51 protein-coding genes and 1 riboswitch (2 of these 52 cut by a window edge) are annotated in these 55,509 nt (G+C 73.5%); of the genes, 24 read left to right on the top strand and 27 right to left on the bottom strand.

Annotated features, from left to right (window positions below):
* Positions 1–25, top strand: partial view of a YigZ family protein gene (locus ACIQCJ_RS18960; protein ID WP_391045207.1) — the 3' portion only. 608 nt of this gene lie to the left of the window's left edge; 25 of the gene's 633 nt are visible here — the last part of the coding sequence; the start codon falls outside the window, past its left edge; the stop codon is at positions 23–25.
* A gap of 26 nt (positions 26–51) precedes the next feature.
* On the opposite strand, the gene ACIQCJ_RS18955 is transcribed toward ACIQCJ_RS18960, so the two are convergent.
* Both ACIQCJ_RS18955 and ACIQCJ_RS18950 read right to left on the bottom strand, forming a co-directional pair.
* Positions 52–423 (bottom strand): MerR family transcriptional regulator, encoded by a 372-nt coding sequence (locus tag ACIQCJ_RS18955; protein ID WP_402711969.1) that lies wholly within the window; start codon positions 421–423, stop codon positions 52–54.
* Positions 424–460: 37 nt separating this feature from the next.
* On the bottom strand, positions 461–1,522 hold the full coding sequence (locus tag ACIQCJ_RS18950; protein ID WP_402711968.1) for an MDR family NADP-dependent oxidoreductase: 1,062 nt from the start codon (positions 1,520–1,522) through the stop codon (positions 461–463).
* Between the two features lie 403 nt (positions 1,523–1,925).
* Here ACIQCJ_RS18950 and ACIQCJ_RS18945 point away from each other — a divergent pair, with 403 nt between their 5' ends.
* Complete coding sequence (locus ACIQCJ_RS18945) at positions 1,926–3,125, top strand: exonuclease SbcCD subunit D (RefSeq protein ID WP_402711967.1); 1,200 nt, start codon at positions 1,926–1,928, stop codon at positions 3,123–3,125.
* Entirely contained in the window at positions 3,125–6,523 is a 3,399-nt protein-coding gene (locus ACIQCJ_RS18940; RefSeq protein ID WP_402711966.1) for an AAA family ATPase, read from the top strand. Before ACIQCJ_RS18945 ends, ACIQCJ_RS18940 begins: the two co-directional genes overlap by 1 nt.
* Here ACIQCJ_RS18940 and ACIQCJ_RS18935 read toward each other — a convergent pair.
* Positions 6,513–6,959, bottom strand: a complete 447-nt coding sequence (locus ACIQCJ_RS18935; protein ID WP_355341274.1) for an Lrp/AsnC family transcriptional regulator — start codon at positions 6,957–6,959, stop codon at positions 6,513–6,515. The genes ACIQCJ_RS18940 and ACIQCJ_RS18935 overlap by 11 nt on opposite strands.
* A 94-nt stretch (positions 6,960–7,053) precedes the next feature.
* Between ACIQCJ_RS18935 and ACIQCJ_RS18930 the strand changes: the two genes are divergently transcribed.
* The gene (locus ACIQCJ_RS18930) at positions 7,054–7,572 is read left to right on the top strand and encodes a rhodanese-like domain-containing protein (protein WP_402711965.1); all 519 of its coding nucleotides are present in this window, start codon (positions 7,054–7,056) and stop codon (positions 7,570–7,572) included.
* A 25-nt stretch (positions 7,573–7,597) separates the two neighbouring features.
* Here ACIQCJ_RS18930 and ACIQCJ_RS18925 read toward each other — a convergent pair whose 3' ends face one another.
* The 3 genes from ACIQCJ_RS18925 to ACIQCJ_RS18915 form a co-directional block, all read right to left on the bottom strand.
* Positions 7,598–8,122, bottom strand: coding sequence for a GNAT family protein (locus ACIQCJ_RS18925; protein ID WP_355341268.1), 525 nt, complete (start codon positions 8,120–8,122; stop codon positions 7,598–7,600).
* A gap of 304 nt (positions 8,123–8,426) precedes the next feature.
* Complete coding sequence (locus ACIQCJ_RS18920) at positions 8,427–10,115, bottom strand: DUF885 family protein (protein ID WP_391045192.1); 1,689 nt, start codon at positions 10,113–10,115, stop codon at positions 8,427–8,429.
* Between the two features lie 155 nt (positions 10,116–10,270).
* Positions 10,271–10,747: an Lrp/AsnC family transcriptional regulator gene (locus tag ACIQCJ_RS18915; RefSeq protein ID WP_355341262.1), complete on the bottom strand. Its 477-nt coding sequence runs from the start codon at positions 10,745–10,747 to the stop codon at positions 10,271–10,273.
* 60 nt (positions 10,748–10,807) lie between these two features.
* Between ACIQCJ_RS18915 and ACIQCJ_RS18910 the strand changes: the two genes are divergently transcribed.
* Complete coding sequence (locus ACIQCJ_RS18910) at positions 10,808–12,001, top strand: trans-sulfuration enzyme family protein (RefSeq protein WP_402711964.1); 1,194 nt, start codon at positions 10,808–10,810, stop codon at positions 11,999–12,001.
* Between the two features lie 282 nt (positions 12,002–12,283).
* On the opposite strand, the gene ACIQCJ_RS18905 is transcribed toward ACIQCJ_RS18910, so the two are convergent.
* Complete coding sequence (locus ACIQCJ_RS18905; protein WP_402711963.1) at positions 12,284–13,690, bottom strand: GNAT family N-acetyltransferase; 1,407 nt, start codon at positions 13,688–13,690, stop codon at positions 12,284–12,286.
* Positions 13,691–13,945: 255 nt separating this feature from the next.
* Here ACIQCJ_RS18905 and ACIQCJ_RS18900 point away from each other — a divergent pair, with 255 nt between their 5' ends.
* The gene (locus tag ACIQCJ_RS18900) at positions 13,946–15,769 is read left to right on the top strand and encodes an HSP90 family protein (protein WP_402711962.1); all 1,824 of its coding nucleotides are present in this window, start codon (positions 13,946–13,948) and stop codon (positions 15,767–15,769) included.
* Between the two features lie 49 nt (positions 15,770–15,818).
* Entirely contained in the window at positions 15,819–18,809 is a 2,991-nt protein-coding gene (locus ACIQCJ_RS18895) for a tetratricopeptide repeat protein (RefSeq protein WP_402711961.1), read from the top strand.
* 23 nt (positions 18,810–18,832) lie between these two features.
* Here ACIQCJ_RS18895 and ACIQCJ_RS18890 read toward each other — a convergent pair whose 3' ends face one another.
* On the bottom strand, positions 18,833–20,392 hold the full coding sequence (locus ACIQCJ_RS18890; RefSeq protein WP_402711960.1) for a PLP-dependent aminotransferase family protein: 1,560 nt from the start codon (positions 20,390–20,392) through the stop codon (positions 18,833–18,835).
* Positions 20,393–20,438: 46 nt separating this feature from the next.
* On the opposite strand from ACIQCJ_RS18890, the gene ACIQCJ_RS18885 reads away from it, so the two are divergent.
* The gene (locus tag ACIQCJ_RS18885) at positions 20,439–21,467 is read left to right on the top strand and encodes a DMT family transporter (protein ID WP_402711959.1); all 1,029 of its coding nucleotides are present in this window, start codon (positions 20,439–20,441) and stop codon (positions 21,465–21,467) included.
* Positions 21,468–21,689: 222 nt separating this feature from the next.
* Here ACIQCJ_RS18885 and ACIQCJ_RS18880 read toward each other — a convergent pair whose 3' ends face one another.
* Positions 21,690–23,150, bottom strand: a complete 1,461-nt coding sequence (locus tag ACIQCJ_RS18880; protein WP_402711958.1) for an NCS2 family permease — start codon at positions 23,148–23,150, stop codon at positions 21,690–21,692.
* 391 nt (positions 23,151–23,541) lie between these two features.
* On the opposite strand from ACIQCJ_RS18880, the gene ACIQCJ_RS18875 reads away from it, so the two are divergent.
* Complete coding sequence (locus ACIQCJ_RS18875) at positions 23,542–24,303, top strand: GntR family transcriptional regulator (protein WP_355341238.1); 762 nt, start codon at positions 23,542–23,544, stop codon at positions 24,301–24,303.
* A gap of 108 nt (positions 24,304–24,411) precedes the next feature.
* On the opposite strand, the gene ACIQCJ_RS18870 is transcribed toward ACIQCJ_RS18875, so the two are convergent.
* From ACIQCJ_RS18870 to purB, 3 genes are all read right to left on the bottom strand, one after another.
* A complete protein-coding gene (locus ACIQCJ_RS18870; protein ID WP_355341235.1) occupies positions 24,412–25,569 on the bottom strand; it encodes an ROK family protein in 1,158 nt (385 codons plus the stop codon).
* Positions 25,570–25,783: 214 nt separating this feature from the next.
* Positions 25,784–26,332: a G/U mismatch-specific DNA glycosylase gene (gene mug, locus ACIQCJ_RS18865; protein WP_401311128.1), complete on the bottom strand. Its 549-nt coding sequence runs from the start codon at positions 26,330–26,332 to the stop codon at positions 25,784–25,786.
* A gap of 37 nt (positions 26,333–26,369) precedes the next feature.
* Positions 26,370–27,803, bottom strand: a complete 1,434-nt coding sequence (gene purB, locus ACIQCJ_RS18860) for an adenylosuccinate lyase (protein WP_402711957.1) — start codon at positions 27,801–27,803, stop codon at positions 26,370–26,372.
* A gap of 328 nt (positions 27,804–28,131) precedes the next feature.
* Here purB and ACIQCJ_RS18855 point away from each other — a divergent pair, with 328 nt between their 5' ends.
* Positions 28,132–29,985: a CocE/NonD family hydrolase C-terminal non-catalytic domain-containing protein gene (locus ACIQCJ_RS18855; protein ID WP_402711956.1), complete on the top strand. Its 1,854-nt coding sequence runs from the start codon at positions 28,132–28,134 to the stop codon at positions 29,983–29,985.
* Positions 29,986–30,008: 23 nt separating this feature from the next.
* On the opposite strand, the gene ACIQCJ_RS18850 is transcribed toward ACIQCJ_RS18855, so the two are convergent.
* From ACIQCJ_RS18850 to ACIQCJ_RS18835, 4 genes are all read right to left on the bottom strand, one after another.
* A complete protein-coding gene (locus ACIQCJ_RS18850; protein WP_402712134.1) occupies positions 30,009–30,830 on the bottom strand; it encodes an SGNH/GDSL hydrolase family protein in 822 nt (273 codons plus the stop codon).
* A 183-nt stretch (positions 30,831–31,013) separates the two neighbouring features.
* Positions 31,014–32,030 carry a hemolysin family protein gene (locus ACIQCJ_RS18845; RefSeq protein ID WP_355341220.1) on the bottom strand — a complete coding sequence of 339 codons (1,017 nt, stop codon included), beginning with the start codon at positions 32,028–32,030 and terminating at the stop codon, positions 31,014–31,016.
* Complete coding sequence (locus ACIQCJ_RS18840; protein ID WP_402711955.1) at positions 32,027–33,448, bottom strand: hemolysin family protein; 1,422 nt, start codon at positions 33,446–33,448, stop codon at positions 32,027–32,029. The genes ACIQCJ_RS18845 and ACIQCJ_RS18840 overlap by 4 nt, the downstream gene beginning before the upstream one ends.
* Positions 33,449–33,539: 91 nt before the next feature.
* Positions 33,540–33,965, bottom strand: a complete 426-nt coding sequence (locus ACIQCJ_RS18835) for a GNAT family N-acetyltransferase (RefSeq protein WP_355341214.1) — start codon at positions 33,963–33,965, stop codon at positions 33,540–33,542.
* A 181-nt stretch (positions 33,966–34,146) separates the two neighbouring features.
* Between ACIQCJ_RS18835 and ACIQCJ_RS18830 the strand changes: the two genes are divergently transcribed.
* Together ACIQCJ_RS18830 and ACIQCJ_RS18825 are read left to right on the top strand one after the other, a co-directional pair.
* Complete coding sequence (locus ACIQCJ_RS18830) at positions 34,147–34,386, top strand: antitoxin (protein WP_355341211.1); 240 nt, start codon at positions 34,147–34,149, stop codon at positions 34,384–34,386.
* The gene (locus ACIQCJ_RS18825; RefSeq protein WP_355341208.1) at positions 34,383–34,787 is read left to right on the top strand and encodes a fic family toxin-antitoxin system, toxin component; all 405 of its coding nucleotides are present in this window, start codon (positions 34,383–34,385) and stop codon (positions 34,785–34,787) included. The genes ACIQCJ_RS18830 and ACIQCJ_RS18825 overlap by 4 nt, the downstream gene beginning before the upstream one ends.
* Before the next feature lie 92 nt (positions 34,788–34,879).
* Here the strand turns inward: ACIQCJ_RS18825 and bioD are convergent, their stop codons facing one another.
* From bioD to bioB, 3 genes are all read right to left on the bottom strand, one after another.
* The gene (gene bioD / locus ACIQCJ_RS18820) at positions 34,880–35,611 is read right to left on the bottom strand and encodes a dethiobiotin synthase (protein ID WP_355341205.1); all 732 of its coding nucleotides are present in this window, start codon (positions 35,609–35,611) and stop codon (positions 34,880–34,882) included.
* A 220-nt stretch (positions 35,612–35,831) separates the two neighbouring features.
* On the bottom strand, positions 35,832–37,157 hold the full coding sequence (locus ACIQCJ_RS18815) for an adenosylmethionine--8-amino-7-oxononanoate transaminase (protein WP_402711954.1): 1,326 nt from the start codon (positions 37,155–37,157) through the stop codon (positions 35,832–35,834).
* The gene (gene bioB, locus ACIQCJ_RS18810; RefSeq protein WP_402711953.1) at positions 37,150–38,391 is read right to left on the bottom strand and encodes a biotin synthase BioB; all 1,242 of its coding nucleotides are present in this window, start codon (positions 38,389–38,391) and stop codon (positions 37,150–37,152) included. The genes ACIQCJ_RS18815 and bioB overlap by 8 nt, the downstream gene beginning before the upstream one ends.
* 285 nt (positions 38,392–38,676) lie before the next feature.
* Between bioB and ACIQCJ_RS18805 the strand changes: the two genes are divergently transcribed.
* Positions 38,677–39,906 (top strand): 8-amino-7-oxononanoate synthase, encoded by a 1,230-nt coding sequence (locus ACIQCJ_RS18805; RefSeq protein WP_402711952.1) that lies wholly within the window; start codon positions 38,677–38,679, stop codon positions 39,904–39,906.
* 46 nt (positions 39,907–39,952) lie between these two features.
* Here ACIQCJ_RS18805 and ACIQCJ_RS18800 read toward each other — a convergent pair whose 3' ends face one another.
* The gene (locus ACIQCJ_RS18800; protein ID WP_355341196.1) at positions 39,953–40,186 is read right to left on the bottom strand and encodes a DUF397 domain-containing protein; all 234 of its coding nucleotides are present in this window, start codon (positions 40,184–40,186) and stop codon (positions 39,953–39,955) included.
* A gap of 11 nt (positions 40,187–40,197) precedes the next feature.
* Positions 40,198–41,067 (bottom strand): helix-turn-helix transcriptional regulator, encoded by an 870-nt coding sequence (locus tag ACIQCJ_RS18795; protein WP_355341193.1) that lies wholly within the window; start codon positions 41,065–41,067, stop codon positions 40,198–40,200.
* A 253-nt stretch (positions 41,068–41,320) separates the two neighbouring features.
* Between ACIQCJ_RS18795 and ACIQCJ_RS18790 the strand changes: the two genes are divergently transcribed.
* The gene (locus ACIQCJ_RS18790) at positions 41,321–41,749 is read left to right on the top strand and encodes an ATP-binding protein (protein ID WP_355341190.1); all 429 of its coding nucleotides are present in this window, start codon (positions 41,321–41,323) and stop codon (positions 41,747–41,749) included.
* Between the two features lie 14 nt (positions 41,750–41,763).
* On the opposite strand, the gene ACIQCJ_RS18785 is transcribed toward ACIQCJ_RS18790, so the two are convergent.
* Entirely contained in the window at positions 41,764–42,486 is a 723-nt protein-coding gene (locus ACIQCJ_RS18785; protein WP_402711951.1) for a GNAT family N-acetyltransferase, read from the bottom strand.
* A gap of 97 nt (positions 42,487–42,583) precedes the next feature.
* Between ACIQCJ_RS18785 and ACIQCJ_RS18780 the strand changes: the two genes are divergently transcribed.
* Positions 42,584–43,309, top strand: coding sequence for an ADP-ribosyltransferase (locus ACIQCJ_RS18780; RefSeq protein WP_391045140.1), 726 nt, complete (start codon positions 42,584–42,586; stop codon positions 43,307–43,309).
* 241 nt (positions 43,310–43,550) lie between these two features.
* Here the strand turns inward: ACIQCJ_RS18780 and ACIQCJ_RS18775 are convergent, their stop codons facing one another.
* The 3 genes from ACIQCJ_RS18775 to ACIQCJ_RS18765 form a co-directional block, all read right to left on the bottom strand.
* On the bottom strand, positions 43,551–44,024 hold the full coding sequence (locus ACIQCJ_RS18775) for a C40 family peptidase (RefSeq protein ID WP_355341181.1): 474 nt from the start codon (positions 44,022–44,024) through the stop codon (positions 43,551–43,553).
* 3 nt (positions 44,025–44,027) lie between these two features.
* A riboswitch (cyclic di-AMP (ydaO/yuaA leader) is annotated at positions 44,028–44,156 on the bottom strand.
* Between the two features lie 493 nt (positions 44,157–44,649).
* The gene (locus ACIQCJ_RS18770; protein WP_188285530.1) at positions 44,650–44,970 is read right to left on the bottom strand and encodes a hypothetical protein; all 321 of its coding nucleotides are present in this window, start codon (positions 44,968–44,970) and stop codon (positions 44,650–44,652) included.
* Between the two features lie 6 nt (positions 44,971–44,976).
* On the bottom strand, positions 44,977–45,612 hold the full coding sequence (locus ACIQCJ_RS18765; RefSeq protein ID WP_188285535.1) for an ATP-dependent Clp protease proteolytic subunit: 636 nt from the start codon (positions 45,610–45,612) through the stop codon (positions 44,977–44,979).
* An 85-nt stretch (positions 45,613–45,697) separates the two neighbouring features.
* On the opposite strand from ACIQCJ_RS18765, the gene ACIQCJ_RS18760 reads away from it, so the two are divergent.
* The 8 genes from ACIQCJ_RS18760 to ACIQCJ_RS18725 all read left to right on the top strand — a co-directional run bounded on the left by ACIQCJ_RS18760 (position 45,698) and on the right by ACIQCJ_RS18725 (position 52,766).
* Entirely contained in the window at positions 45,698–45,988 is a 291-nt protein-coding gene (locus ACIQCJ_RS18760; protein WP_188285531.1) for a type II toxin-antitoxin system Phd/YefM family antitoxin, read from the top strand.
* Positions 45,989–46,075: 87 nt separating this feature from the next.
* On the top strand, positions 46,076–46,378 hold the full coding sequence (locus ACIQCJ_RS18755; protein ID WP_355341177.1) for an urease subunit gamma: 303 nt from the start codon (positions 46,076–46,078) through the stop codon (positions 46,376–46,378).
* A 14-nt stretch (positions 46,379–46,392) separates the two neighbouring features.
* Positions 46,393–46,704, top strand: coding sequence for an urease subunit beta (locus ACIQCJ_RS18750; protein WP_402711950.1), 312 nt, complete (start codon positions 46,393–46,395; stop codon positions 46,702–46,704).
* A complete protein-coding gene (locus ACIQCJ_RS18745; protein WP_402711949.1) occupies positions 46,697–48,418 on the top strand; it encodes an urease subunit alpha in 1,722 nt (573 codons plus the stop codon). Before ACIQCJ_RS18750 ends, ACIQCJ_RS18745 begins: the two co-directional genes overlap by 8 nt.
* A 4-nt stretch (positions 48,419–48,422) precedes the next feature.
* Complete coding sequence (locus tag ACIQCJ_RS18740) at positions 48,423–49,151, top strand: urease accessory protein UreF (RefSeq protein WP_402711947.1); 729 nt, start codon at positions 48,423–48,425, stop codon at positions 49,149–49,151.
* Positions 49,152–49,256: 105 nt separating this feature from the next.
* The gene (gene ureG, locus ACIQCJ_RS18735) at positions 49,257–49,958 is read left to right on the top strand and encodes an urease accessory protein UreG (RefSeq protein ID WP_188282479.1); all 702 of its coding nucleotides are present in this window, start codon (positions 49,257–49,259) and stop codon (positions 49,956–49,958) included.
* The gene (locus ACIQCJ_RS18730) at positions 49,955–50,782 is read left to right on the top strand and encodes an urease accessory protein UreD (RefSeq protein WP_402711946.1); all 828 of its coding nucleotides are present in this window, start codon (positions 49,955–49,957) and stop codon (positions 50,780–50,782) included. Before ureG ends, ACIQCJ_RS18730 begins: the two co-directional genes overlap by 4 nt.
* A gap of 382 nt (positions 50,783–51,164) precedes the next feature.
* On the top strand, positions 51,165–52,766 hold the full coding sequence (locus tag ACIQCJ_RS18725) for an alpha/beta hydrolase (protein ID WP_355341159.1): 1,602 nt from the start codon (positions 51,165–51,167) through the stop codon (positions 52,764–52,766).
* A 121-nt stretch (positions 52,767–52,887) separates the two neighbouring features.
* Here the strand turns inward: ACIQCJ_RS18725 and ACIQCJ_RS18720 are convergent, their stop codons facing one another.
* Positions 52,888–53,742 (bottom strand): TIGR02452 family protein, encoded by an 855-nt coding sequence (locus ACIQCJ_RS18720; RefSeq protein WP_402711945.1) that lies wholly within the window; start codon positions 53,740–53,742, stop codon positions 52,888–52,890.
* Between the two features lie 192 nt (positions 53,743–53,934).
* Between ACIQCJ_RS18720 and ACIQCJ_RS18715 the strand changes: the two genes are divergently transcribed.
* The gene (locus ACIQCJ_RS18715) at positions 53,935–54,537 is read left to right on the top strand and encodes a DUF1707 domain-containing protein (RefSeq protein ID WP_355341153.1); all 603 of its coding nucleotides are present in this window, start codon (positions 53,935–53,937) and stop codon (positions 54,535–54,537) included.
* 21 nt (positions 54,538–54,558) lie between these two features.
* On the opposite strand, the gene ACIQCJ_RS18710 is transcribed toward ACIQCJ_RS18715, so the two are convergent.
* A protein-coding gene (locus tag ACIQCJ_RS18710) for an NAD-dependent epimerase/dehydratase family protein (protein ID WP_402711944.1) crosses the window boundary here: on the bottom strand, positions 54,559–55,509 show its 3' portion. The gene runs 93 nt beyond the window's last position; the window shows 951 of its 1,044 coding nt (coding positions 94–1,044); its start codon lies off the right edge, out of view; the stop codon is at positions 54,559–54,561.

Raw genomic sequence — 55,509 nt, 5'->3', positions numbered from 1 at the left:
CGCGTATGTGACCGTGACGCCCTAGGACATGTGCGACTTTACGGACACGCCCTAGCGCCCTCGGGCGCGCTCCGCGAGGTCGGCGCGCAGGCGGGTGAGGCGGTCGATCTCGGCGTCCAGGAGGGCGAGCCGACGGTCGACGACGTCGGCGAAGGAGCCGGGCCGGTCGGCGGAACCGTCGCAGGGGGCGGGCGGGTCGGCCGCCAGGAGGTGGAGGCGGTGGGCGCGGCTGCGCAGATCCTCGACGGTCAGGCCGAGGGCGAGCAGTTCACGGATCACGCGCAGCCGGGCGACCTCGGCGGGACCGTAGTCGCGCTGGCCGGAGCCGGTGCGGGCCGGTGGCGGCAGCAGGCCGCGCTGCTCGTAGAAGCGCAGTGCGCGCGGGGTGGTTCCGGCGGCTGCCGCCGCTTCGCCGATCCGCATCCGTCCCCCTGGCGGTCCTCGTACCGCTAGCCCATCCCTACTCCAGCTCCACTATCGCAGCCCCGAAGTGCCGCCCGCCGATCAGATCCGGCAGCGCCTCGGGCGCGCGATCGATGCCGGTGACCGTCGTGTGCGGGAAGCGGATCTCGCCCGAGCGCAGCCAGCCGCCGAAGCGCGAGGTCCACTCCGCCTCGACCTCCGGGTGGTCGGTACCGCTGTAGCCGCGCAGGGACAGGCCCTTGACGACGAGCCGGTACGAGTCGATCTCGACGGGAGCGCTGCCGCCCGCCCGGTCCGCGGAGAGCTGCCCGGACAGCGCGCCGATCAGCGCGAAGCGCGCGCCCTGGTTGGCCGCGCCGAGAGCCGCGGCCAACTGCTCGCCGCCGACGGTGTCCAGCACGACGTCCACACCGCCGGGCGCCGCCTCGGCGAGCTGACGCGCGAACGGCCCGGAGCCGCGCAACACGACCGCGTCGTAGCCGAGTTCGGAGCGCAGCCGGTCGGCCTTCCACGGCGAGCCCGTACTGCCGATCACCCGGGCCGCGCCCAGCAGCCTGGCGATCTGCCCGGCCAGTGTGCCGACCGCCCCCGCCGCGCCCGTGACGAAGACGGTGTCGCCCGCCCGCACCTGGGCCAGCCGGGTGAGCGCGCCGTACGCGGAGGAACCCTGGGCGAGATACGCCACCGGGTCGGGCAGCGTGTCGTCCAGCACGGCGCACTGGGCGGCGGGCACCAGCGCGTACTCGCGCCAGCCGAGCAGGTGCAGCACCGTGTCACCGGGACGCGGCCCGTCGCCGTCGGGCGCGGCGACCACCTCGCCGACGGCGGGCCCGAAGAGCGTGTCGCCGTGGCGCAGCGGCGGCAGCGGGACGCCGTCGGTCTCACCGCCGAGCAGGGTGCGCAGGCCGGGGAAGACGAGGAAGTGCCGGTTGCGGACGAGGACTTGGCCGGGGTCCGGCTCCGGGAGCGGCGTCTGCACGACGGCGAAGTCCCCGGGCGAGGGCAGTCCTCGGGGGACGGCGACGATCCGCACTTCGCGGCTGGTGCGGGGCAGGACAGAGGGGCTTGCCTGAGGGGTTACCGGTGGCGTTGCGGACATGGACGGGTCTCCTGAGGACGCGCGGATTCGGGGCGGCGGTGTGGTGCGGTGCCGTCGGCCGGGGCGCGGTGACGTTAATCCCTGACCCGCGCGTCAGGGTCAAGCGGTGTGCCCTTTTAGGGGAGTTGCTGGCGAATTACAGGGTCTTACACCAGTTTCCTGGCTTTCCGGTGACCTGATCAGCGATCTCCACCGCCTGCCGGGCGGCGACCTTCTACACTCCATGACCACCGCCGGTGAGCCACGGCGCACGGGCCGCGAGCCCGGATGAGAAGATCGCAGCGGTACGGATCGGGCGCCGGAAGCGGCGCGGCACAGGTGCCCGCGGAAGCCAGTCGAAGTCGTCTGACGCCCGCGGGAGTCGAGGAACGGCGAGGGTGAGCGTGCGGGTCGGAGCGGTCGCGTGAGATTTCTGCACACCTCGGACTGGCACCTGGGACGCTCCTTCCACCGCGTCAGCCTGCTCGACGCCCAGCGCGCCTTCCTCGACCACCTCGTGGACACCGTCCGCGCCGAACGCGTGGACGCCGTCCTCGTCGCCGGGGACGTCTACGACCGCGCGGTCCCGCCGCTGTCCGCCGTCGAACTCTTCGACGACGTACTGCACCGGCTCGCCGACCTGGACGTGCCCACCGTCATGATCTCCGGCAACCACGACTCGGCCCGGCGGCTCGGCGTCGGCGCCCGCGTCATGGGCCGCTCCGGCATCCACCTGCGCACCGACCCGGCGAGCTGCCACCGGCCCGTCGTGCTCACCGACGAACACGGCGACGTCGCCGTCTACGGGCTGCCGTACCTCGAACCGGCCCTGGCCCGCGAGGAGTTCGCCGCCGACCGGGCCGACCACACGGCGGTGCTCGGCGCCGCCATGGACCGGATCCGCGCCGACCTCGCCGAGCGCCCCGCGGGCACGCGCAGCGTCGTGCTCGCGCACGCCTTCGTCACCGGCGCCGCGCCCTGCGCCAGCGAGCGCGACATCACCGCGGGCGGCGTCGAGGCCGTACCCGCCGAGGTCTTCGACGGCGTCGACTACGTGGCACTCGGCCACCTGCACGGCTGCCAGACCCTCACCGAGCGCGACGCGACGGGCGAGCCCCTGGCCGAAGGCCCGGGGAGGATCCGCTACTCCGGCTCGCCGCTCGCGTACTCCTTCTCCGAGGAGCACCACCGCAAGAGCATGTGGCTGGTCGGCCTCGGCCCCGAAGGCGCCATCGACGCCGAACGGGTCGACACGCCCGTGCCGCGCGCGCTCGCCCGGATCCGCGGACGTCTCGACGACCTGATCGCCGACCCGGCGCTCGACCGGCACGAGGACGCCTGGGTGGAGGCCACCCTCACCGACCCCTTCCGCCCGCACGAGCCGATGGCCGCGCTCGCGAAACGCTTCCCGCACGTCCTCAGCCTCGCCTTCGAGCCCGAGACCGGTGACGACGACCCGCTCGCCTCGTACGCCAGGCGGCTGCGCGGGCGCAGCGACCAGCAGATCGCCGAGGACTTCGTCGCCCACGTCCGCGGCTCCGCGCCCGCCGCGCACGAGAGCGCCACGCTGAGCGCGGCCTTCGACGCGGTACGGGCGGACACCGTACGGACGGAACGCGCCTGATGCGACTGCACCGCCTCGAACTCACCGCCTTCGGCCCCTTCGCGGCCACCCAGCGCGTCGACTTCGACGAACTCTCCGCCGCCGGGCTCTTCCTCCTGCACGGCCCCACCGGCTCCGGCAAGACCTCCGTCCTGGACGGCGTCTGTTACGCCCTCTACGGCCAGGTGCCCGGCGCCCGGCCGGTGACGCGGCTGCGCAGCGACCACGCGGCGGCGGGCACCGCCACCGAGGTCGTCCTCGAACTGACCGTCGGGACACGGCGGTTGGAGATTACCCGGCGGCCCGAGCAGCCGCGGGCGAAGAAGCGCGGCACCGGGACCACCATGGACAAGGCCGTCACGCTGCTGCGCGAGCACAAGGACGGCGGATGGCAGGCGCTGTCCAAGTCGCACCAGGAGATCGGCGAGGAGATCAAGCAGCTCGTCGGCATGAGCTGCGAGCAGTTCTGCCAGGTCGTGCTGCTGCCGCAGGGCGAATTCGCCACCTTCCTGCGCGCGAGCGCCACCGAAAGGACCGCACTGCTCGGACGGCTCTTCGACACGCGCCGCTTCAAGGCCGTCGAGCACTGGCTGCGCGACCGCAAGCAGGACGCGGCCGGGCGGCTCGCCGCCGGTGACAAGGGGCTGGTCCACCTCGCCGAGCGGATGCGCCAGGCCGCGGGCGGCCTGGCGGCCGGGGCCGTGGCTGACGGAGCGCCGGACGAAGGCCCCTCGCCCGAAGGGCTGTTGGAGTGGGCCGCGGTCCTGCGCTGCGACGCCCGCGAGGCCGCCACGATCGCCGCGCAGGCCCTGCGGCACGCCGAGGCCGCCCACCGCGCCGCCGCCACCGGCTTCGACGCCGCCCGCGACCTCTCCGCCCTCCAGTCCCGGCACGCCGAGGCCCGCCGCCGCGCCGCCGCCCTCGACGGTGAGCGCGCCCACCGCGCCGCCGCCCGCGACCGCCTGGCCCGCGCCCACCGCGCCGCGACCGTCGAACCCGCCCTCGCCCTGCGCGACAAGGCCGCCCTCCAACACCGTGAAGCCGTCGCCCTCGAAGGCCGCGTCCTCACGGACCTGACGACCGCGGGCGAACAGCCCCCGACGCCCGCCGTACCGCACCACCGATCCCCGGTGGAGACGCCCGCCCGGCAGGCGGCCGGTCCACTGGCGGCCGACGCGCCGGGCCCCCGACCGGCTTCCGGCCCGGCCGAGCCCGGCCGGTCCTCGGACGGCCAAGACGCCGGGCCCGGTGGCCAGTTGCCGCTCGGCGGGCCCGGCGAGCAGCGGTCGGCCGGTGGGCCCGCCGATCGGGCGTCTGTCGGGTACGGCGAAGAGCGGACCGTCAGGCCGACCGAGGTCAGGTCCGTGGACCGTCAGGACGTCAGGCTCGGCGAGCAACGGAAGGCCGACCGGGGCGAGGTGGCACCCGAATCCGCCTCCGTGCCGCCCAACAGCCCGGCGGAGCACGGGTCTTGGCGCGCCGAGGCGCTGGCGGGACGCGCGGGGGAGCTGCGGGAGGAGCTGGGCGGCCTCGCCCGGGCCGGAGAGGCCGAGCAGCGCGTGCGGGAGATCGCCGAGCGGCGCGCGGCGCTCGACCGGGAGGAGCGCGCGGACGAGGGAGCCGTACGCGAGGCCGACGGATGGCTGGAGGAGTGGCCGTCGCTGCGCACCGCCTTGCAGACCAGGGCGGACGGCGCGGCCGAGGCCGCGACCAGGGCTGCGGGCCTGGCGGCTGAGCTGGAGACCGCGCGCCGCCGCAGGGACGCGGCGGACCAACGCGACCGGCTGGCGCAGGAGTTGACGCGGGCTCAGGACCGGGCGCGGGACGCGCGGGACACGGCGGCACGGGCCAGGGAGACGTGGCAGGACCTGCGGGAGGCCAGGATCGACGGCATCGCCGCCGAATTGGCCGAGCAGTTGGCGGACGGCGAGCCCTGCCGGGTGTGCGGCTCGCCGGAACACCCCGCCCCCGCGCGGCCCGCCGCGCAGCAGGTCACCCGCGCCGACGAGGACGCGGCCGGCGCCGCCTACGAACGCGCCGCGGCCCGGCACGAGTCGGCGCGTGCCGAAGCCGACCGGATCGGGGCCGCGTGGGAGGCCGCCGCCGCCACGGCGGGGGACGAGCCGCTGGCCCGGCTGACCGCCGCCTGCGCCGTACTGGAGGCCGAACACTCCACCGCCGCAGGCGCGGCGGCCGACGTGTCCGAGGCGCGCCGGGCGCTGGAGCGCGCGGAACAGGAGCGCGACCGCCGCACGGCGCAGCGGCACGAGGCACAGAGCAGGACCGACGTACGCACCTCGCGGCGGGAGGAACTGGACGCGCAGCAGCGGCGGTTGAGCGCCGAGTTGGACCAGGCGCGGGCCGGGTACGCGAGCGTCGCGGACCGGCGGGCCCGGCTGTCGGCGCGGATCGCGCTGCTCGAACGGGCGGCGCACGCCGTACGCGACCGGAGCGACAGCCGGCAGCGGCTCGCGGAGGCCGACACGGCGCTCGCGGAGGCCGCGACGCGCGCCGGTTTCGCGGCGCCCGCCGACGCCGAGGCCGCGCTGCTCGACCCGGAACGGCTGTGGCGCGCCGAGCGCGAGGCCGAGGCGTGGGCCAAGGAGGAGGCCGCCGTCGAAGCGGACCTCGCCGCGCCCGAACCCGCCGCCGCGGCCCAACTGCCGCCCGCGGAACCGGCAGCCGCGCAGGCCGCACTCGCCGCCGCGACCGACCGGCTGCGCGCCGCATCGGCCGCCGAGTCCGCCGCCGCGACCCGCCGCGCCGAACTCGACCGGCTGTCCGCGCAGGCCGCCACCCGTACCAGGGAACTCGCCCCGGCCCGCGCGGAGTTCGACGCCATCGCCCGGCTCTCCGACCTCGCCTCCGCCACCACCGCGGAGAACCGCTACCGGATGGAGCTGGAGACGTACGTGCTGGCGGCGCGGCTGGAACAGGTCGCCGCCGCGGCGGCCGTACGCCTCCAGCGCATGTCCTCGGGCCGCTACACCCTCGTGCACACCGACGCGCGCGGCGGCGGCCGGGCCAAGTCGGGGCTCGGCCTGATGGTGGTCGACGCCTGGACCGGCACCGAACGCGACACCGCGACGCTCTCCGGCGGCGAGACCTTCTTCGCGTCGCTCGCCCTCGCGCTCGGCCTCGCCGATGTCGTGACCGACGAGGCGGGCGGCGCCCGCCTCGACACCCTCTTCATCGACGAGGGCTTCGGCAGCCTCGACGACCAGACCCTCGACGAAGTGCTCGACGTCCTCGACGGCCTGCGGGAACGCGACCGCGCGGTGGGCATCGTCAGCCACGTCGCCGACCTGCGGCACCGCATTCCGGCCCAACTGCGGGTCGTCAAGGGCAGGGACGGATCGAGCGTGCGGATGCGGACCGGGGCACCGGCCGCCGCCGGAGGCGGGCCGGTCAGAGCGTGAGGGGGCGCCGCTCCAGCGGTGAGGAGTAGACGATGCTGGTCGTGACCGCGCCGAGCCCGGCGATCCGCCCGGTGGTCTCCTCCAGATGTCGCATGGACCGCGCCGCGACCTTCATCACGAAGCAGTCGTCCCCCGTCACGTGATGCGCCTCGAGCACCTCGGGGGTGGTCGCCAGCATGTCGTGGAACGGCCGGTAATTGCCGGTCGGATAGCGCAGCCGGACCATCGCGAGGATCGGCAGCCCGATCCGGTCGTGGTCGATCACCGCCGAATATCCGGTGATCACCCCGGCCTCCTCCAGGCGCCGGACCCGCTCCGTGACGGCGCTCGGCGACATCGAGACGGTACGGGCCAGCTCGGCGTAACTGGCCCGGCCGTCGCGTTGCAGGGCCTCCAGCAGCCGCCAGTCGGTCGGGTCGAGGGAATAAGCGGTCATGCACGAGGGATAGCAGGGGAAAGCCCGGCCGATCAAGGCATTTGCGGGGGAAGCGCACTTCCGGCAAGCCGGGCGCGACCGTAGATTCTGCGCCATGACACAGCGGACATCCCAGCTCAGCGCCACCCCTGCCACCGCCGTCGGCCCGGTCCTGCGGGTGCCGCCGGCAGCCCCCGCCGACGCCGCCGCGTACTTCGCGGCCTCCCTGGCCTTCCACACCGACGTCTCCGATGTCGCCGCGTCACTGGAGGCGGCCCGCGCCACGGGCGGCGACCCCGGCTTCGTCGTGCTCGACTCCCGCTCCACCGAGTCCTGGGACCAGGGCCACATCCCCGGCGCCGTCCACCTGCCGACCGCGCGCGTCCCCGAACTCGCCGCCGAATTCCTCGACCGCGACGTCCCGGTCGTCGTCCACTGCTGGGGCCCCGCCTGCAACGGCGCCACCCGCGCCGCCCTCGCCCTGGCCGGCCTCGGCTACCGGGTCAAGGAAATGCTCGGCGGCATGGAGTACTGGATCCGCGAGGGCTTCGCGTACGAGACGGCCGACGGCCCCGCCCGGCGCACGGCCGACCCCCTGACCGCGCCGGTCGGCGCCGACGACTGCGGCTGCTGACCCCGACGTCCGCCTGTTCGGCCGTTCAGTCCGGCAGCGACGTCAGCTCGTACGCCCACAGCTCGCCGCGGTCCGCGACCCGCACGAAGCCGACGCGCTCCAGAACGGCCTGCGACGGGCGGTTCGCCGGTTCCGTGGTGGCGAGCACCACCAGCACACCCGGCTGCGCGAGCGCCCACTGGCACAGCACCCGCGCCGCGTCCGTGGCCCAGCCCGCGCCCCGCCCCGACTCCGACAGGTCGTACCCGATCTCCACCGCGCCGCCGTCCGGCGGCCCGTGGAACCCGGCGCCGCCCAGCGCCACCAGGTCGTCACTGCGCTGTATCGCGAAGACGCCCCAGCCCGGCCGGTAGACGCCCGCCGCGGCGGCGGCCACCGTCATCGAGGCCGCGCCCACCGTGCCGTCCCCCGGCACGCCGTCGACCCACACCAAGCCGGCGGGCTTGCCGTCCGCCAACAGCGCCGCGTCCTCCGGAAGCTGCTCACGCAGGGTCAACCGGCCCTGCGTCAGCACCAGCCGTCCACCGTCATGGGAAGCGTGCAACGTCATCGAGCCGTACCGCCTTCTGCGAGCTGTCGTCCCGGCGTCGAACCGGAAGGCAGCAGCGTAACCGCCCCGCGCGGCGACCCCGTGCCGAGGGCCGCGCCCGGCTTTTCCGCGGGCGGGGGGAACCGCGCGACCGGCCCGCACGGGGCCGCGGGCACAGGGTCGCCCCGGTGGGGCAGACGCTGTTTCGCGACCACCGGACCGGTGGGGGCCGAGCGCGCGGTTCCCCCCGGCGCGCCTTCGGGGCACAGGTCTCCCCGGGGGGCGAGGCGGGGCTCGCGTCACCGGGAAATGCCCCGACCGGAGGTCAGAGCGCCGAGATCTCCGCCACCAGGTCGTCGAGTCCCAGCGACCCGAGCGACAGGGCCGCCATGTGCCACGCCTTGGCGTCGAAGGCGTCGCCGTGCGCCGCGCGAGCGGTCTCGCGGCCGGTGAGCCAGGCACGCTCGCCGAGCTTGTAGCCGATGGCCTGGCCGGGCATGCCGAGGTAGCGGATGAGCTCGCTGTCGACGAAGTCGGCGGGCCGGCCGCTGTGGAGGCCGAAGAACTCGCGGGCCAGCTCGGGCGTCCAGCGCTCGCCCGGGTGGAAGGGCGAGTCGGCGGGGATGTCCAGTTCGAGGTGCATGCCGATGTCGACGATGACGCGGTTGGCACGCATCATCTGGGCGTCCAGGTACCCCAGGCGCCGCTCGGGGTCGGTGAGGAAGCCCAGCTCGTCCATGAGGCGCTCGGCGTACAGCGCCCAGCCCTCCGCGTTGGCGCTGACCATGCCGACGGTGGCCTGGTAGCGGGACAGGCTCTCGGCGACGTGCACCCACTGCGCGATCTGGAGGTGATGGCCCGGCACACCCTCGTGGTACCAGGTGGAGACCAGGTCGAAGATCGGGAAACGGGTCTTGCCCATCGTCGGCAGCCACGTACGGCCGGGACGGCTGAAGTCCTCCGAAGGACCGGTGTAGTACGGGGCCGCCGCGCCGCCGGGGGGCGCGATCCGGGACTCGACGCGCTTGACCCGGTCGGCCAGCTCGAAGTGCGTACCGTCCAGCGCCTGGATCGCCTCGTCCATCAGGCCCTGGAGCCAGTCGCGTACCTCGTCCACGCCCTCGATGGCGGTGCCGTGCTGGTCCAGGTGGGCCAGCACCTCCCAGGGGGACTTGTCGGGCAGGATCTTCGCGGCCTCGGCGACCATCTCGGCGTGGATGCGGTGGTATTCGGACCAGCCGTACGCGTACGCCTCGTCCAGGTCGAGGTCCGTACCGTTCCACAGCCGGCACCAGCGGGCGTAGCGCTCGCGGCCCACGGTGTCGGACGTGCCCTCGGCGGCGGGGGCGTACGTGTCGCGCAGCCAGTCGCGCAGGGCCGCGTAGGCGGCGGTGGTCTCGGCGGCGGCGGCGTCCAGCTCGGCGCGCAGCTCCTGCGGCCCCTCGGCGACGAGCGCGGTGAACCAGCTCTCCCCGCCGTCGTCGCCGATCCACTCACCGATCTGGCCGATGACCGTCGACACCTGGCGCGGGCCCGCGTACAGCTTGCGGGACAGGCCCTCGGCGAGCGCGGCGCGGTAACTGTCGAGCGCGGCCGGGACGGCGCGCAGCCGGGCGGCGAGATCGGCGTAGTCCGCCGCGGAGTCGGTCGGCATGAGGGTGAACGCGTCCCGGACGCTGTGCGCGGGGGAGCTGAGGTTGCTCACCGCGCGCAGGTGCTCGTCGGCCGCGTGCACGGCGAGTTCCGCGCTCAGCCGCTCGCGCAGCAGCCGCGCGCACCGCCGCTCGGCGTCGCTCTCGCCACCGGGCCGCGCCTCCGCCTCGGTCAACCGGTCCAGCGTGGCACGGGCCAGCGCGGCCAGCGCGTCGGCGCCGGCCGGTGAGAAGTCCGGCAGGCGGCGGGCGCTGCCGGGGGCGCCGAGGTACGTGCCGAGGACCGGGTCGAGAGCGAGGAGATCGTCGACGTAGGTGTCGGCGACCTGGCGGGGCAGAGGGCTGCTGGTGATATTGGACATGGCGCCATCCTGGTACGAGACCGGCCCTCGCGTCACCACCATTGTGTGCGTGGTGCCTTACGCCTGGCGCGTACGCCGCAGCTGGGGGCGTGTTCCCCGGCCCTCGCGCCCCGCGGAACAGCCCCGCCGGACCCGTACGGATCGGACCGTCTGGGTCACGGCGTGGGCGGCAGCAGCGGGCCGCACGCCCACTGCTGGAAGATCAGCCGCGTCTCGACCCGCGCGACCTCCCGCCGTGAGGTGAACTCGTCGATCACCAGCCGCTGGAGATCGGTGGCACCGGTCACCGCGACATGCACCAGATAGTCGTCGGGCCCGGTGAGGTGGAACAGGGCGCGGGACTCCGGCAGCGCGCGGACGCGGTCCACGAACGGTGTGATCAACTCCCTGCGGTGCGGCCGTACCTGCACCAGAAGAAGCGCCTCCAGACCGCGGCCCAGCTTCGCCGGGTCCAGCCGCAGCTCGTGCCCGAGGATCACGCCGCCGCGCCGCAGCCGGGCCACCCGGTCGAGGCAGGTCGACGGTGCCACACCGACGGCCGCCGCGAGGTCGCGGTACGTGGTCCGGGCATCGTTCTGCAGCAGCCGGAGAATCTCCAGATCCACCGGATCCAGCGCGACGGAATCAGACATCGGGCGAACGTAGCACGGGCGTTCTCCCACGACGCCCGGTGAGCGTTCAGCCTGGAGCACATGGAGACGACAGCAGCAACGACACCGTCCCGGCCCCGCCTGACCCTGGCCACCGAGGCCGTGCACGCCGGGCGCGAAGACCTCGCGGCCCTCGGCGTGCACGCCGTGCCGCTCGACCTGTCCACCACCTACCCGTCGTACGACAGCCGCGCCGAGGCCCGGCGGATCGACGCCTTCGCCGCCACCGGTGAACAGCTCGAAGGCCCGCCCGTCTACGCCCGGCTGGACAATCCCACCACCGCCCGCTTCGAGACCGCGCTGGCCCGGCTGGAGGGCACCGAGGCCGCGGTGGCCTTCGCCAGCGGGATGGCCGCGCTGACCGCCTGCCTGCTGGCGCGCGCCGCCGACGGGCTGCGCCATGTCGTCGCCGTCCGGCCGCTGTACGGATGCAGCGACCACCTGCTGACGGCCGGACTTCTCGGTACCGAGGTGACCTGGACCGACCCGGCGGGCATCGCGGACGCGATGCGGCCCGACACCGGTCTCGTCATCGTCGAGACGCCCGCCAACCCGACGCTCGCGGAGGTCGACCTGCGGGCCGTCGCCCACTCCTGCGGCACCGTGCCGCTGCTGGTCGACAACACCTTCGCCACGCCCGTACTCCAGCGGCCCGCCGAATCCGGCGCCCGGATCGTGCTGCACAGCGCGACCAAGTACCTGGGCGGCCACGGCGACGTGCTCGGCGGCGCCGTGGCCTGCGACGAGGACTTCGCGCGGCGCCTGCGCAAGGTGCGGTTCGCCACCGGAGGCGTCCTGCACCCGCTCGCCGGCTACCTCCTGCTGCGCGGGCTCTCCACCCTTCCGGTACGCATGCGGGCTGCCTCCGCGACCGCCGCGGAACTGGCCCGGCGCCTCACCGCCGATCCGCGCGTCGGCGCCGTCCACTACCCGCGGATCGGCGGCGCCATGATCGCCTTCGAAGTCCTCGGCGACCCCCACGCCGTCATCGGCGCCGTCCGCCTCATCACCCCGGCCGTCAGCCTCGGCAGCGTCGACACCCTCATCCAGCACCCCGCCTCCATCAGCCACCGCATCGTCCCCGAGGCCGATCGCTCCCGCTCCGGCGTCAGCGAACGGCTCCTCCGCCTTTCGGTCGGCCTCGAAGACGTCGACGACCTCTGGTCCGACTTGACGCTCGCGCTCGCGTCTTCCACCACCTCGGCCGCACCCGGCGTACGTCGCATCGACGTCTGACCGCGGTCTCCGCTGACGCAGGAGGGTAGGCCGTGTTTTTAGGGGCGCGGGGAACTGCGCGCTCAGCTCGCGCGGTGGCACGTCTGAGAACCGGCCCCAGTGGGGCAGTTGCTGTGTGTTTTCGGGCTGACAGCCCGGTGGGGGCGGGCCGCGCAGTTCCTCGCGCCCCTGGAAATCAGGCCCTGCGCGACGGCAGCGCACCTCTCCCGCGCCCCTGGAGAGCAGGCCCTGCGCGACGGCAGTGCACCCTTCCCGCGCCCCTTCGGGGCGTGACCCGAGGCGTCAGGTGCGGTCCTGGGTGGTGCGGGGGAGGGGGGAAGGGGCGTCGGCAGACGCCAGGGTGGCGGTGATGACGAGGGTGCCGTCCTCGACCTGGTAGTCGAGCGGCAGCGCAAGCTCGCGCATGGCGGCGACCATGCCGGTGTTGGTCGACTGCGTGACAGCGTAAACGCTGTCACGCCCGGCCTCGGCGGCCATGGCGACCAGCTTGCGCAGCATGGCCGCACCGATGCCGCGCCGCTGCCAGCCGTCCTCGACGAGGAGGGCGACCTCGTTCTCGTCGCCGTCCCAGAGAAGGTGGCCGAGGGCGACCAGGCGGCCGGAGGCGGTCTCGACGGCGAGGGACTGGCCGAAGCGGGGGCTGAGCAGGTGGGCGAGGTAGCGGTCGGCGTCGCCCACGGGGCCGTGGTAGCGCAGGGCGAGAGTGCCGGGGGAGCAGCGCTCGTGCATGGCCAGGGCGGCTTCGCGGTCCTCGGGCCCGGCGCGGCGGATCGTGATCTCGTTGCCCTCGGGGAGCGTCAGGACGTCCCTGGCGTCGGGCGTCCTGGCCCCGAGGCGCGCGCCGAGCCGCGCGTCGAGTTCCAGCAGGGCCCGCGCCCTGGCGAACTCGGTGGGCGTGAAGGGGAGATGGTCGCGCTGGACGGTGATCGTGCCGCCCGACGGGTCGCGCAGCCGCATCACGGTTCCGTCGAGCGCGTCCTCGGCGTGAGCGGGGGCGTCGGCGGGCGCGGGCGTCGAGCGGATGGTGCAGCGGCCGAACAACTGCCGCAGCGCGAGCGGCAGTTCCGCCGCGTCGAGCGCCGTACGGGTGGCCAGGGTGAGCATGCGGGTCGGGGTGTCCACCAGGTCGTGGGCGTCCGCCCGCTCCGTCCATGTGTCGGTGCCGCCCGCGGCGGTGACGGTCCGGGCGAGCGCCGTGGCGGGCAGCGCCGCAGGGGCCCGCAGCAGGAACTCGTCCACCGTGCCGTCGGCCAGCGGGTGCGTCTGAAGGGTGACGATGTCGACGCGGCTGCCCGCGAGCGCCGTGCACACCGCGCCCAGGCTGCCGGGGGCGTCGCGCACGGTCGTCCGCAGCCGCCACAGCGTCGTCTCGCCGTCGGTACGGTCGCCCGCGCGCTCGGCGCCTGCCTCGTCGGGGGATACGTCGGCGCGTCCGTCCTCGCCCGTACGCGGCGCGGCGGCCGGTGGCGCGTGGCCGCGCCCGCGTGCCCACCAGGTGTGGAAGCCCGCGACCGCGAGCAGCGCCGCCGCCGACATGACCAGCAGCACCCGGCCGTCGGGTCCGTGCCCCACCGTCTCGGCGATCAGGTCGGCGGTGGCCATCGCCGTGAACAGCGCGGCCACTTCGACGATTTCGCGGCGCCAGTGATGCTGACGGGATCCGGGATGGGCAGGAGTCGACTGAGACATACGTCTACCATGCCTAAGATGTGTTGCGTGATCACGAACGTTCCGTGACCGGCCGGTAAAGGACGGATCTTTTCGGTTAACTTACGTTTTCAACGTTTTTGCCGAATGCGCCCCTCTCGCGCCGGAGTGCGGCATCCATGGCCCCATGGTCAACGAGCCCCCGCGCCGCCTACGATGGCCCGACTTCACCCCGCCGCGGACCACCCGAGCCGCCCTACCCGCGCCGAAGCAGCTACCCCCACCGGCGCAGCGACGATGACTGCAGAACAGACACCGCACACCTTCCAGGTCGATCTGCGTGGCCTGGTGGATCTCCTCTCCCACCACCTCTACTCCAGCCCGAAGGTCTACCTGCGGGAACTTCTGCAGAACGGCGTCGACGCGATCACCGCCCGCCGCGCGCAGGACCAGGACGCGCCCGCCCGCGTCCTGCTGCACACCGAACCCGGCGCGCTGCGCGTCCAGGACACCGGGATCGGCCTCACCGAGGCCGACGTGCACAATCTGCTGGCCACCATCGGACGCAGCTCCAAGCGCGACGCGCTGGAGAGCGGCATCGCCTCCGCCCGCTCCGAATTCCTCGGCCAGTTCGGCATCGGCCTGCTGGCCTGCTTCGTCGTCGCCGACACCATCCGCGTGGTCAGCCGCTCCGCCCGCACCCCGGACGCGCCGCCGGTCGAATGGTCCGCGCGCGACGATGGCTCGTACACCGTACGCACGCTGCCGGACGACGCCAGGACCGAACCCGGCACCACCGTGCACCTCACCGCGCGGCCCGGCGCCGCCGACTGGTTCACACCCGAGCGGGTCACCGCCGTCACCCGCGACTTCGGCTCGCTGCTGCCGTACGACATCCGGGTGGACGACACGCCCGTCACCGACCGGCCGCCGGTCTGGGAGCGCCGCCACGCCAGTGCCGGGGCCCGCCGGGTGGAGTTGGCCAGGCACTGCCAGGAGCAGTTCGGCTTCCTGCCGCTGGACGCCATCGACCTCGACGTTCCGGTCGCCGGAGTGCGCGGCATCGCGTACGTCCTGCCCTCCGCCGTCAGCCCGGCCCAGCGCGCGGGCCACCGCGTGCACCTCAAGGGCATGCTGCTCACCGACCGCGCCGACGAACTCCTCCCGGACTGGGCCTTCTTCGTCCGCTGCGTCATCGACACCGACAGCCTGAGGCCGACCGCGTCCCGCGAACACCTCTACGCCGACGAGACGCTCGCCGCCGTCCGCGACGCGCTGGGCGAGCGGATCAAGGAGTGGCTGACGACGCTGGCCGCGGGCGAGCCGGAACGCCTCGGACACTTCCTGTCCGTGCACCACCTCGGCGTGAAGACGCTCGCCCGGCACGACCCCGACCTGCTGCGGGTGATGCTGCCCTGGCTGCCGTTCGAGACCACCGACGGGCAGCAGTCGCTCGACGAATTCGCCCGCCGCCACCCGACCGTGCACTTCACCCGCACCGTCGAGGAATTCCGCCAGGTCGCCGCCATCGCCGCCGCCCAGGGCATGGGCGTGGTCAACGGCGGTTACACGTACGACGCCGACCTGGTCGGGATGCTCCCGCGGGTACGGCCGGGCACCCCGGTCGCGGAACTGGACGCCGACACCGTCACCGCCCACCTCGACACGGTCGACCCGGCCGAGGAACTGGCCCTGTCCGGCTTCCTCACCGTCGCCCGCGCCGCACTCGACCCGCTGGGCTGTGACGTCGTCCTGCGCACGTTCCACCCGCTGACCGTCCCCGCCCTGCACCTCGACGACCGGTCGGCCCGGCACGAGCGCGCCCGCGAGGAGGAAGAGGAACAGGCCGACGACCTGTGGGCGGGCATCCTCGGATCGCTGCGCGGCACCGCGCCCAGGTCCCGGCTGGTCCTGAACCACCTCAACCCGCTGGTGCGCAGGATCGGCGCGCTCGGCGCCCGCGACCTGGTGGCCAGCTCCGTCGAAGCGCTGTACGGGCAGGCGCTGTTGATGGCGCAGCGGCCGTTGCGGCCCGCCGACACCGCGCTGCTCAACCGGGCCTTCCTCGACCTGCTCCAGTGGGCCACCGACCACCCGGCCGGGCAGGAGGAGGGCCGATGAGGACGACGTGTCCGACCGGGCCACGGCGCGGTGTCCCGGGGGGTCCACGATGACCGGCGAGCCCACGACCGCGGCGGATCTGCGCCGGGCCATCCAGGAGAACGCGGCGGAGCCGGAGGGCGCGGCCCGCAACGCCCGCGCCGAGCGCATCGCCGAGGAGGCCGAGCGCACCGGTGACCGGCCGCTGATCATCGAGGCGCTGTTCAATCTGCTCACCGCGTACAACTACAGCTCCGAGTCCGACAAGAGATTCGTGCCCTTCGCGAAGGCGCTGCGGATGTGGGACGAACAGCCGGGCGACTTCGACGAGTTCAGCGCCAAGAGCCTGCACTGGTACTTCAAATGGGTCTCCAGCGGCATGCTCGACCAGCCGCACATCCCGCTGGCCGCCATCGAGAAGTGGCAGGCCGAGATGGAACACCGCTACCGGCTCGCCGGATACTCCGAACGCGCCGTACGGCAGGGCCAGTTCAGGATCGCCCGGCACATCGGCGACCTGCCGCGCGCCGAGGCCGCCTTCGCCGCGTGGCTGGCCGCCGACCGCGACGTGATGAGCGACTGCCACGCCTGCGAACTGCACGCCCAGGGCGGCTGGCGGGTGCGCCTCGGCGACGACCGGCGGGCGCTGGAGAGCTGGCAGCCGGTGCTGGCGGGCGAGTTGACGTGTGCGCACGAGCCGCACGGGGTGCTGGCCTCCTCGCTGCTGCCGCTGCTCAGGACCGGCAGCGCCGACCTGGCCCGCGCCAACCACCTGCGCGGCTACCGGATGGTCCGGTCGATGGAGAGCATGCGGTCCGCCGTCGCCCAGCACATCGAATTCTGCGCGCTCACCGGCAACGAGGCGCGCGGCCTGGAGATCCTGGCCGCACACCCCGCGCACTTCACCGCCGCGGGCGACCCCGACAGCCTCATGGACCACCACGCCGTCACCGCGCTGCTCACCGCACGGCTCACCGCGCTCGGCCACGCCGACCGACCGGTGCCGGGACCGGCGGGACGCGACTGGACCGCCGCCGACCTGCACACCCATGCCCGCACCCGCGCCCTGGAGTTGGCGCACAGCTTCGACGCCCGCAACGGCACACGGGCCGTCTCCGAGGCCGTACGGGAGCGGATGGCGCGCCAACCCCTGCTGGAGCGGCTGCCGTTGGGAATTCGGGCGGCGCGGCTCGGCGAGGCGGCTGGCACGGAGGAGGGACCGGCCCTTCCCCCGCCGCGGGCCGACTCCGTACCGGCAGAACCCGCCGCCGACGACCTGCCGGACATGGTCGCCGAGGCGCGGCGGCTCAGCGGCGGCGGCGACCCGCGGGCCCACCAGGCGTGGGCGGACGTGGCCGCCGCCGTGGAACGGACCGGCGCCGAAGTGGACGCCGCGGCGCGCGCGGAGATCACCGACAACGCCGCGATGGCCGCGATCGGCGAACCCGTACGGTCCCGCGAGCTGTTCCTGCGCGCCGCGCGGCAGTTCGAGGACGCGCGGGAGCCGGGGGAGGCCGCGGCGAGCCGGGCCCGCGCCGCCTACGCGCTCGCGCTCACCGGCGAGGCGGACGAGGCGCTGCGGGCGGTCGAGGAGCAGTGCGCGGTGCTGCGCGACCTGCACGGCGGGGAGCGGGCCACCGCCCGCCAGGTCAGCGGCGCGGGGCTGCTGCGCTGCCGCGTCCTGCTGGCCGCCGCGGCGGGAGGCGACGACGAGGCCCGGCGGGCCGCGCTCGCGGAGGCCGCCCAACAGGCCGCCGACGTGGCCGAGTTCAGCGACGAGCACCAGGCCGAGCCGGGGATGACCGGACGCCTCGCGGACGCCACCGTCATGCTCGGACGGCTCGCCGCGGGCCGCGGCGACGGCGAGCGGGCCGTCCGACTCCTCACCCGAGGAGCCGAGTTGCACCACGCGGCGGAACAGCCCTGGTACGCGGCCGAGCCCGAGGCGGCCCTCGCCGACCTGACACTGCGCGGCGGCGACCCCGAGACCGCGGCCGACTGCGCGCGCGCCGCGCTCGACCACGGCGCCGACGTACTCGAACCGCCGCACCGCGCCCATCTGCACCTGCTCATCGCCCAGGCGCGCGCCGCGCTCGGCGACGACGAACAGGCCGCGGCCGAGGCGCTGGAGGCCGCGACCTGGGCCGACGAGGCCGGCCACGGCGACGACATGGGCGCCACCGCCCGGCTGCTGTTCGGCGGCGCGCTGCGGCGGCTCGGCCGGGCCGAGGAGGGCGCCTGCGTCCTGGAGTCCGTGCTTCCCGACCTGGAACGCGGCGGCAACGAAGCCCAGATCGTCCAGGCCCGCTGGTGGCTCGCCGAGTGCCAACTCGACCTCGGCGAGGCCCGCGAGGCCGCCGAGCAGTTCCTGCGCGCCGCCCGGATCGCCGAGGGCTGGGACGACCCCTGCGACCACGCCATGCTCGCCAATCTCGCCGCCGACGCGCTCAACCGCGCCGGTCTGCACGACGAGGCCGTACGCGCCTACGCCCGCGCCGAGGACCTCTGGCGCGCCGTGGGCGACCCGCACGCCCTGATCCGCACCCTGCGCGCCCGCGCCTGGATCGAAGTCGGTGAAGGCCGCGGCGGCATCACCGTGGCCCGCTCCCTCATGACCGCCGCCGCCGACACCGTGCGACAGGCACTCGAAACCGCCGACCCCGACGACGGGACGGCCACCGGCCACCTGCGCGTGGACCTCGCCGACACCTACCGCCAGACCGCCGAGATCGTCCTACGCGCGGCGGGCGGGACCGACGGCTCCGACGACGGTCCGGGCGACACGGACGCCGTCCACGAGGAGGCCCTGGCACTGGCCGACCTCGCCATCGCCACCCTCACCCCGCTGGGCGCCACCGCCCGCGACGACCGCACCGCCGCCACCCTCATGGCCGCCTGGCTGGAAGCCGACCTCGCCCGCCCCACCGCCGCCGCCACCCGCGCCCGTACCGTCACCGCCGAATACGCCGACGCCCAGGACCCCACGGCCGACGCCCGCCGCGCCGAGGCCGCCTCGATCCTCGACTACACCAGCGCCGACCGGGCGGACGACGAGAGCTGAGGCCGGGCTCCGGACCGCTCGTCTCAGCGCGGTGCGGCCGACTCCGCCCTGGCCAGCAGCTCGACCGCGCGAGTGATCGACTCCGGGGACAGGTGCGCGTACCCGATGACCAGCCGGACGCCGGGCACCCGCGTCGGCGCGTGCTCGTAGTCGGACAGGGGGCGGAGGGTGATTCCGGCGGAGGTCGCGGCGGACAGCAGACGGGACGGGGGCCCGTAGCGCGGTGGGAGGGTGACGATGGCGTGCAGACCGGCGGCGATGCCGCTGGTCGTGGCGCCGGGGAAGTGCGCGGCGAGCGCGGTGGTGAGCGTGTCGCGGCGGCGGCGGTAGAGACGCTGGCAGCGGCGGAGGTGGCGGTCGTACTGCCCGGAGGTGAGGAAGTCGGCCAGGACGGCCTGCTCGGTGACCGGGTTGCCGAGGTCCATCGTGCGCTTGCGCGCGGCGGCGTCGGCGATGATGTCCGGCGGCGCGACGAGCCAGCCGAGCCGCAGCCCAGGGGCGAGGGTCTTGCTCACCGAGCCGGTGTAGGCGACATGGCCGGGGGCCAGGCCCTGGAGGGCGCCGACCGGCGCGCGGTCGTAGCGGAAGTCGCCGTCGTAGTCGTCCTCGATGACGAGACCGTCGACCGTACGGGCCCAGTCGGTGAGTTGGGCGCGCCGCCGCGCCGAGTACGCGACCCCGGTCGGGAACTGGTGGCAGGGCGTGACGATGGCGGACCGTACTCCGGCGGCGGCCAGCGCCGTCACCGACAGGCCCTCCTCGTCGACGGGCACCGGCACCGCCGTCAGCCCCGTCGCGCCGAGCAGCCCGCTCTGCTCGGGGCTGCCCGGGTCCTCGACGGCCGTCGCGCGCTCGCCGCGCCCGCGCAGGACGAAGCCGAGCAGGGTGTGTGCCTGGGCCACGCCGGAGCAGACCATCACCTGGTCGGGGTCCGCGGCCACCCCGCGCCGCCTGGCCAGCAACTCAGCCAGCGCCTCGCGCAGTTCGGGCAGGCCGCGCGGATCCGGGTAGCCGAAGGCGCGGTGCGGGAGCCGGGCGATCACCCGCCGGTGGGCGGCCGACCACGCGGCCCTCGGAAACAGGGAGAGGTCCGGCAGACCCGGCCTGAGGTCCGTGGGACCGCCCCGGTCGTCCACGGCGGGCATGGCCGTCGCGGCCGGTACGGGTACGGCGCCCGCGCCCGTCACCCACGTGCCGGAGCCCTGCCGCCCGCTGAGATACCCCTCGGCCGTGAGCTGCGCGTACGCGTCGGTGACCAGGCCCCTCGACACGCCGAGGTCGGCGGCCAGTTCGCGGCTGGCGGGCAGTTGCGTGCCGGGCGCGAGCCGCCCCGAGCGCACGGCGTCCCGCAGCGCCGCCTGGAGCGCCCGCCCCCGCCCTCGCGGCGACGCCCCCGCGGAGGGCAGCAACAGCTCCCACGCGGCGGTCCACCCCTCGGGCTGGGCGCCGTGCCGCCCGCCGTCCGGCGGGCCCGCCGGGACCGCCGTCCGGAGTACGTCCGACCCGGCCGCCGCGGTCGGCGCGCCGCCCGCCCCCTCCGGGACCGCACCGGCACCATCCGAATTGGTCCTCTTAACTCCCATGGGAATGGACCTTAAACCGGACCGCTTGTCTCCATACCGTCGTCGTATGAACTCATCCCCACGCGCCGGCTTCCTCTTCGCCACTGTCGCCTGTGTCCTGGTCGGCGCGTCCTTCACCGCGGGCGGCGCGCTCGTGGACTATCCGCACGCGGGCGGCCAGGCGCTGCGTTACGGCTCGGCCTGTCTGCTGCTCCTGTGGCCCGCGCGCAAAGGCGCCGTGCGGAGACTGCGGGCGCTGACCGTACGCCAGTGGGCGCTGGCGGCGGGCGTGGCGGCGATCGGCATGGTCGGCTTCAACCTCGCGATCCTCGCGGCCGAGCGCACCGCGGAACCGGCGGTGCCGGGCGTGCTGGTCGGGTGCGCCCCGGTCGTGGTCGCGGTGCTCGTACCGCTCGGGGCGGGGCGGCGGCCGACGCGGACGGTCGCCGCGGGGGCCGTGCTCGTGGCGTCCGGCGCCTTCGTGGTGCAGGGCTGGGGCGGCACGGACGGCGTGGGGCTGTTCTGGTCGGTGATGGCGCTGGTGGGGGAGTGCGGATTCGCTCTGCTCGCGGCGCCGTTGGTGAAGCCGCTGGGGCCGCCGCTGCTGTCGGCGTGCGTGTGCGCGCTGGCCGCCGTGGAGGCGGGGACGCTGGGGCTGGTGACCGAGGGCCGGGCGGCGGTCCGCGTACCCACCGGATCCGAGGCGCTGGCGCTCGGCTGGCAGTCGCTGGTGGCCACCGTGATCGGATTCCTGTGCTGGTACGCGGGCGTGCAGCGGATCGGCACCGAGCGCGCCACCCTCTTCTCCGGGCTGATCCCGGTGTCCGCCGCGGTGACCGCGCCCTTGGTGGCGGTCGGCACCTTCGGGGCGGGTCAACTCGCGGGCAGCGTCCTGGTCGCGGTCGGCGTCGCCGTCGGCTCGGGAGCGCTGCGGTCCCGCCGACGGCCGCTCGCGAAGGAACCTTCCGCGAACCGCCCTCTCGCGAACCGGCCTCCCGCGAAGCCGCTTCCCACGAAGCCGCTTCCCGAGCACCGGCCTCCCGAGCAGGTACCCGACCGCGATCGGCGAACCGTTCCGGCGGCGGACGCCCCATAGCCGGATGGCAAAATTCCGCGCGGCCGGGAACTCCCGCTGGGGTGGGCGAGTTGTGACAGTACGGGCCGGTGCGCGACACCGGTCCGGCCAGCAGCCCCGACCGGGCGCCCCCGTCCCGGTCGGGGCGTCGTCCGCCCGGTGCCGCCGCGCGCGGCGCATCCCGCACGGTCCCTCGGCGGCGCCGAGGGACCGTGCGGCGCGTCATCAGACCTCCGTGAGTGCTTACTTGGCGCCGAGCACCTGCTGGAGCGGGTCGATCGCGAAGTACGCCAGGAAGCACACCGACACACCCCACACCAGCGGATGCACCTCGCGCGCCTTGCCCAGCACGATCTTGATCACGACGAAGGACAGGAAGCCCGCGCCGATCCCGTTGGTGATGCTGTAGGTGAAGGGCATCACGGCGATGGTGAGGAAGGCCGGGATGCCGATGTCGTACTGCGTCCAGTCGATGGTGCGGACCTGTGCCATGAGCAGGAAGCCGACGGCGACCAGGGCGGGGGCGGCGGCCTGGGACGGGACGACGCCGGCGAGCGGGGTCAGGAAGAGCGCCACCACGAAGAGCGCGCCGGTGACGACGCTGGCCAGACCCGTACGGGCGCCCTCGCCGACACCCGCGGCGGATTCCACGTAGGCGGTGTTGGAGGAGGCGGAGGCCGCGCCGCCCGCGACGGCGGCGGCGCCGTCGATGAACAGCACGCGGCCGATGTTCGGTACCCGGCCCCGCTCGTCCAGCAGACCGGCCTCGTTGGAGATGCCGACGATCGTGCCCATCGCGTCGAAGAAGTCCGACAGCACGAGGGTGAAGACGAAGAGCGCGGCCGTGACGATGCCCGCCTCGCGGAAGCCGCCGAAGAGGCTGAAGTGACCGATCAGCCCGAAGTCGGGCGTGGACGTCACATGGTGCGGCACCTTGGGCACGGTCAGGCCCCACGCCGAGTCGGGCAGGTCGGCGATCTTGTTGACGACGATCGCCACGATCGTCATGACCACGATGCTGATCAGGATCGCGCCCTTGATCCGCCGCGCGACCAGCGCGACCGTCAGCAGCACACCGAGGCAGAAGACCAGCACCGGCCAGCCGGTGAGCGTCCCGGTCGCGCCGAGCTGCACCGGGACCGTCGTCTTCGCCGCGTCGGGGATACGGCTGGCGAATCCGGCGTCCACGAAGCCGATGAAGGCGATGAACAGGCCGATGCCCACGCTGATCGCCTGTTTGATCGGCTGCGGGATCGCGTTCATGATCGCCTCGCGCAGGCCGGTCGCGACGAGCACGCAGATCAGCAGGCCCTCCAGGACGACCAGGCCCATCGCGTCGGGCCAGCTCATCTTGGGCGCGAGCTGGAAGGCCACCACGGCGTTCAGGCCGAGACCGGCCGCGATCGCCAGCGGGAGGTTGCCGCCGACGCCCATGATCGCGGTCATCACGGCTGCCACCAGCGCGGTGGCGGTGGTGAGTTGGGCGACCGAGAGGTGGTGCCCGAACTTGTCCGTGGCGCTGCCCAGGATGATCGGGTTGAGCACGAGGATGTACGCCATCGTGAAGAAGGTGGCGAGACCGCCGCGTATCTCCCGGCCGGGCGTGGATCCGCGCTCCGATATCCGGAAGTAGCGGTCCAGCGGACTGGCCGCGGGTGGTGGTGCGGACGACGGCTTCTCCGCGTCCACGACGGGTCCTGACATGGTGCTCCTCTGGATTCAACAAACGGTGGAACGAGGGCGGGGCACACGGATTGTGCTCCCCGGTCGGCCGCGGCGGGTTTCCGTGGCGTTACCCCGTATCACCGTCGGGTTTCAGTCATGCCCAGGTCAACACCCGCGTCGTTTCCCACGGACATCACGAACGGCGTCTCAGCACACCGTCAACAACTCATGAACGTCTCGCGCGTCCGCCCCATAGCAGGCCGTCGCGTTCGAGGATTGGTCTTGACCAAGTTCACGAGGCGGCTCTATCTTCGAGACGTAGTAGTGCAAGGACCTTTAATAAATAGTGGTTCGGAAACAAGGCTGAACAAGCCGAGGGCGTGGCCGACAAGCCAGAGCCCGTCGCGGACCCGGTGATTGCGAGGACAGGGTGGGGACCACGCAGCTCGAATCGGTGCAGGAGCCGAAGTACTGGCACCTGAAGACCGTGCTGAACGACGCCCTCGACTCGGAGTTCGAGGTCGGTGAGATCCTGCCGAACGAGCGGGACCTGGCCGCCCGCTTCGGTGTCGCGCGCGCGACGCTCCGGCAGGCGCTCGAACAGTTGGAACTCGAAGGGCGCCTCCAGCGGCGCAGGGGGGTCGGCACCACCGTGGCACCGCCGCGGATGGGCGTGTCCGTGGGACCGGTCGCCGAGGCGTGGCCCGGCTCCGGCCGTGACTCCTGGAACACGGTGGGCTGCGTCGAGGCCGCCGCGCCCGGCCCGATCGCCGCGCTCCTCGGCACCGGCGGCGACGAGGCGGTGCACACCATCCGCCGCGAGCGCGTGATGCGCGGCCAGCACGTCGCGACCGAGCTGCTGTACGTGCCCCCGGCCTCGGTGCCCGAGCTGTCGACGATGCTCACGCCCGCCAACCACGGCCCCGCCGTCCTGCGCGAGCTGCACACGCTGGAGCTGGAGGGCGAGGACCGCTCCGTCGAGCTGGGCTCGGCCAGCGCCCAGGACGCCAAGCAGCTCGACCGGCTGCCCGGCGCGCCCGTCCTGGTCGTCACCACCCGCTACTTCTCCGAGGGCCGGGTCGCCGCCGCGTCGGTGGCCACGTACCGCGCCGACACCTGCCGGCTGACCTTCGGCGACTCGGGTGCTCTTGAGGTCACCCATCACCAGGACGACAGCCGCCAGGCTTCCTGAACCGGGCGGCTGCCCCGGCGGCGAGCGCCCACCGGTCCAGACCACCGGAGGCGCCGAGCCCGGCGGCCGTGCGCCGACCCGACGTCACCATGGCGCGGTACTGATACGTCAGTGCCGCGCCAGTGACGTCTGCTCCACCGCGAAGAGCTGCTCCTCGACATGGTCCAGGGCCAGCCGCAGGGCGCCGGTCGCGATGGCCTCCTGCCCGAGCGCGGACAGCGTCACCTTCGGGGGCCGCAGACAGTAGCGCGCCAGCTCGGAACGGAGCGGCTCCAGGACCCCGTCGAGGCCCGCCGCCCAGCCGCCGACGACCACCAGCTCCGGGTCGATCGCCAGCACCAGCGCGGCGACGTCGTGCACCAGGCGGCGAAGGAAGCGTTCGACGGCGTCCTTGGCCTGTACGTCGCCCTTCTTCGCCAGCGCGAAGACCCGCGCGACCGCCGGTTCGTCGAGCGGGTGCAGCGGGGTGCCGGTGGTCGACAGCAGGTGCTCGGGCGTGACCTCGCGGCCCAGCAGGTGCAGGGCGCCGATCTCGCCCGCCGCGCCGCCGAAGCCGCGGTGCAGCCGCCCGCCGATCAGCGAACCCGCGCCGGGGCTCAGCCCGGCCAGGACGAAGACCACGTCGTCGGTGTCGACCGCGACACCCTTCCAGTGCTCGGCGACCGCCGCGACATTCGCGTCGTTCTCCACCAGCACCGGACAGCGGAAGGAGCGCTGCAGCCGCTCGCCCAGCGGCAGCCCCGTCCAGCCGGGCAGCGCCGTGCTCAGCCGGACCTCGCCGTGCGCCTCCACGATGCCGGGGCTGCCCACGCCGACCGCCCACAGGGTGCTGCGGGCCACCCCGGCCTTGCGCAGCAGCTCGGCGACCGTGCCGCGGACCCGCTCCAGCCGGTCGTCGGCGGACGCGGCCTCGTCGACCTCGCGGCCGTGCGAGCCCAGCACCTGGCCGCTGAGGTCCGACAGCACTACCCGTACCTGGTGCGCGCCGATCTCGATGCCCAGCAGATGCCCGGCCTCGGCGTGGAAACGGAACCTGCGGGCGGGACGGCCCTGCTTGCGCGCGTCGGCGCCCTCGGGGGCCACCTCGACCACCAGGTCCGACTCGGCCAGGCCCTCGATGACGCCCTCGACGGTGGGCCGCGACAGTCCCGTGCTGTGCACCAGCTCGGTCAGCGTCGGGGCCTGCGCCCCGCGCAGCGCATGGAGGACGACCGCGGAATTGATCCGCCGGAGCAGGGATGGGTCCCCGCCGGTGAGCCGCCCCAACGTATGTCCTCCCAGCCTGTACCTGTGTGTGGCGGATCGTACCGGGCGCGGGCCGTCGCGGCGAGTGGTCGCCCGTACCCGCCAAGACGCGTGGCGTCCCGTAAGCGCTGACGGGACGCCAAAACGTCCTACGGGGACGGTGCGCGGGACCGGTGGAGTGCCGGTGCCGCGCGCGGCCGTCCCGCCGGCCCAGGCGGAACGGCAGGGCGGGGGGCTACGGCTTCGGCTCGTGACCCGCGGCGACGCGCAGCCGGGCGAACTCCTCCGCGAGAGCGGCCGGCGACCAGTGCGCGTTGAGGCCGCTGGGGCTCGGCAGCGCCCAGATCCGGGTCGCGCCGATCGTCCGCTCCTGCGGGCCGACCTGGGCGTGCTTGTCCGCGAAGGCCACCCGGTAGGCGGTGACGCCCAGCACGGCGAGCCAGCCGGGCCGGTACTCCTCGACCTTCGCGGTCAGCTGCTTCCCGCCCTCGACCAGCTCCCGCGCCGTCAGCTCGTCGGCCCGCGCGGTCGCCCGCCCGGCCACGTTGGTGATTCCGAGGCCGAGCGCGAGCATGTCCTCCTGCTCGGCCGGGGCGAACCGGCGCGGGGTGAAACCGGAGGCGTGCAGCGCGGGCCAGAAGCGGTTGCCCGGCCGGGCGAAGTGCTGCCCGAGATGCGCGGACATCAGCCCCGGATTGATCCCGCAGAACAGCACCCGCAGACCGCCCCCGATGACATCGTCCAGGGTGCGGTCGCGGGCCGCCGTGAGCTGTTCCGGAGTCATACGGGCTGCCGCCTGCTCGTCCTGCTCGTCCCGGTGGTCAGAGGATCGCGCCGGGGCGGTACGCGGCGGCCCGCGGGTGCGCCTTGGTGACGTCCTCGATCCGCCGGACGACCTCGGCGACCTGTCCGGCCGCCGCGCCCGTGAACGACAGCCGGTCGGCCATCAGCGCGTCGAGACCCGCGCGGTCCAGCGGGATCCGCGCGTCGGCGGCGAGCCGGTCGAGCAGTTCGTTGCGCTCGGTGCCCTGCTCGCGCATGGCCAGCGCGGACGCCACCGCGTTCTCCTTGATCGCCTCGTGCGCGACCTCGCGGCCGACGCCCGCGCGCACCGCGCCCATCAGCACCTTCGTGGTGGCCAGGAACGGCAGGTAGCGGTCCAGTTCGCGGGCGACGACGGCCGGGAAGGCGCCGAATTCGTCCAGCACCGTCAGGAACGTCTCCAGCAGCCCGTCGAAGGCGAAGAAGGCGTCGGGCAGCGCGACCCGGCGCACCACCGAGCACGACACATCGCCCTCGTTCCACTGGTCGCCCGCCAGCTCGCCGGTCATCGACGCGTAACCGCGCAGGATCACCATCAGGCCGTTGACGCGTTCGCAGGAACGGGTGTTCATCTTGTGCGGCATCGCCGACGAGCCGACCTGGCCCGGCTTGAAGCCCTCGGTGACCAGCTCGTGCCCGGCCATCAGCCGGATCGTCTTGGCCAGCGACGAGGGACCGGCGGCGAGCTGCACCAGCGCCGTCACCGCGTCGTAGTCCAGCGACCGCGGGTACACCTGGCCGACCGAGGTGAAGGCCCGCGAGAAGCCGAGGTGGTCGGCGATCCGCTGCTCCAGATCCGCCAGCTTCGCGCTGTCGCCGCCCAGCAGGTCCAGCATGTCCTGCGCGGTGCCGACCGGACCCTTGATGCCGCGCAGCGGATAGCGGCCGATCAGGTCCTCGACCCGCTCGAAGGCCACCAGCAGTTCGTCCGCGGTCGTCGCGAAGCGCTTGCCCAACGTCGTCGCCTGCGCCGCCACATTGTGCGAGCGGCCCGCCATCACCAGCTCCGCGTACTCACCCGCGAGCTGCCCCAGCCGCGCGAGCACCGCGACCGCACGGTCCCTGACGTGCTCCAGCGACAGCCGGATCTGAAGCTGCTCCACATTCTCCGTCAGGTCCCGTGACGTCATGCCCTTGTGGACCTGCTCGTGCCCGGCCAGCGCGTTGAACTCCTCGATGCGCGCCTTCACATCGTGCCGGGTGACCTTCTCGCGCTCCGCGATCGAGCCGAGGTCGACCTGCTCGACCACCCGCTCGTAATCCGCGATGGCCTGCTCCGGCACCTCGATCCCCAGGTCCTTCTGCGCCCGCAGCACGGCCAGCCACAGCCTGCGCTCCAGCACCACCTTCTGCTCGGGAGACCACAAGGTGGCCAGCTCCGCCGAGGCGTAGCGGCCGGCGAGGACATTGGGGATGCGCGGCTTAGCAGTCACGTGCGGAGAGTTTACCGGGTATCCGGGCGGCCGGATTCCGCCGGTCACACGCGCCGGAGCCCTGGTCAGCGGTCCGGGAACGGGGCCGTGACCGCCGCGCGCCGCAGGTGCCCCCGGCGCCGTACCACTGCCGAGTCGACCCGGGTCTGTCGTAGGTCTGCGCCGGGCGTACGCGGCCGCCCGGACGCTTCCGCGCGTCGGTTCGCGCCCTGTCCCCGGTGATCGGCGAGGTCCCACGATCGAGGTGTGGCGATTCGCACGATTTCTGCCACATGTTCTGCTACCCGGTCACCCGGCTGTCCGGGACCGAGACGGAAGGAACACGCTCATGAGCACGTCATCAGGGGACGGACCTCCGCAGGACGAGGTCCGCGCGGTCACCACCGCCCAACTGACCCAGGTCGCCGACAACGGCATCTGGGGCACGGGCGCGAGCGTCAATCCCGACGCGGCCAACCTGGGCGAGGCGCTGGTCGCCGCGTTGCAGGGCAACACCACCCAGAACCTGCTGCCGCGCGACCTGCGCCGGCTCACCGACGACGTGCTGCGGGTCGCCACCGTCGGCTTCCCGTGGATCCGGGCCCAGGACGGGACCCGGCTGGCGGCGCACACCATCAGGCACAACTCCGCGGAACCGCGCCCGCTGGTCATCCTCCCCGCGGGCTGGACCCCGGTCGGCTGGCCGCTGTTCGAGTACGCGCACCTGACCCTGGCCCTCAAGGGCTACCACGTGCTGGCGTACACCCCGCGCGGGATCGGCCTGACCGTGAACATCCCCGGCCACGGGTACGTGGACGGCCCGTTCACCTCGGGCGGCTTCATCGACGTCGGCGGACCCAACGACTGGGCCGACGGGTCCTCGGTGATCGACTACGCGCAGGAGCACTTCGCACCGAGCAGGATCGGATTCCTCGGCGAGTCCTACGGGTCCGGGATCAGCCAGCTCGTCGCGGCGAACGACGACCGGGTGGACGCGGTCGTGGCGCTGAGCACCTGGGGCAATCTGGCCACCAGCCTCTACCACCACGACACCCGGCACCTCCAGGCCGTGGCCGTCCTGCTCGCCCTGACCGGCGGACCCGTGGAGCGCAAATTCGACGAGGCCACCCAGCAGATCCTGGCGGACTTCCACGCGAATCTGAACATGGACAGGGTCGTGGCGTGGGGCACGGAGCGCGCGCCGGAGGCGTACACCGACGCCACCAACGACCGCGGTGTGCCGACCTTCATCTCCAACACCTGGCACGAGGGCCTGTTCCCGGTCAACCAGGTGCTGGCCACCTTCAACCGCCTCACCGTCCCCAAGCGGCTGAACATGTGGATCGGTGACCACGCGGTGCCGGAGGGTCCCGGACTGACCGGACCGCTGGCCGGGCCGACCGGCCCCAACCTCGCGATGGCCGAGGCGTACGCCTGGCTCGACCACCACCTGCGGGGCGAGGCGAACGACGTGCCCGACTGGCCGCAGGTCAACAACCAGATCATGTTCACCTACGAGACCCGGCCGGGCACCGGCACCGGAGACGACACCGTCGTCACCCCGGCGCGGCGCGAACCCCGGCAGACCTGGGGCGACGTCACCGTCTCCACCGAACGCTGGTATCTGGCCAACACCGGGGCCGGGCGCCGGGACGGGTCACTGACCGAGGAGCCCGCGCCCGGCTGGTCGCGCGGGTTCATCGCCGGGCACCTGACCGAGGCCACGGCGGTGGACGGGATCGTGGCGACCGGCAAGGCCGAGTGGAACGGCAATCCGAAGACCTACGAGACGGAGAAGTTCGACCGGCAGCACCTGGCGCTGTGGGCCACCGATCCGCTGCCCGCGGGCGCGGACCGGCACGTGGCGCGCCGGATTCGCGGCATCCCCGAGGTCCGGCTGACCGTGCGCAGCTCCGCCGCGTCCACGACCCTGGTCGCGTACCTCTTCGACATCGCCGAGGACCGGACGGCGCGGATCGTCACGCACGAGCCGTACACCCTGTCCGACCTCGTGCCCGGCCAGGACACCACCGTCACCTGGCAGCTCCAGGCCGCCGCCTACGACGTGCCCGTCGGCCACCGGCTGGCCCTGGTCGTCAACAGCAAGGACAAGCTCTACTCCGACGCCGACGTCGAGGGCAGCACGACCACCGTCAGCTCCCCGCCGGGAGAGGAGTCCCACCTGGACCTGCCGCTGGGCTGACGGGCGACCCGTCGTACGGCGGATCAGTCGTCGTACGACGGACCGGCCGCCCACGGCAGCAGGTCGGGGCGCTTGGCGGGGCGGCCGTCGCCGGAGGAGCGGCCGGTGAGGCGGCGGCCGATCCACGGGACGAGGTGTCGGCGGGTGAAGCGCAGGTCGGCCGTGCGGCGGGCGGTCCAGCCGGGGCGGACCGCCGGGGGGAGACCGACCGTCCAGTCGGACTCGGCGGGATGGCCGAGGGTCTGCCAGACGGCCTCGGCGACGCGCCGGTGGCCGTCCGCCGTGAGGTGGAGCCGGTCGTCGGCCCACATGCGCTGGTCGCCCAGGACCTCGGCGCCGTAGAGGTCGACGACCAGGGCGCCGTGGCGGGCCGCGAGGTCGTCGAGGAAGGCGAAGAGCTGTTCCATCCGGGGCAGGAAGCGGGCGGCGACCGGCCCGCGCCGGGCGGGGCTGCGCATCAGGACGAGCTGGCCGCAGGCCGGCGCGAGCCGTTCGACACAGCTCTCCAGGACCGCGCAGACCTCCTCCACGTCGCACTTGGGCCGCAGCACGTCGTTGAGGCCGCCGACCAGGGTGATCAGGTCGGCGCCCATCGCGGCGGCCACGTCGACCTGGTCCTCGGAGATCTGCCGGATCAGCTTGCCGCGCACGGCGAGATTCGCGTACCGGAAGCCCGGACCGTTCCCCGGCACCGGCTGCTGACCGGTCCCGGTCGCGGTCCGGTCCACGATCCCGTCCCCGTCCCCGTCCCCGCCCCCGGTCGCGGTGCGGGAAGCGGCGGCGAGGCGGGCGGCGAGCAGGTCCGCCCAGCCCCGGTAGGACCCGTCGGGCAGCAGGTCGGACATGCCCTCGGTGAAGGAGTCGCCGACCGCGACGAAGCTGCTGTACGCGGCCGGCGTCCGCGCGCCCGCCTCCGCGCCCGCCTGTGTGTATGTCTGTGCGTCATTCTGCATGGCGCCGGAGATCCTATGCGACCGCTCAGGCGCAGCGGCAACGAGGTCGGGACCCGTACCGGTCGCCCCGGCCGGTCAGGGGCGTCCGGGACCGACCAGCTCCTTGAGCACGTCCTCCATCGTCACCAGCCCGATGCCGCGCCCCGCGTCGTCCACGACTGCCGCCAGGTGGGCGCTGCCCGCCCGCATCGCGGTGAGGACGTCGTCCAGCGGGGTGGCGGCGCCGACGCGGGTGATGTGCCGCAGGGCGGTGCGCCGGAAGGGCGCGTCCCGCGGATCGGCGTCCAGCGCGTCCTTGACGTGCAGGTAGCCCAGGACCCGGCCGTCGGGGTCGGCGACCGGGAAGCGGGAGTAACCGGAGTCGGCGGCGAGCGCTTCCAGGCCCTCGGGCGTGATGCCCAGCGGCGCGCGTACCACCCGCTCGGGCGGCACCACGATCTCGCCGATCGGCCGCCTGCCCAGCTCCAGGGCGTCCCGCAGCCGCTCGGCGGCCCGCTCGTCGAGCAGCCCCGCCGCCCCGGCGTCCACCACCATCCGGGACAGCTCGTCGTCGGAGAAGACGGCCGCCACCTCGGAGCGCGGCTCCACCCGCAGCAGCCGCAGCAGCGTGTTGGCGAACGCGTTGATCGCGAAGATCACCGGCCGCAGCGCCCTGGTCAGCCCCACCAGCGGGGGGCCGAGGACCAGCGCGGACCGCACCGGATCGGCCAGCGCGATGTTCTTCGGCACCATCTCGCCGAACAGCATGTGCAGATACGTGGCCACGGCCAGCGCGATCACGAACGCGATGACGTGGATCGCGCCCTCCGGCACGTGCACGGCGTGGAACACCGGCTCCAGCAGGTGCGCGATGGCGGGCTCGGCGACGATACCGAGCACCAGCGTGCACACGGTGATGCCGAGCTGCGCCGCGGCCAGCAGCGGCGAGAGGTGTTCCAGACCCCACACCACGCTGCGGGCGCGGCGGTCGCCGCTCTCGGCGAGGGTTTCCACCTGGCCGCGGCGTACCGAGATCATGGCGAATTCGGCGCCGACGAAGAACGCGTTCACCACGAGGGTGAGCGCGCCGATGAGCAACTGGACGACGGTCATCGGTCACGTCTCCGCTCGGCCGTGCCCGCGGTGTTGCCGGGCGTGGTGCCCGCCGTGGCGCCGGGCGTGCCGCCCGCCGCCCTGTCCGCGGCGGCGGGGGGCCGGGCCGCCCGCGCGGGGGAGATCAGCCGGGCCCGCGACGCCCGGTGCCCGCTCGCGTCGGTGACCTCGATCCGCCAGCCGTCCAGCTCGAAGGCGTCGCCGCGCGCCGGGATACGGCCGAGGCGCTGGGCCACCAGACCGGCCAGCGTCTCGTACGGCCCGTCGGGGGCGTGCAGCCCGATCCGCTCCAACTGGTCCTCGGTACGGGTCGCGCCGTCCGCGTCGTAGATCCGCCGCCCGTCCGGCGCCTCCCGCAGGAAGAGCAGGTCGGGAAGCTCGTGCGGGTCGTGCTCGTCGCGGACCTCGCCCACGACCTCCTCCACGATGTCCTCCATGGTCACCACGCCCGCCGTGCCCCCGTACTCGTCGATCACCACGGCCATCGAGCGCCGTCCGCCCAGCCGGTCGAGCAGCCGGTCGACCGTCAGCGTCTCCGGCACCAGCAGCGGTTCGCGCAGCAGCTCGGTGACCGGCACGCGCGGGCGCCGGTCGGCGGGGACCGCGAGGACGTCCTTGATGTGGGCGGTGCCGATCACCGAGTCCAGGCTGCCGCGGTAGACGGGGAAGCGGGACAGGCCGGTCGCGCGGGTCGCGTTCGCCACGTCCTCGGCGGTGGCCTGCGCTTCGAGCGCGGTGACCTGGACGCGCGGCGTCATCACGTTCTCCGCGGTGAGCTCGGCGAGGTTGAGGGTACGGACGAACAGCTCGGCGGTGTCCGCCTCCAGCACACCCTCCTTGGCGGAGTGCCGGGCCAGCGCGGCCAGCTCCTGCGGGCCGCGCGCCGACGCCAGCTCCTCCGCGGGTTCGAGGCCCATCGCGCGCAGCACCCGGTTCGCGGTGTTGTTGAGGTGGTGGATCAGCGGGTGGAAGGCGGCGGTGAAGGCGCGCTGCGGCGCCGCCACGGCCTTGGCGACCGGCAGCGGAGTGGAGATCGCCCAGTTCTTCGGCACCAGCTCGCCGACCACCATCAGCGCCACCGTGGACAGGGCGGTGCCCAGCACCAGGGCGACGGAGGACGACGCCGAGTCCGGCAACCCCGCGGCCCGCAGCGGCCCGCGCAGCAGCTCCGCGATCGAGCTCTTGGCGAGCATGCCGATGACCAGCCCCGTCACGGTAATGCCGAGCTGCGCGCCGGAGAGCTGCACGGTCAGTGTGCGGACGGCCGCCAGCGCCGCCGCGGCGCCGCGCTCGCCGTCCCGCGTCGCGCGCTCCAGCTCACCGCGCTCGATCGTGGTCAGGGAGAATTCGGCCGCGACGAAGACGCCGCAGGCGAGGGTGAGCAGTACGGCCACCAACAGCAGAAGTGTTTCAGTCATCCGGTCACCTCGGTCCCATGATCGGCCACGACCGGGCCGACCGCTCGGTATTGGCGGTCCGGGGCCGGCCCGGTCGTCGCTCGGTGGACCGTCATGAGGTGAGCGGTTTGGTCCACCGGCGCCAGCGGGACTCGCGGGTGTACCCGGCCGCTCTCCAGGCGTGCTGCGCCCGCTCGTTGCGTTCGAGCACCATCGCGTCGCCGCGCCTGCCGCCGAGTGCGGTGAAGCGGCGTTCGGCGGCGTCGAGCAGCGCGGTCGCTACGCCCTGACGCCGGGCGTCCGGGTGGACGGCGAGGCGGTAGAGGTGGCAGCGCCAGCCGTCGAAACCGGCGATGACCGTACCGACGAGGTCGCCGTCCCGCTCGGCGAGGAGCAGGGCGCCGGGGTCGCGGGCGATCAGTCGTTCCACTCCCGCCCGGTCGTCGCTGATGCTGGTGCCCTCGGCCGCGACCCGCCAGAAGGCGAGGACGGGCAGGGCGTCGGAGGGGGTGGCGGTCCGAAGGTGAAGATCGCTCATCACCGCAGCCAATCACCGCACCGATTTCCGGGTGGGGAATTCCGGCATGCGAGATGAATGTCGTTCATGCCCTGCCAACGGTCGAAGGCCCCGATCCGTCCCCGGGGGGCGCGGGAGGTTCCCGGCGTTGCCGCGGAAGGCGCCCTTGCCGCTACTAGCGCCACGGCGCTAGCGTGGACGCATGTCGAAGACCCAGTTGAACGTTCGGGTGGACGAAGCCACGGCCGAGACGGCCCGGCAGCGCGCGTCGCAGCGCGGTATCAGTGTGAACCGCTATATCGAGGAACTCGTCCAGCAGGACGAGGGCGAGAACGGCAAGGCATTCGTCGAGGCCGCCGCCGACTTCATGAAGCGTTACGAAGAGGTCTTCGCCGAGGAGTTCGGCACCCGGGCGGCCGCCCGGGGTGAAGGCGCGCGTTGACCCTCCGTATCGACCTCGCATGGCTGCTGATGGTCGCCGAGCACTACACGCCGGGCGACCCGCAGGTGACCGACTGGGGCGCGCTCGTCGCGGCCGTCAGCAGGCACGACGCGGAGATCTTCGGCACGCCCGTCTACACCGACACCCACACCCGCGCCGCCGCCATGCTCCAGTTGCTCGTGCACGTCCCGGCGCTGGAGGAGACGAACGCGCTGTTCGCCTCAGCCGTGGCCTACGCCTACCTCGTCGCCAGCCGCCTCAAGCCCTCCATGACGCCGGAACAGGTACGTGACCTGGCCCGGCTGGTGAAGGACGGCTCGGCGCCGCTGGACCGGATAGCCGACGAGCTGCGCACCTGGACGACGGAGGCGGAGCTGGGCCCGGCCGGACAGGTCGGGTAGCGGCGCGCTCGCGGTCGCCCGTACGTACGGCTGCGCCCGCTCGCGGTCGCCCGTACGTACGGCTGCGCCCTGTCCGGCGATGCCCCGCGCGGCTACGCCTTGTACGGCGCCGGGGCGAAGACCTCCGCGAAGGCCGCCGCGTCCCAGGTGCCGCCGAGCTGCGGGGCCAGCCAGTCGGGGGCGGCGGTGCGGAAGGCGGCGGGGGACAGGGCGCCGGCGGCTTCCGGCAGCGCGCCGAGCAGCGGCGCCTGCGCGACCTCGGGCAGGTCCGCGATGTTGCAGCGCTCGGCCAGCTCCGGCTCGGCCCGCCAGCTTCCGATGATCACACCGATGCAGTCGACCTTGCGGGCGCTGAGCGCTTCGACGGTCAGCGCCGTGCTGTTGAGGGTGCCGAGCCCGGCCGGGGCGACCAGCAGCACACGCGCCCGCAGCAGCGCCGCCGCGTCGGCGAGGGTCGAGCCCTGCTCGTCGTAGCGGACCAGCAGCCCGCCCGCGCCCTCGACCAGCACGACGTCGTGCACCGCGGACAGTTTGGCCGCCGCCTCGGCGATGTCCTCGGGGCCCACCGGCCGCAGCCCGGCGCGGCGGGCCGCCGTCGCGGGCGCCAACGGCTCGGGGTAGCGGGCCAGTTCGGCCGCCGTCACCGGACCCGCGAGCCTGGCCACCTCCGCGGCGTCCCCCTGCTCGCCGTCCGCCACGCCCGTCTGGGCGGGCTTGAGCACGGCCACGCTCAGCCCCTGCGCGAGCGACGCGGCGGCCACGGCGGCGGTGGCCACCGTCTTGCCGACCTCGGTACCCGTTCCGGTGATGACCACGATGGCCATGGTGTCGCTCCGTTCCTCGTTGCCGTGCCATGTCATGTCGCCGTGCCGCTCCGGGCGCCGCGCGTGTGCCCGGAGCGTACGGTCCCGGCGCGCCTCGTACCCGTGCCGGGACCGCTCATTGCGCCCAATTGGTGACGAGCGCGGTCAGCTCGTACGACGTACGCCGTACGGCGCGCGATATGTCGGATGCCGTGCGCCTGCCGCCAAGGACGCGGTCCGGTCAGCCCGCGACGGCCGCGTCCCGTACCGCCGCGCAGATCCGCGCCACGTCGTCGTCGCCCGTCACATAGGGCGGCATCGTGTAGACGAGGTCGCGGAAGGGCCGCAGCCACACCCCGGCGCGCACCGCGGCGGCGGTGGCCGCCGCCATGTCGACCGGGTGGTCGAGCTGGACGACGCCGATCGCGCCGAGCACCCGCACATCGCGGACACCGGGCAGCGCGGCGACCCCGTCCAGGCCCTCGCGCAGCCCGGACTCGATGCGCTTGACCTCCAACGCCCAGTCGTGGTCGAGCAGCAGGTCGACGGAGGCGCAGGCGACGGCGGCGGCCAGCGGATTGCCCATGAAGGTCGGGCCGTGCGCCAGCACCGGCACCTCGCCGCGCGAGATGCCCTCGGCGACCTCGCCGGTGCACAGCGCCGCCGCCATCGTGAGATAGCCGCCGGTCAACGCCTTGCCGACGCACATCACATCGGGGCAGACCCCGGCGTGCTCGGCCGCGAAGAGCGTGCCGGTGCGGCCGAAACCGGTGGCGATCTCGTCGAAGACCAGCAGGACGTCGTGTTCGTCGCACGCCTCCCGCAGCACCCGCAGGTACTCGGGGGAGTGGAAGGACATGCCGCCCGCGCCCTGCACCACCGGCTCGACGATGACGGCGGCCAGCTCGTCGGCGTGCCGTCCGATCAACTCCCGCAGATGCGCGGTGTACACGGCGTCGGGCGCCGCGTCGAAGCCGGGCGGCGGGGCGTCGGCGAAGATCTGCCGGGGCAGCACGCCCGACCACAGCTCGTGCATGCCGCCGTCCGGATCGCACACCGACATCGGCTGCCAGGTGTCCCCGTGGTAGCCGCCGCGCCAGGTCAGCAGCCGCTGCTTGCCCGGCCTGCCCAGCGAACGCCAGTACTGGAGGCACATCTTGATCGCGACCTCGACCGACACGGAACCCGAGTCGGCGAGGAAGACATGCCGCAGCGGCTCCGGCGTGATCTCCACCAGCTTGGCCGCGAGACGTACGGCGGGCTCGTGCGTGAGCCCGCCGAACATCACATGACTCATCCGGTCGAGCTGGGCGTGCGCCGCGTCGTCCAGCACGGGGTGCCGGTAGCCGTGGATCGCCGACCACCACGACGACATGCCGTCGACCAGTTCGGTACGGCCCTCGGCGGGCGCCGCGAGCCGCAGCCGTACGCCGGAGGCGGACGCGACGACAAGCGGCTCCTGACGGCCGGGCATCGGGCCGTACGGATGCCAGACGTGCTCCCGGTCCAGCGCCAGCAGCGTGTCCGGGTCGAGCGGCGCGTCGGACGAGGGGCAGGGCTCAGGCATTGGGCGGCAGGTCCGTCCCCGCGCCGCGTCGCCGTACCGCCACCAGATCGGGGCGCGGGCCCTCGGCGCGTACCGGTTCCGTCCGCACCGTCTCGGTCCGCACGGGCGCCGCGCTCGCGGCGGGTGCCGCGTCCTCGGCGTGGCCGCAGGGGCCGCAGCCGCCTTCGTGCGAGCCGCACACGGAGCCGGAAGCGTGGGAACCGCAGCCGGTCGCCGCCTCCGCGACGTCGGCGCGGTGCGCGGGCAGCGTGGACGTCCCCGCGCCCTCCACCTCGAAGCCCGCGTCGGCGATCATGTCGAGGTCGGCCTGGCCCGCCTGGCCCTCGCTGGTCAGATAGTCGCCCAGGAAGATCGAGTTGACCAGGTGCAGGGCGAGCGGCTGCATCGTGCGCAGGTGCACCTCACGGCCGCCCGCGAGCCGTACCTCGACGTCCGGGCAGACGAACCGCGTCATCGCCAGGATGCGCAGGCAGCGCTGCGGGGTGAGATTCCACTCCTTGGCCAGCGGCGTGCCCTCGAACGGGATCAGGAAGTTCACCGGCACCGAGTCCGGGTCGAGCGCGCGCAGCGAGAACACCACGTCCACCAGGTCCGCGTCGCTCTCGCCCATGCCCGCGATCAGCCCCGAGCACGCGGACAGCCCGGCGGCCTGCGCCTGCCGCACGGTGTCCACGCGGTCGGCGTAGGTGTGCGTCGTGGTGATGTCGCCGTAGGTGTTCTCGGAGGTGTTGAGGTTGTGGTTGTACGCGTCCGCGCCCGCCGTCCGCAGCCGCTCGGCCTGGCCGCCGGAGAGCAGGCCGAGGCAGGCGCACACCTCGACGTCCTCGTTCTGGTCCTTGATGGCCGCGATGGTCGCCGAGACCCGGTCCACGTCGCGGTCGGTGGGACCGCGCCCGCTCGCCACCAGGCACACCCGCTTGGCGCCGCCCGCCACCCCGGCGCGCGCCGCCGCGGCGGCCTCGTCGGGCTTGAGCCAGGTGTACTTGAGGATCTCGGCCTTCGAGCCGAGCCGCTGCGAACAGTACGAGCAGTCCTCGGGGCACAGCCCGGACTTGAGGTTGACCAGGTAGTTCAGCTTGACCCGGCGTCCGAACCACTGGCGGCGCACCTTGCCCGCGGCGGCCACCACGTCGAGCAGTTCGTCGTCGGAGGTCGCGAGGACGGCAAGCGCCTCGTCCCTGGTGGGCAGCTCGCGCCGCAGCCCCTTGTCCACGAGAGTGGTCAGCAGATCCATAGGGGCGATCCTCGCGCACGACGGCACCCGCGGCCAATGGCGGACCGCACAACTCGGGTGGCTACTGGTGTGTGCATCACCACACCCTGTGCATGTGTGCGGGCCAGTACGTTGCTGATGACGTCCGTGTGAGGGGGCGCGCGGCCCGACCAGAAGTGCCGCTGAACCGAAGTGCCACTGAAACGCTGAGCCGAAGAACCGCTGAACCGAAAAGCCGCCGATCCGCCCGACCGGCTCGCGCACCGATCCACCCGATCCATCGACCCGCCGACCCCAGGGACACCCGTGAAGAGCACCGACCCCGCCGACCCGCACGCCTCCGCCGGGAGCGACACCGCCGACCCGTCAGGTCCCTTCGGCTGGATCGCGGAACAGGCCAGGATCAGGCGCGAGGCCGGGCTCCGGCGGGAGTTGCGCCCCCGCCCGGCGGACTGGGAGCTGCTCGACCTCGCGGGCAACGACTACCTCGGCCTGACCCGGCACCCCGAGGTCACGCAGGCGGGCGCCGACGCCTGCCTGCGCTGGGGCGCGGGCGCCACCGGCTCCCGGCTGGTCACCGGCAGCACCGCGCTGCACGCGGAACTCGAAGCGGAGATCGCCGACTTCACCGGCTTCGAGGCGGCCCTGGTCCTCGCCTCCGGCTACGCCGCCAACCTCGCCGCCGTCACCGCGCTGACCGGCCCCGACACCCTGCTGGTCTCCGACGCCGCCAACCACGCCTCACTGATCGACGGCTGCCGCCTGTCGCGCGCCACCACCGAAGTGGTGCCGCACGCCGACCCCGAGGCCGTACGCAAGGCGCTCGGCGCGCGGGCCCGGCGGGACGCCGACGCGTCCCGGTCCGGGGGAGCGCCCTCCGTCGTCGTCAGCGACTCGGTGTTCTCGGTGGACGGCGACGCGGCGCCGCTGCCCGCGCTCGCCGCGGCCTGCCGCGAGTACGGTGCCGCGCTGCTCGTCGACGACGCGCACGGCTTCGGCGTGCTGGGCGAGGGCGGGCGCGGCGCGCTCGCGGCGGCCGGACTCGCCGGGGCCCCCGACGTGGTGGGCACGGCGACGCTGTCGAAGGCGTTCGGCGCGCAGGGCGGTGTGGTGCTCGGCCCCGCGGCCGTCATCGAGCACCTGGTCAACGCCGCCCGCACCTTCATCTTCGACACCGGTCTCGCCCCGGCCGCGGCGGGCGCCGCCCTCGGCGCGCTGCGGCTGCTGCGGCGCGAGCCGGAGCGCGCCGACCGCGCGTTGCACGTGGCCCGCGCCTTCCACCGGATGCTGACCGCCGCGGAGTTGGACGCGACCGCGCCCGACGCCTGTGTGGTGTCGGTGCGCGCGCCCTCGCCCGAGGCGGCCGTCGAGTGGGCGGCCCGGTGCCGGGCCGCGGGTCTGGCCGTCGGCTGCTTCCGGCCGCCGTCCGTCCCCGACGGGGTGTCCCGGCTGCGGCTGACCGCGCGCTGCGACCTGACGGACGCGCAGGTCGCGGGCGCGGTGGACGTCATCGTCCGTACGGCGCCGCGCGGTTGAGGGCGCGGCCCGCCGCCGTCCGTCCGCCGCAGGAACCGAACCGGTCCTACGCGGGGCCGAGGTCGTCCCGGCGCAGCGCCCCGACGAAGTGCGACCAGGCACCCGGTGGGAAGAGCAGCGCGGGCCCCTCCTGGTCCTTGGAATCGCGGACGGCGAGCAGCCCCGACGCCAGTCTCGCGGTCTCCACGCAGTTGTTCGCGGCGGTGCTGTGACTGCTCCTCCGCCATGTCACGCCGGAAATCGACGCGCTCGAGGAAACGTACCCGGACTGTGCCGCCATGGTGGCCTCCTTTATGCGCCTGCGAATCGCGACATCTCCCCGGCGATCTTACTGATCAACGCGACGGACTCGTCGCGAGGAAGGGCAATGTTGCTCAATCGGGTGAAAGCGGCGCCGTAAGCGGTGATGTCTTCTTTTCGATCGACGTAGAGACTACTCGTCAAATGATCGATAACAACCACGTCGAGATCAGCGATGCGCGGAAATGAGAAGATAACGAACGAACCCGTAACTCCTATGTGGCCTCCGGCACCGAAGGGCAGCACCTGGAGCCGGATCTGCGGCAGCGCGGCGGCGCGTTCCAGTGACCGCAACTGATCGGACATGACCGCGGGGCCGCCGACCACGCGGCGCAGCACGGCCTCGTCCAGCACGGCCCACAGTTCCAGCGGCTCGTCCTGGCGCAGCACCGCCTGCCGGGCGATCCGCACGTCGACCAGTGCGCCGGCCTCGCTCCGGGTCAGATGCGGCATGACGTCGCGGGTGAGCGCCCGGGCGTAGGCGGGGGTCTGGAGCAGGCCGGGCACCACGCTGTTCTCCATCGAGCGGGCCCGGCTGGCACCCGCCTCCAGGCTGATGAAGTCGCGGTACTCCACGGGCAGTACGTCGCGGAAGTCCTGCCACCAGCCGCGCTGTCTGCCCTGACCTGCCAGCGTGCCCAGCAGGTCGCGCAGATCGCGGTCGCGCACCTCGTAGACATCGAGCAGCACATCGACGTCCTCGGCGCTGACGCTGCTGCGGCCGGTCTCGATACGGCTGACTTTCGACTGGTGCCAGCCGGCCGCCTCGGCGACCTGCTCGCTGGTCATTCCGGACAGGTCGCGGAGTCGGCGCAGTTCGCCGCCGAGCTTGCGTCGTCGTACGGCGGGGACCCGTTCCATGGCCTCTCGCACCTCCTGAAGTGAGGGATGCCGGTAGTCGGGCGGTCATTACGACAGTGTGCCGACCAAATGCGTATCCACGTAGCAGAGTTCACCGATTTGAGCGACAGATATATGCATTGCGCGGTGGACCGTCCGAAACGGCGGCACGATTAGTGGCAGTCTGGCGCGAACCAGCCACTTCCGGGCGTGGCCCGGAGAGCCCGCGCCGATACCCCGGTCCGCGGTGGGATGGGAAAGGAACGATGTCGCCATGGCAGATCTGCAGGAAGCTTCCGTCACTCTGCCGAGCGACCCTGCCTCGGTACCGGCGGCCCGGCGCTATGTCTGCGCCCGACTCGCCGAATGGGGGCTGCCGTCGGACGCCCCCTCGGTCGACGCCGTGCGCCTGATCGTCTCCGAGCTGGCCACCAACGCGGTGCTGCACACCTCGGGAATGTCGCCGACCTTCACCGTGGACGTGCGTCTCGAACGGCAGGAGCAGTTGCTGATCGGCGTGACCGACAGCCACCCGCGCTGGCCCCAGCGGCTGCCCGCGGCGGTCCAGCAGGACAACGGGCGCGGGATGGTGATCATTCGGCATCTGGCGGCGGAGTCCGGCGGCAGGCTGCGGATCACGCCGACCGACGAGGGCGGCAAGACGGTCTGGATCACGATCCCCTGGGCGGTCCCGGTGGCCTGAGCGACGGGCGCTGTTCACGGGCGCCTCGGCGGCGCCAGCAGCGCCTCTGCTCCGACCGGTGCGAAACCGGCGGCGAGGAAGGCCCGCACGCTGGCCGCGTTGCCCGGGGCGATCTGGGCCCACAACGGCGCGCCGTCCGGGACGAGATGACGGGCCGCGAGGGCGAGAAGGCGGCCGAGGCCCTTGCCGCGGGCGTCCGGGTCCACCTCGACGGCGGTCTCCCAACGGCCCGCCACACCGCGGCCGATGAGGACGGTGCCGCCGGGCGCGGTCCAGGCCCGCACGTCGTCGCGGTGCTGGAGCGCCCGCACGATCCGCGGATGGGATCGGTCGGTGGTCTCGGTGAGGGGGAGCGGGGGCGGGCCCGGCAGCGGGGCGGCCAGGGTCAGCAGGTCGAGGTTGTTGACCACACGGCCGGTGCGGGCGCAAAGAGCGCTCAGGAAGGGCGGGTTGAGCGGAGCGGACAGGTCGTCGGGCGGGAGCAGGGCACGGAGACCGGCACCGGTGTCTTCGGACGCCGGGCATTCGGCCGTACCTGCCGTACCCGACGCGTCGGCGATGTCGGCGAAGACCACGGTGTGGGCGGTGAAGGCGATGACTCCGGCGTCGCGGGCCGACGGCTGGGCGACGAAGGTGACGGTCCCGTCGGCGGGCGGGAAGTCGCCTCGCGCGGCGGCGTCCAGCAGGGACCGCAGGGAGGGCCCGGCGCGGTGCGCCGCGGTGGTCGGCGAGCTCATCCGACCATCCTCTCAGCCGTCCCGTACGCGGCCGGACGCGCCTACGATCGGGTGACATGCGGCCGATCGCGGGGCCGGTCCCGCGAGTCTGTGCGTCATGATCAAGAACCGAGTCCGGTCGCTTCTCACGACCGGCGCGCTGACCCTGACCGCCGTACTCGCCGCGCAGACCGCGGCCACGTCGGAGACCGCGTCGGCCGTCGCCTCCGGACCCCTGTCCCCCGCGGCGCCCACCGCCCTGTCCGCGCCCTCCACGTCCCTCGTGCCCCGTCCCGCCCCCGCGGGCGACGACGGCTGGTGCCCGGTGGTCCACGACCCGCTGTTCGCCGCCGCCGACCGCAGCGTCGACGTCGAGCGCATCACCCCCGAGCCGTCCTACCGGCGCACGTGCGGGGAGCTGTTCCGCTCGGACGGCCGCGCCCCCGCCGTGGTCTTCCAGGAGGGCTTCCAGCCCAAGGCCGCGCAGGACGGGCAGTACGACCTCGCGGCGTACGTGCTGAAGAACCAGCCGTCGCCGTTCGTGAGCACCAGCTACGACCACGACCTCTACAAGCAGTGGAAGCCCGGCTTCAACTACTACGTGGACGCGCCCGGCGGCATCGACGTCAACGCCACGATCGGTGACACCCACAAGTGGGCCGACCAGCACGAGGTCGCCTTCCCCGGCGGCCTCGCCCGGCGCTTCATCGTCGGCGCCTGTCCCGTCGACAAGGCGACCAAGGACGAGGACCTGGCCGGCTGCGTACGCAACCCGTACTACGTGCCGTGGCGCGGGATTCCGGCGCCGCGTCCGCTCGCGCCGGTGCTGCTCCCGGCGGGCTGACCGTCCCCGATCCGGCCGGGGGAGCCGTACCCCCGGCCGGACCGGCTGTCCACGCCGCTGAAGGGGGTGCGGCGGGTCGCCCCGTCGCACCCGAGCCGCCGGCCCGCACTGTCCTACGGCTCCGGGCCGCTGTTCGGGCCGGACGACGGCCGGGCCGCGCGGCGGCGAGTGCCCACCGCTCCACGGACCGTATACGCCGTACGGGCGCGATACGCGGCGCGGCCGGAATCGGCCGTCCGGGTCACGCCACCCGCCCGTACCAGACGGCGCTGGTCCAGATCCTTTCCAGCCGGACCCTGGCGCCGGTCTTGGGGGCGTGCCAGATCCGGCCGCTCCCGGCGTAGATCCCGACGTGGTAAATGGACCGGCCGGTGTGGAAGAACACCAGGTCACCGACGCGGCGGGCGCCCGACGAGATGTGCCGGGTGCTGTTGTACTGGGCGGCGGCGGTACGCGGCAGCTTCTTGCCCGCGCGCTTGAACGAGTACAGCGTCAGCCCCGAGCAGTCGAAGCGGTTCGGGCCGGTGGCGCCCCACTGGTAGGGCGAGCCCTTCTTCGACGCCGCCACGTTCAGGGCCTTCACGCCCATCGTCGCGGCCTCGGCCTGCTGGGCGGTGCCCGGCAGCAGCGCGGGCAGTGCGACCGCTGTGGCGGTGAGCACGGAGGCCGTCCCGAGCCGGGACAGCCGTCCGGAGATGCACTTGAGCGCGAACATGCGCAACCCTTCGTCATCAGCCTCCGAAGGATGACCTGTCGGGTTCGGGCTGGCGAAGATGCCCGGCCGCGTGGTGCGGCTTCACCCCAAGGGACGGCTCCGGCGCTGTGCCGTGACCGACCCGTCGTACCTGGGTCCTCCGCTCCCGCCGGTGCACTCATGTCGACCTGACGTCCACGCGGCGGCGGGACTGGGCGTCCGCGTGGACCGCCCCGCCACGGCGGCGGGGGCTTGTCGTCACTACGGATGGTGACGCACAGAACCGGCCACAGCCGGGCGGGAAACGCGCGGTGTGAGTCAGGTCACGACTCACCTATTCGGGTGGACACCGGGGCGAATCACCCGGTCCGCGCCTCCGGTCGCATCATCTGACCTGCGGATATGTGACGGACGATGGGCGGTTTTGGCCGGTGCGCGCAATTCGGCCGGAGAGCATGAATCGGCGGTGAATACGCCGATGGGATGAGCCCCTTTGGTGCAGTGCCGACGGTTTCGAGCGCGCAGAGTGACCGCGCTCACACCTGGTCTGTGTCGGCGTGCCGCGCGAGCTCTCCGTCGGCGGACCGCACGAGGCTCACACCAACGGGCCGCACGGACCGCACGGGCCGCGCTGTCCGCACCAGCCTCACGCGGGCGGCGGTCCCGCGGCCGGATCGGGCGCCAGCGCCACCAGCCCCGACCGCCGCTCGCCGTCCAGCACCCGCAGGGCGCGGGCCAGCGTGGCGTGGTGCAGTTCGGTCTCGCCCCGCATGTGCATCACGGTCAGCGCGTCGCGCAGCGCGGTCGCCCGGCCCACCAGCGCCTGGGCGGCCCGCAGGGCGCTGTAGGTGTCGGCGGTGCGGGACGGATTGATCCGGCCGAGCAGATCGACGACCTCCAGGTAGGAGTCGATCAGCTCACCCTCGGAGCGGGTGAGCGCCGGAAGCGGCGGCAGTTCCGGGACCACCGCGGGTCACCGCAGGCCGTACGCGGGGCCGTTGGTCTTGCGGCTGGTGGTCAGCTTGTCCACCAGCCCGTAGGCGACGGCCTCTTCGCCGTCGAGGACCTTGTCCCGCTCGATGTCGGTACGGATCCGCTCGATGTCCCGGCCGGTGTGCCGGGCCAGCAGCGTCTCCAACTGCTCGCGGGTGCGCAGCAGTTCGTTGGCCTGGATCTCCAGGTCCGAGATGGGCCCCTGGACCACCTCGCCGAGCGACGGCTGGTGGATCAGCACCCGCGCGCCCGGAGTGATCATGCGCTTGCCCGGCGCGCCCGCCGCCAGCAGCACGGCCGCGGCCGAGGCGGCCTGCCCGATGCAGACCGTCGCCACGTCGCAGGTGACGAACTGCATCGTGTCGTAGATGGCGGTCATCGCCGAGAACGAGCCGCCGGGCGAGTTGATGTAGAGGTTGATGTCCTGCTCGGGGGCGGCGTTCTCCAGGTGGATGAGCTGGGCCATCACGTCGTTCGCCGAGGTGTCGTCGACCTGGGTGCCCAGGAAGATGATCCGCTCCTGGAGCAGCTTGGAGTACGGGTCCATCGTGCGGACGCCGTTGCTGCTGCGTTCGGTGAACTCGGGCAGGACGTAGCGGGCGGTGGGACGGAACACGGCGTGCACCTCCGGGCGGATCTGAGCGCAGGAACTGGCCACAGGTCAAAATGTACAGGACGTACATCTCGTTATGATGGGGAGCATGACCCATGACGTCCCGGTGACACAAGCGCGTGCCGAGCTCGCGGAACTGATCAACCGCGTGGTCTACGGCGGCGAACAGGTGGTGCTGACCCGCCACGGCAAGCCCCTCGTCGCCCTGGTGTCCGCCGCTGACCTGCAACGACTGCGTGATCTCGACGAGCAGGCCGAGGAGCAGGTGATCAGTACGGTCTCCGCCGTCGGCTCCCGTACGTCCGCCACGGGCGAACGCCGACGGTTCGGCATCGCGGCCGAGCACCGGGGTCACCAGACCGGCGACCGCCGTCCATAACAGCGACCGCCGCCCGTAACAGGGGTTAACGCAGTCGAAACCGCGTCGAACTAATCTCGCGGGTTCTGACGACTGTGAGGTGTGGCTGTGCAGTTGACCCCCCACGAGCAGGAACGCCTGCTCATCCATGTCGCCGCGGACGTGGCGGCCAAGCGGCGCGCTCGCGGGCTGCGGCTCAACCACCCCGAGGCGGTCGCGCTCATCACCGCGCATCTGCTCGAAGGGGCCCGCGACGGCCGCGGCGTCTCGGAACTGATGGAGTCCGGGCGCACCGTGCTGACCCGCGCCGACGTCATGGACGGCATCCCCGAGATGATCCACGACGTGCAGGTCGAGGCCACGTTCCCCGACGGCACCAAGCTCGTCACCGTCCACCAGCCGATCGTCTGACGGGCAGGAGCGCCATGATCCCCGGAGAGATCCTCAGCGCGGACGCGCCCGTGCCGCTCAACGCGGGCCGTCCGATGACCCGCCTCACCGTTCTCAACGCGGCCGACCGGCCCGTCCAGGTCGGCTCGCACTACCACTTCGCCGAGGCAAACCCCGGTCTGGAGTTCGACCGCGCCGCCGCCCGCGGACTGCGGCTGAACATCGCCGCGGGCACCGCCGTACGCTTCGAGCCCGGCATCCCCGCCGAGGTCGAACTCGTGCCGATCGCCGGACAGCGCGTCGTGGCCGGGCTGCGCGGCGAGACCGCGGGGGCGCTCGATGGCTGACCTCTCGCGGGCCGTATACGCCGACCTCTACGGCCCCACCACCGGGGACCGGGTCCGGCTGGCCGACACCGACCTGCTGATCGAGGTCGAACGCGACCTGGCGGGCGGGCCGGGACTCGCGGGCGACGAAGCCGTCTTCGGCGGCGGCAAGGTGATCCGCGAGTCGATGGGCCAGGCCCGGACCAGCCGCGCGGAGGGCGCGCCCGACACCGTCATCACCGGCGCCGTCGTCCTCGACCACTGGGGCGTGGTCAAGGCGGACATCGGCATCCGCGACGGCCGGATCACCGCGCTGGGCAAGGCGGGCAACCCCGAGACGATGGACGGCGTCCACCCCGACCTCGTCATCGGCCCCGAGACCGAGATCATCGCGGGCAACGGCAAGATCCTCACCGCGGGCACCATCGACGCGCACGTCCACTTCATCTCGCCGACGCTGCTGCCGCAGGCCCTGTCGGCGGGCGTCACCACCGTCATCGGCGGCGGCACGGGACCGGCCGAGGGCACCAAGGCGACCACCGTCACGCCCGGCGGCTGGCACCTGGCGCGGATGTTCGCGGGCCTGGAGGCGTACCCGGTCAACGTCGGGCTGCTCGGCAAGGGCAACACCGTCAACCAGCGGTCCATGTACGACCAACTGCGCGCCGGAGCCGTCGGGTTCAAGATCCACGAGGACTGGGGCGCCACCCCCGCCGCCATCGACGCCTGCCTGACGGTCTGTGAGCGGACCGGCGCCCAACTGGCCATCCACACCGACACGTTGAACGAGGCCGGATTCGTCGAGGACACCCTGGCCGCCATCGCGGGCCGCGGCATCCACGCCTACCACACCGAAGGCGCGGGCGGCGGGCACGCGCCCGACATCATCACCGTGGTCTCGCAGCCGCACGTGCTGCCGTCCTCGACCAACCCGACCCGGCCGCACACCGTCAACACCGTCGAGGAGCACCTCGACATGCTGATGGTCTGCCACCACCTCAACCCGTCGGTCCCCGAGGACCTCGCCTTCGCCGAGTCCCGGATCCGCCCGTCGACCATCGCCGCCGAGGACGTCCTGCACGACCTCGGCGCGATCAGCATCATCAGCTCCGACTCACAGGCCATGGGCCGGATCGGCGAAGTCGCCCTGCGCACCTGGCAGACCGCGCACGTGATGAAGCGACGGCGCGGCGCGCTCCCCGGCGACGGCGCGGCCGACAACCACCGCGCCCGCCGCTATGTCGCCAAATACACCATCAACCCCGCGGTCGCGCAGGGCCTCGACCACGAGATCGGCTCCGTCGAGGCCGGGAAGCTCGCCGACCTGGTGCTGTGGGAACCGGCGTTCTTCGGGGTCAAGCCGCAACTCGTCATCAAGGGCGGGCAGATCGCCTACGCCCAGATGGGCGACGCCAACGCGTCCATCCCCACCCCGCAACCCGTGCTTCCCCGGCCGATGTTCGGCGCGGTCGGCGCCGCGCCCGCCGCCAACTCCGTCAACTTCGTCAACGAGGCGGCGCTGGAGGACGGCCTGCCCGAACGCCTCGGCCTCGGCAAGGAGTTCGTGCCGATCCGCAGTACACGCGCCCTGACCAAGGCCGACATGCGGGAGAACGACGCGCTGCCGAGAGTCGAGGTCGAACCCGACACGTTCACCGTACGGATCGACGGCGAGGTCGTGGAGCCCGCGCCCGCGCCGGAACTGCCCATGGCCCAGCGGTACTTCCTCTTCTGAGGCCATGACCCCGACGACACCGCCCCCGACGACACCGCCCCCTACGACCACGACACCCGCCGCGTGCGCGGCCCTGCTGCTGCTCGCCGACGGCCGCTTCCCGGCCGGCGGCCACGCGCACTCCGGCGGCGCGGAGGCCGCGGTCGCCGACGGCCGGGTGCGGGACGCGGCGACCCTGGCGGATTTCTGCCGGGGCCGTCTGCACACCACTGGACTGGTCGCCGCCGCACTGGCCGCGGCGGCGACCTTCGGCCTCGACCCGCTCGTCCTGGACGCGGCGGCCGACGCCCGCACCCCCTCGCCCGCCCTGCGCACCACCTCCCGCAAGCTCGGCCGCCAGCTCCTGCGCGCCGCCCGCGCCGCCTGGCCCGCCCCCGCGCTCGACCAGCTCGCCGCCGCCCGCCCGCGCGGCGCCCACCAGCCCGTCGTCCTCGGCGTCACCGCCCGCGCCGCCGGCCTGCTCCCGCAGGACGCGGCACACGTCGCCGCCTACGAGTCCGTCAGCGGGCCCGCGACCGCCGCCGTACGGCTGCTGAGCCTCGACCCCTTCCACGCCGCGGCCGTACTCGCCCGGCTGGCACCGTGCGTCGACGAGGCGGCCGCCGCGGCGGCGCTCGCCGCCGAACGCGCCCTCGCCGAAGGCCCGGACGTGCTGCCCGCCGCGTCCGCGCCGCTGCTCGACCTTGCCGCGCAGGACCACGCCGCCTGGCCCGTACGCCTCTTCGCCTCCTGACCCGCCTCCCGATCCGCCTCCCGATCCGCCTCCCGATCCGCCTCCCGATCCGCAGCCTCATCCGCCGCCCGGTTCCGAACGCCGTCCGCACCAACGGAGTTGACCATGCATCTCGACCACCCCGAGACCTTCCCCGAGCGGTACGCGCACTCCTCGCCTGCCGTCCGCGCCGACGGAAGGCGGCGCGCGCTGCGGATCGGGCTCGGCGGCCCGGTCGGGTCCGGCAAGACCGCGACCGTCGCGGCGCTGTGCCGCAGACTGCGCGACGACCTGTCGATCGCCGTGGTCACCAATGACATCTACACGCGCGAGGACGCCGAATTCCTGCTGCGCAACGCGGTGCTGCCTGCCGAACGGATCGCCGCCGTGGAGACCGGCGCGTGCCCGCACACCGCGATCCGGGACGACATCTCCGCGAATCTCGAAGCCGTCGAGGACCTGGAGGACGCGGTCGGCCCGCTCGACCTCATCCTCGTCGAGTCCGGCGGCGACAATCTGACCGCCACCTTCTCCAAGGGACTGGTGGACGCGCAGATCTTCGTCATCGACGTGGCGGGCGGCGACGACATCCCCCGCAAGGGCGGCCCCGGCGTCACCACCGCCGACCTCCTCGTGATCAACAAGACCGACCTCGCCCCCTACGTCGGCGCCGACCTCACCCGCATGTCCCGCGACGCCGCCGCCCAGCGCGGCGACCTGCCCGTCGTCCTCACCTCCGTCGCCGCCCCCGACGGCGTCGCCCCGGTCGCCGCCTGGGTGGGCGACCGCCTCGCCGCCTGGGCCGCCGTCCCCGCGACGACGGCGTGAACGACGTGGCGGTCCGCGACACCGCGCACGGCGTCGTCGCCACGGCGCGGATCGTCGCCGCCCCCGACGGGCACGGCGGTACGGCGCTGCCCGTGCTGGCCGGTGACGGACCGCTGGCGCTGCGGCGCAGCCGGGTCGTCGGCGGCGCCGACGGCGAAGGGGCCGGAGTGATGGTGGTCGGCGCGATGAGCGCGCCGCTCGGCGGCGACCGCCTGCGGATCGAGGCGGAGGTGGGACAGGGCGCGCGGCTCGCGGTGGGGTCCGCCGCGGCCACGGTGTCCCTGCCGGGGCGGGACGGCGGCCGGGCGACGTACGACGTGCGGCTGACCGTACGGGCCGGTGGCGCGCTGCGCTGGCTGCCCGAGCCGGTGATCGCCGCCCACCGCAGCGACCTGCGGATGACCACCCGCGTGGACCTCGCCCCCGGCGCGCGCCTCCTGCTGCGGGACGAACAGATCCTCGGCCGCCACGCGGAACCCCCCGGCCGCCTCAGCACCCGGCTGACCGCCCACCTCGACGGCCGCCCGCTCCTGGACCAGGAACTCCGCTTCGGCCCCGGCGCCCCCACCGGCTGGGACGGACCGGCCGTCCTCGGCCGCTACCGGGCCGTCGGCCAACTCCTGCTGATCGAACCCGGCTTCGCCGACCTCCCGGCCGTCGCCCGCACGCTGCCCGCCGACCCCGCGGAAGGCCGGGCGGCCGTCACCCCGCTCGCGGGCCCCGCCGCGTTGATCACCGCGGTGGCCGCGGACGGCCTGCGCCTGCGCCGTCTGCTGGACGCCGGTCTGGCGGCCGTCCGGGCCGCGAGCGCCCCGGCCGACTAGAGCCTGTCCGGCGGATCACGAACGGCCCCTTCGGTGCCTGGCACGCCCGCCCGCCGCGTTGCCGGAATACCCGCATAGCCACGCTATGAGGGCATCCCGGCGCCTTCCGCCCGGGGGAGCACCAGGCGCCGCCTGGACTGCCCATGATCCGCCGGACAGGCCCCAGCGCGGCGCCCGCAGCGCGACCAGCGCAGGCCCGGGGGAACGGCCGTCACCCGTGCGGCGGCAGCCACCTCACGCCCAACTCGTCCGCAGAATCACACTTTGATGAAGAATCACCCGCCTGGCCTGTTCACAGGCGACTCACAGGGGAAAGGATTCGCTCCGCAGCATCTGTGACCACCGTGGCCACAAGCCACGGACCAGGAGGGGAGTTTCCGCCTTGAGACGCACGATCGTGCTCGTCTCCACCGGCGCCCTGATCGCGGGCGCCATTGCAGCCGCCCCGGCGGCCACCGCACAGTCGCACGACCAGCCGTCGAGATCGGCGCGGTCCGTCACCGTACCCGAGTCCGTCGGCGTGGTGATCGCCGCCGCGAACGCCGCCCGCAAGGGCATCGACTGGGCTGCCTGCCCGGCGAGTTGGAACATTCCGTCGCCGATCACCTGCGGCTATGTGACCGTGCCCGTCGACTACGGCAAGCCGTTCGGCGCGACCGTCAAGCTGGCCGTGGACCGGGCGGGCAACACCGGTACCCCGGCCGAACGGCAGGGCGCGCTGATCTACAACCCGGGCGGTCCCGGCGGTTCGGGACTGCGCTTCCCGGTCCGGGTCACCACCTCCTCCGCGCTGTGGGTCAAGACGGCGAAGGCGTACGACTTCGTGGGCTTCGACCCGCGCGGCGTCGGCCACTCCGCCCCGATCTCCTGCGAGGACCCGCAGGAGTACGTGAAAGCCCCCAAGGCCGACCCGGTGCCGGACAGCGAGGCTGACAAGCTCGCACAGCGCAAGCTCGCCGCCGAGTACGCCGACGGCTGCCTGGAGCGCACCGGCGCGCGGACGCTCTCCCAGATGACCACGCAGAACACCGCACGCGACCTGGACGTCATCCGCGCCGCGCTGCACGAGAAGAAGCTCAACTACCTGGGCGTCTCCTACGGCACGTACCTCGGCGCGGTCTACGCGACGCTCTTCCCGACGCACGTGCGCCGGTTGATCGTGGACAGCGTCGTCAACCCGGCGCAGGACCAGATCTGGTACCGGAACAACCTGGACCAGGACGTGGCCTTCCAGGGCCGCTGGGACGACTGGGAGGCGTGGGTCGCGACGTACGACTCCGTCTACCACCTCGGCGACACGCCCGCGAAGGTCGAGCAGAAGTGGCTCGCGCTGCGCGCCGCCGCCAAGAGCCACCCGATCGGCGGCGTCGTCGGGCCGAACGAACTCCTCGGCTTCTTCCAGAACGCGCCCTACTACGACTCGACGTGGGCCACGGTCGCGGGCGTCTGGAGCCGCTACGAGGCGGGTGACACCCAGGCGCTGCTCGACGCGGCGGCGCCCGACCTGTCCGACACCGCGGGCAACATCTCGGCCGAGAACAGCAACGCCGTGTACACCGCGGTGGAGTGCACCGACGCCAAGTGGCCCACGAATTGGCGCACATGGGACCGGGACAACACCGCGCTGCACGCCAAGTACCCCTTCCTGACGTGGGAGAACGCCTGGCTGAACCTGCCGTGCGCCACCTGGGGCGTCAAGCAGCAGCGCCCGGTGGACGTCCGCTCGCACCACGGGCTGCCCGCCGTGCTGATCGTGCAGAGCACCAGGGACGCGGCGACCCCCTACACCGGAGCGCTCGAACTCCACCGCCGCCTGGCGGGCTCCCGCTTGATCACCGAGAAGGACGCGGGCTCGCACGGCGTCACCAACCTGGTGAACCCGTGCATCAACTCCCGTGTCGAGAGCTATCTGTTGACGGGCACGGTCGACGCCCACGACGTGGTGTGCGGACCCCACGCCGCACCCGTACCCGCCGCGTCCTAGGGCGAGGAACCGGCGAGACCGCGTACGGGCGGTCCACCCACCTTCACGGTGCGGTGGGCCGCCCGCCGCGCGTCCGGCGTGACGGCCGCGCCGCCACGGGGCGGCGACAACCGCGGTACGGCTACGGCCGCTTCGCGGCGGTGTCGGTGAAGGCGGCGGCGAAGGCCGCACGGGTGGGGGAGTCCGCGCGCCGGTCCAGGACCGCGAAGACGGCCTGGTCGAAGGCGCCCACGAAGCGGCCGTCGCCGGTCAGCAGCCGGGCGAAGGCGGCGGCGACCCGCGCCGGGTCGTTCATGAAGACCCCGCAGCCCCAGGCGCCCAGCACCAGCCGCCGGTAGCCGTGTACGGCGGCCACCTCCAGGACCCGCTCGGCGCGCGCGTCGAGGGCCGCTCCGACGAGGGGCACGCGGTCGGGCGTCGTGCGCGCGATGACCCCGGCGTTCGGCGCGGGCGAGGTGAGGAAGCCGACGGTGTACGGCACGTCGAGCAGCGTGCCGCTGTCGTCGCGGAAGACCGGCACGGCGGGGGAGTGGATGACGCGGTCGCTGTAGAAGACATCGGTGTCCGCCCGGTGGTGGGCGTAGAACTCGGGTGCGCGCAGCAGACAGGTGTAGAGCGCGGAGGAACGGCACAGCGCCTCCTCCTGCGCCTGCGCTCCCTTGACGTAACCGCCGCCGGGGTTGCGTGCGGAGGCGAAGTTGAGCACGGCCACCGCGCCGCCCGCGGCGTCTGCCGCGACCAGCCTGGCCGCCGCCTCCATGCTGCTCTCCGGCGTCACCTCGCAGCGCACGGGCCCGTCGCCCCACGCTCCCTCGCCGGGGACCGCGACCGGCGCGGGGCCGTACATCCGGGTCCCGTCGGCCGCCGCCGCGACGGCCTCGCCGAGCGGGACGTACCGTCCGGCCGGGGAGTCGTACCCGCCCTCCGCCGCGATCCGCTGATTCTCCGTGGCGATGTTCCGCAGACGAGCACTCATGCCCAGGACGGTAGGGCGTGTACGGGCTCCGGCGCGAGTGAATTCGGGCGGTCGCGGCGGCCGTCGGGCCGATCCGTACGGGCTGATCCCGGACTTCGTACGGCTTCGTCCGGCCTTCCGGCCGGCTTCTTGCGGGCGGCGGTAGACGCGATATATCGTGAGTCGCGTTCCGTTTCCCTGGGAGGTAGTGCCGTGTCCGAGCTGTCCCCGAAGGCGCGTTCCGGCGAGCCGAGGATGCGGGCGTCCGACGACGAGCGCGACCGTACGGCGGCGCTGCTGGCGGAGGCATTCGCCGCGGGCCGGCTGACCGCCGAGGAGCACGCCGAGCGGATGGAGGCGGCCTACGCCGCCAGGACCCGCGGCGACTTGGCGCCGCTCACCGCCGACCTGCCCGCCCCCGCGCCCGGCGCCCCGCTCGCCTCGCCCGCCGACAACGAGGCGGTGCGGGCGCTGTTCAGCAAGGTCCGCCGCTCTGGCCAGTGGCCGGTGCCGCCGCACACCGTCGTACGGGCCAGCTTCGGCGCCGTCGTGATCGACCTGCGGCAGGCGGTGTTCACCCGCCGCGAGGTGGTCATCCAGGCCGACTCCTTCTTCGGCAAGGTCGAGGTCATCGTCCCCGACCACGCGCAGGTCTACGACGTCGGCACGGCGCTGTTCGGCAAGCGCTCCCAGCACGGCCGCCGCAGCGACAAGAGCGGCGTGGACGGACCGGTCGTACGGATCACCGGACGCTCCGTCTTCGGCCACGTCCGGGTGATGCGCCGCTTCAAGTGGCCCTGGCGGGACGGCCGCTGACGCCGCCGCGCGGACCGGGCGTCACGCCCCGCGCCCGGCCAGCCAGCGGTCCTCGGCCGCGTAGTCGAACCAGTCGCCGTGCTCCGACAGCCGCGCGGGCAGCGGGAACACCTCGCGCCAGTCCGCCTTGTCCAGCTCCGCCGCCAGCCAGGCCACCGTCCCCGGCAGCGACTCCTCGTACGAGGTGACCGCGCGGTAGCCCAGTTCGCGCTCGGCCGCCGACATGTCCAGCACCATCGGGTACGGCATGCCCCACGGAGTGTCGCCCACGGTCGGCTCCGGCGGCGGCCCGTCCACCAGCACGGTCTCGCTGGTCACACCCAGCGCCCGGTCCACCGCTGCGGAGATCTCCGCGACGGTCGGCACCCGCGGATCACCCGCGTTGAGCGCACGGGAGCCCGGCTTCGCCGCCGCCAGCCGGACCAGCTCGGCGATGTTCGACGCGTGCACCGGATGGAACCGGCTCCTGCCCCCGTACGCCAGCACCCGCACCGGACGGCCGTCCAGCGCGCGTTTGACGAAGTACATCTCACGCGGCAGCGGACTGTGCGGGCCGTGGATCGCCCCGGCGCGCAGCAGCGTTGACGGCAGCCGGTCGCCCGCCTCCAGCAGTGTCCGCTCCAACTCGACCTTGCGGGTGCCGTACGTCGCGGGGCCCGGCGCGACCGTCGCGCAGGTCTCCGGGAGCGGCACCGGGAAGCGCGGGGAGCCGTCCGGCTCCGCCTGCGTGTCGAAATTGCGGCCCGCCTCGTCCTCGTACACCGCCGCGCTGGAGATCACCACCGCGGAACCGATCCGGTCGGACAGCGACAGCAACTGCCGTGCGTCGGCGCCGTCGTAGGCCACACAGTCCAGCAGGACGTCGCAGCCGTCGCCGAGCGCCGCGGCCAGCGCGGCGCTGTCCGAGCGGTCCACCCGGACCGTACGCACGCCCGGCGGCCACCCCTCGTCCGAGCCGCCGCCGCGCGAGGC

The sequence above is a fragment of the Streptomyces sp. NPDC093221 genome (genome assembly GCF_044753885.1).
Taxonomy (GTDB): domain Bacteria; phylum Actinomycetota; class Actinomycetes; order Streptomycetales; family Streptomycetaceae; genus Actinacidiphila.
The sequence above is the reverse complement of the archived record's forward strand: the minus strand, read 5'-3'. Positions and strand labels throughout refer to the sequence as shown.

Coding starts and splice junctions, on each gene's coding strand:
- ACIQCJ_RS18955 (WP_402711969.1), bottom strand. CDS start 423: ATGCGGATCGGCGAAGCGGCGGCAGCCGCCGGAACCACCCCGCGCGCA.
- ACIQCJ_RS18950 (WP_402711968.1), bottom strand. CDS start 1,522: ATGTCCGCAACGCCACCGGTAACCCCTCAGGCAAGCCCCTCTGTCCTG.
- ACIQCJ_RS18940 (WP_402711966.1), top strand. CDS start 3,125: ATGCGACTGCACCGCCTCGAACTCACCGCCTTCGGCCCCTTCGCGGCC.
- ACIQCJ_RS18935 (WP_355341274.1), bottom strand. CDS start 6,959: ATGACCGCTTATTCCCTCGACCCGACCGACTGGCGGCTGCTGGAGGCC.
- ACIQCJ_RS18930 (WP_402711965.1), top strand. CDS start 7,054: ATGACACAGCGGACATCCCAGCTCAGCGCCACCCCTGCCACCGCCGTC.
- ACIQCJ_RS18925 (WP_355341268.1), bottom strand. CDS start 8,122: ATGACGTTGCACGCTTCCCATGACGGTGGACGGCTGGTGCTGACGCAG.
- ACIQCJ_RS18920 (WP_391045192.1), bottom strand. CDS start 10,115: ATGTCCAATATCACCAGCAGCCCTCTGCCCCGCCAGGTCGCCGACACC.
- ACIQCJ_RS18915 (WP_355341262.1), bottom strand. CDS start 10,747: ATGTCTGATTCCGTCGCGCTGGATCCGGTGGATCTGGAGATTCTCCGG.
- ACIQCJ_RS18910 (WP_402711964.1), top strand. CDS start 10,808: ATGGAGACGACAGCAGCAACGACACCGTCCCGGCCCCGCCTGACCCTG.
- ACIQCJ_RS18905 (WP_402711963.1), bottom strand. CDS start 13,690: ATGTCTCAGTCGACTCCTGCCCATCCCGGATCCCGTCAGCATCACTGG.
- ACIQCJ_RS18900 (WP_402711962.1), top strand. CDS start 13,946: ATGACTGCAGAACAGACACCGCACACCTTCCAGGTCGATCTGCGTGGC.
- ACIQCJ_RS18895 (WP_402711961.1), top strand. CDS start 15,819: ATGACCGGCGAGCCCACGACCGCGGCGGATCTGCGCCGGGCCATCCAG.
- ACIQCJ_RS18890 (WP_402711960.1), bottom strand. CDS start 20,392: ATGGGAGTTAAGAGGACCAATTCGGATGGTGCCGGTGCGGTCCCGGAG.
- ACIQCJ_RS18885 (WP_402711959.1), top strand. CDS start 20,439: ATGAACTCATCCCCACGCGCCGGCTTCCTCTTCGCCACTGTCGCCTGT.
- ACIQCJ_RS18880 (WP_402711958.1), bottom strand. CDS start 23,150: ATGTCAGGACCCGTCGTGGACGCGGAGAAGCCGTCGTCCGCACCACCA.
- mug (WP_401311128.1), bottom strand. CDS start 26,332: ATGACTCCGGAACAGCTCACGGCGGCCCGCGACCGCACCCTGGACGAT.
- ACIQCJ_RS18855 (WP_402711956.1), top strand. CDS start 28,132: ATGAGCACGTCATCAGGGGACGGACCTCCGCAGGACGAGGTCCGCGCG.
- ACIQCJ_RS18850 (WP_402712134.1), bottom strand. CDS start 30,830: ATGTCCGACCTGCTGCCCGACGGGTCCTACCGGGGCTGGGCGGACCTG.
- ACIQCJ_RS18845 (WP_355341220.1), bottom strand. CDS start 32,030: ATGACCGTCGTCCAGTTGCTCATCGGCGCGCTCACCCTCGTGGTGAAC.
- ACIQCJ_RS18840 (WP_402711955.1), bottom strand. CDS start 33,448: ATGACTGAAACACTTCTGCTGTTGGTGGCCGTACTGCTCACCCTCGCC.
- ACIQCJ_RS18835 (WP_355341214.1), bottom strand. CDS start 33,965: ATGAGCGATCTTCACCTTCGGACCGCCACCCCCTCCGACGCCCTGCCC.
- ACIQCJ_RS18830 (WP_355341211.1), top strand. CDS start 34,147: ATGTCGAAGACCCAGTTGAACGTTCGGGTGGACGAAGCCACGGCCGAG.
- bioD (WP_355341205.1), bottom strand. CDS start 35,611: ATGGCCATCGTGGTCATCACCGGAACGGGTACCGAGGTCGGCAAGACG.
- ACIQCJ_RS18815 (WP_402711954.1), bottom strand. CDS start 37,157: ATGCCTGAGCCCTGCCCCTCGTCCGACGCGCCGCTCGACCCGGACACG.
- bioB (WP_402711953.1), bottom strand. CDS start 38,391: ATGGATCTGCTGACCACTCTCGTGGACAAGGGGCTGCGGCGCGAGCTG.
- ACIQCJ_RS18800 (WP_355341196.1), bottom strand. CDS start 40,186: ATGGCGGCACAGTCCGGGTACGTTTCCTCGAGCGCGTCGATTTCCGGC.
- ACIQCJ_RS18795 (WP_355341193.1), bottom strand. CDS start 41,067: ATGGAACGGGTCCCCGCCGTACGACGACGCAAGCTCGGCGGCGAACTG.
- ACIQCJ_RS18790 (WP_355341190.1), top strand. CDS start 41,321: ATGGCAGATCTGCAGGAAGCTTCCGTCACTCTGCCGAGCGACCCTGCC.
- ACIQCJ_RS18785 (WP_402711951.1), bottom strand. CDS start 42,486: ATGAGCTCGCCGACCACCGCGGCGCACCGCGCCGGGCCCTCCCTGCGG.
- ACIQCJ_RS18780 (WP_391045140.1), top strand. CDS start 42,584: ATGATCAAGAACCGAGTCCGGTCGCTTCTCACGACCGGCGCGCTGACC.
- ACIQCJ_RS18775 (WP_355341181.1), bottom strand. CDS start 44,024: ATGTTCGCGCTCAAGTGCATCTCCGGACGGCTGTCCCGGCTCGGGACG.
- ACIQCJ_RS18760 (WP_188285531.1), top strand. CDS start 45,698: ATGACCCATGACGTCCCGGTGACACAAGCGCGTGCCGAGCTCGCGGAA.
- ACIQCJ_RS18750 (WP_402711950.1), top strand. CDS start 46,393: ATGATCCCCGGAGAGATCCTCAGCGCGGACGCGCCCGTGCCGCTCAAC.
- ACIQCJ_RS18745 (WP_402711949.1), top strand. CDS start 46,697: ATGGCTGACCTCTCGCGGGCCGTATACGCCGACCTCTACGGCCCCACC.
- ACIQCJ_RS18740 (WP_402711947.1), top strand. CDS start 48,423: ATGACCCCGACGACACCGCCCCCGACGACACCGCCCCCTACGACCACG.
- ureG (WP_188282479.1), top strand. CDS start 49,257: ATGCATCTCGACCACCCCGAGACCTTCCCCGAGCGGTACGCGCACTCC.
- ACIQCJ_RS18720 (WP_402711945.1), bottom strand. CDS start 53,742: ATGAGTGCTCGTCTGCGGAACATCGCCACGGAGAATCAGCGGATCGCG.